Source organism: Natrinema versiforme JCM 10478 (genome assembly GCF_000337195.1).
GTDB classification, from domain to species: Archaea; Halobacteriota; Halobacteria; order Halobacteriales; family Natrialbaceae; genus Natrinema; species Natrinema versiforme.
The window spans coordinates 1-44,861 of record NZ_AOID01000028.1; the positions used below are offsets into that span (position 1 = coordinate 1).

A 44,861-nucleotide genomic window follows, 5' to 3' on the forward strand; every position below is an offset into this window, starting at 1 on the left:
CGTACACCGTGACCTCACAGCGTTCGTAGCGCACCGAAAGCCGGTCGGGTCTGGTTCCCGGCCGTCGATCGAAGAGTCGATTGACGGCGTCCGTATCGACCACCGCGTACAGCGGTCGCATGCTCGCGGGGTCAGTGCTCCTGACGGCCGCGACCGCCTGGACGATCGCCGACGCCGGCGTGTCTTCACCGTCCCAGTCGTACCGTCCGGTATACGTCCCGTCGTCGGTTTCGAGCGTCGGAATCTCGTCTCTCGAGGTGGTGTTTTTCCGTGTCATCTGAAATCACCGGGCAGCCCTTAGTTCCTCACGCAGGCTGCCGGAATAGGTTCACCACCTAAATCTCATGGTCGTTCCATAACTCGTCGAACATTTGGGGCCCGGCAGCAGCGATCGACAGAATAGCCCGTTACCGCCGCGCCCACTCGAGCATCCGCTCGTAGACCGGGTCCGACGCGAGCGCCGACGAGTCGCCGACGAGCACCAGCGCGCGCTTGGGCCGGGTCAGGGCGACGTTGATCCGCCGATAGTCCTCGAAGATCGGCCCCTCGAGCGAGCCGGTCGCGGTGAAGGAGACGATGATAACTTCTTGGCTCGAGCCTTGGAAGCGGTCGACGGTGTCGACGGCCACGTCGTCGGGAACGTGTTTCGAGATCTCCGAGACCTGTGCTCGGAAGGGGGCGATGACGCCGATCTCGGACCGCTCGAGGCCGGCGGCCTCGTAGGTCTTGATCAGCTCCGCGATCCGCGCGGCCTCCTCGCTGTCGGTATAGCGGCTGCGGTCGCCCTCGACGTCGACGAACGAGACCGGATCTCGCAGCGTCTCGGGGAGCCCGTCGCGGGAGACGCCCTCGAGGTCGTCCAGATTTCGGCTCGCAACGTCGGGCGTCGCGGGCCGAAGCCGGCCGTCGTAGAACTCGGTCGAGGCGAAGACCTGAATGCGCTGGTTCATTCGGTACTGCCGGTCGAGCATCACGCCGGCCTCGGGGTGGAGCTCGACGAGTCGCTCGAACAGCGATTCGGTGAGATCGTTCTCAGCCCGGACGACCGGCGGGAGTTGCTCGTGGTCGCCCACGAGGACGAACCGCTCGGCCAGATTGATCGCCGCGCAGGTCCCCGGCTCCGTGAGCTGGGCGGCCTCGTCGACCAGCGCCGCGTCGAACTGCTGTTCTTTCATGATCCGCGAGCCGCAGGTCGACGTCGTCGCCGCGACCACCTGTGAGTTCTGTAACGTCGCGACCCGGTCCTCGGGGTCGCCCGCCCGCTCGAGGCGATAGGGCTCCATGTCGTCGCGGATGCCGCTCTCCGATCCCACGCGAACGACTCGATCTTCGTCGATGACATCGTCGAGTTGCTCGAGTAAAGCCTCCAAGGCGTTGTCCACGGCGCGGTTCGTAAAGGCCGACAGCAGAACGCGCTCGCCGCGTTCGACCATCGCGCGGATGGCGCGGGCGATGGTGTAGGTCTTCCCGGTGCCCGGCGGGCCGTGGATCAGCGCGCAGTCCTCCGCCCCGACGGCCTTCGTCACGGCCTCGTTCTGGCGCTCGTTGTTGTCGATGAACGTCTCCTCGATCTCCCCGAATTCGGGCTCGGCCCGCCCGAACAGGATGTCTTTCCGGCGTTCGTCGCCTTTCAGGAGCGCGTCGTGCATCGCGACGAGCAGCCGGTCGGTCGTCAGTTCGGAGGGGTAGACGTCGAGCCGGGTGACTTCGACCGGCTCGTCCGCCGTGATCACGATTTCGTCATCTAACCGCTCTATTCGAGCCAGTTCCGAGTTCCCGCGGACGGGATCGCCGTCGCTGGCCAGCACCAGATCCCCCTCCCGGAGCTTCGAGTTCGCGCCGCCCGTGTTGCGCGCGCTGAGTTCCCACCGCCCGCCCTCGAGCGGCCGTTTTTCGACGAACTCGAGGTCGATCAGCGCGCGATCGTCGTCGGCCCGTTCTTCGGCGCTTTGCTCCCAGAGCTTGGCGTACTCGCGGTGGACCTCGCGGCGTTCCTCCTCGATCGCCCGGTAGAAGCGATCGAAGTACTCGAGTTCCTCGTCGGGCAGGGACTGTCCGATCTGGCCGGCCTTGGACTCCTGATCGAGCCGACCGGAGACGACCATGCAGGTGTCCTGCTCGAAGCAGTACTCGCACTTCGCCTCGGCCTCGTACCCCGTCGGGATGTCGCCGGACATCTCTTTGGCCGCGATCTCGTTTCGCAGCCGGACGACGTACTTCAGGAGGCCGTCACCCATCGAGAACTCCTTCGCGGGGGTCAGGTCGCCGGTCTCCTCGTTGCGATCCAGCGCCGAGTTCTTCGTGTAGAGTAAGGTGCCGATGTCGACGTCGCCGCCGTGTTCCTCGAGCAAGAGCGCGTAGCAGGCGGCCTGGACCTTGTCCTTGAACCGCGGCTCTTTCTTGAGGTTCTTGCCGGTCTTGAGTTCGACCGGGGCTCCTCGGCGGACCGCGTCAGCGCGGCCCCGAATCCCGAAGGTCTCGCTGATGAGCAACTGCTCGGAGCGCCAACTGTCCTCTTCGGTGAGTCGGCCCTGCTCGAGCCAGCCCTCGATTGCTTTCGCGTTCTCCCGGATCTCTTCTTTGACGGCGTCCGGCGTCTCGCCGAGCAGGCCGAGTTGGAGTCCCCGTTCCTCCACGCGGGCGTCGATCGACTCCTCGAGGTCGCGACCCCGGAGCAGGTCGCCGAAGACTTCGTGGACGAGGGTCCCTTTCACGACGGGGTAGTTCAGCGGGACCCCGGAGAGCTTGTTCAGGTAGTAGAGGCGGGGGCACTCCACCCAGTTGCGGATCGAGGTGACGCTGACGAGGAACGAGGGCTCGACGACGACGTAGGACTCGCCGGTCGTCGCGTACTGCGTCTCGCCCTGATACTCCTCCTCTTTCGCGTTCGTCACGAGCAGTTCCATGCCCTGCTCGAGCAACTCGGCCGACTCGGTCCACTTGTTCCAGAGCGTCACCGTCGTCGTCTCGCGGCTCTCTGCAACGGCTGCCGTCCCGCCGTCGCTGCGCGTTGGCGTGGCGTCGCCGGCAGGCTCGTCGCCGTCGGTCGCGATCCGGAGCGGGACCTCCGCGAGGTCGCTCTCGCCGTAGCTCGTCGACACCGACCGCACCTCGACCTCGTCCGCGACGGTTCCGCGTACGTGCACAGCTACCGTCACGAGCGAGCGATCAAAAACGCTATCGGTCGCAGTACTGCATCGGCTCGCGCGCTATCTGGGTTCGTTCACTCGCTCGGTTCGGGTCGATTCGTTTCGATGCTCGAGACTGGTAAAACGCGATTACTACCGCTTTCAGTATCCCTCGCGTCGCCGCCGTGACTGGAACAGGCGCGCCGCTTTTGAGATCCCAAATCCTACGCTCGATGCCATGAGTGACCCCAACGGCGACGATCGCCGGACGAGAGACGAGTCGGGGGACCGAACCGACGCCGGCAGCGGAGACGACGGCCCGGTCAATCGGCCGGAGGAGGCGGCCGCCGACATCGACTCGGGAACCGGCGTCGGGGACGGGGAACGCGCCGGGGGGCGCGACCCGCGCGACGAGTCGACGCAGGTCGCAAGCGAGGAGCGGCGGCGCAAGACCTCCGTCGTCAGCCTGCTCGTCGCCGTCCTTGGCGCGTGGGTCGCGCTCTCGGTACTGGTCTTCGAGACCGCCGCGGCACCGCTGTGGAACAACGTGCTGGTCGGGGTCGTCGTCCTCGCCGCCGCCGGCTACAACTACTACCGGGTGGCAAACGACGTCCCGCTCAGTACCGGCATCGCGTCGCTGATCGCCGTCCTCGGCATCTGGCTGATCGTCTCGGCCGCGCTGCTCGAGATGACCGGCGGCCTCTTCTGGAGCACCCTCGCGACCGGGCTCTTGATCGCCGGACTCGCGGGGTACAACGCCTACGAGGCCCGCGACGCGCGGACTGTCGCGACCGAACCTGGGCCGGGCGCTTAGGCCTGTTCGGTCCCGTACTCGGTCTCGAGTCGGCGGACGCGGTGTTCAGCGGCGTGGTGGCCCATCGCGACGACGGCGAACCCGACCATGATACAGGCGAAGGCGATCGAGACGGCCGGCGAGACGCCGTTGACGTAACTATTGCATACCTGGCCGAGCGCCAACGCAAGCGGTGCGAGCGTCAGCAGCGAGCTTTTGGCCGGCGTCGCGCGAAACAGTTCGACGAGCGAGAGTGGTTGGCGGACGGACATGGGAAAGCGCTGGTTACGTTCCCTGACGAGGGAGCCACGGTATTCTTTTTGGTTCTAATCCCGTATTTCGAGCCGTGAAAGTCCACTTACGGCGTCTTTCGGTCCAACCGATACGTTCATCCTGTCCGCGGTCTAACCGCCGCCCATGCGGATTCGCGAGTGGCAGGACATACTCGAAGACGTCACGGAGCGGAACGTCGATCCGGAGGACTGGCGCGCCGTCGCCGGTGACCGTGCCGGCGGCGTCGGCGAAGACATGTACCTCGCGCATCCCCGGGCCGGCGTCTTCTTCCTGAAAACGTACGCGAAGAACCCCTTCGAGGTCCGCGGCGTCGGCACGCGAGTCGCCCGCAGCCTCGACGACGAGATCGGCTCGTTCATGCCCGAGCGGGACTCGGGCGGGCGCTTCGCGGTCCAGTCACCACCGGAAGACGAAGCGCAGGCCGAGACGGTCGGCAAGCGCCTCGAGACCGTCCTCGAGACGCACGCGGACGCGCCGACTCGGCCCCAAGACCTCTTCGACGACGTGATGGAGGCCATGGAGAGCCCCGCCTTCGGGCCGATGGAGTACGATCAGTACGATCGACCCGACGAACTCGAGGACCTCGCCGAGCGCTTCGACGAGGCCGACGAGTTGCTGAACGCGGAACTCGATGACCTGATCGAGACCGACGAGGTCGACCGCGGCTTCATGTGAACCGAACTTTTTCCGCTCGGGTCGCTCACTCCGTTCGCAACCACTCACGCAAAAACGTCCTCAGAAATCGAAGATTTCTGATGGGCCCGCGAGAGCGGAGCTCTCGTGGACTTCGATGAAAAAGACAGCCGCCGCGGGGAATCGCTCACTACGTTCGCGAATACTTGCATAGAGTTCTCCTCAATCGACGAATAGACGGATACCTCAATCGAGCGATCGAATGCACCTGCGACTGCGTCCGGTGGGCCTTTGCAACCGGGCTCCGATAGACTCCATATGAGCGACCACGCCGAGACCGTCGTCCGCAACTACTACGATGCGCTCCGGAGCGATGACCCCCTCGCACCGTACTTCCTCGCAGCCGAGTCGACCGTCAAGTTCGGCATCAGCGAGTCCCTGTTCGGGGGGCGAGAGGTCGCCACAGCCCTCAAGGAACAGACCGCAACGACCGACGACTGGACGATCGAGAGCCGCAATCTCGTCGTCGAGGAACGAGATGGATTCGCGACGGTCGCCGACGAGGTCGCCATGGCGTGGACGGACACCGAGAGCGGCGAGCGGTATCGGTTCGACAGCCGCTGGAGCGCCACGCTGGTCGAACACTTGGACGACGCGAGCAACTGGCGGTTCGCGACGATGCACGTCAGCGCTCCCCACGAGCTATGAGCCGCGGTCGCGGCCCGGGCCGGGGCTCCTCGCGCTCGAGTGATCGGCCCGCCGGTTCCGGACAGCTCAAAGCCGTCTTCGTGCTCTTGGTCGGGCTATCGGGCGGTCTGATCGCGGTCCAGAACAACGCCCCGCTCGCGGTGATCGGCGCGGCGATCGTCGGCGGGAGCGTCGCCGGTGGGGCGTTGCTCTGGTACCTGATCTGGATCACCACTGACTGAATTTACTGTGCGCCCGCTGCCGTGGCGCGCGCTGGCCCACGACGAGCGAATAGCGAGTCGTGGGACACACCTGCGCGAGGTCTTCGTGAGTAGTACGAGCGAATGGCTCGGAAGACGCGGTGCGTCTTCCGGTGGATGAGTGAGTGACTGAAAGGAACGAACGAATCGGGTGGGGAGGGTGTGGCGATTCCCTGTTGCCACGATAGCAGGACGCTCGCCTTCGCTGTCGATATATTTATTCTGCCAACAGGTCGAATTGAGCCGAAACGCCTCGAGAACAGACCGAACTAGCGGTCGACGCGCTGGATCCACGTCCCCGGCGCGTCGAGTTCGTCGTGGCTGGGGAGGTTCTCGGGTTGGTCCCAGACGAGACTCGCCGTCTCGAGGTCGCGGACGGCGACGACGTGTTCGAAGAAGTTCTTGCCGCGCTCGTACTGGCGCTCTTTGAGCCCGAGGCCGAGCAGTCGTCGGAAGAGCTTCTGGAGCGGGCCCCGGCCCTGCCGGCGCTCGTCGAGTTTGCGGCGCAGGTCCTCGTACTCCTCGTCGAAGGCGTGGTCCATCAGGAGTTCGGCGTAGCCCTCGACGACGGTCATCGCGGCGTCGAGATCGCGGAACGCCTCGCGGTCGAACGACCCCTCCGAGAGCGTCGCGATCCCGTCTTCCATGCGGGACTCGAGGTGGTCCGAGAGCCACGGCGCGGCCCCGAACTCGGCGGCGTGGGTCACCTCGTGGAAGGCGATCCAGCGGCGGAACCGGTCGGCGTCGACGTCGAGTTTCGCCGCGGCGTTGAGGATGTTCGGGCGGACGAAGTACAGCGCGTGGTCGTTCGCGGGCGCGTCGGCGAGCAAGAGCGGGTCGTACTGTCCGAGGACGTTCCGCCCGAGGAAGGAGAGCAGGACGGTCATCGTCCCCGTGTTGATCGTCCGGGCGACGCCGGGGAACGTGCCGGTGTGGGTCTCGAGGGTTCCCATGACCCGCTCGAAGGTGGCGACGTTGGCGTCGATCCAGTGGTGGCGGTTCTGGATCTCGACGGTCTCCGGGACGTCGAACTCGGCTCCCGAAACGGCCCGCACGGCGGCCCGCGCGTCCCGAACGTCGCTGGCGTAGGCCTCGCGCTCCCCGGGCTCGAGATCGAGCGAGCCGGGGTCGGTCGCCGCCTTGGCGGCGTCGGCGGCCGACCGCCAGTCGATCGCGTCGTCACCGGACGCCCCGGCAACCGCCCGGGCGCTGCGATAGAGATTCACGTCTATCGGTACGGGAAGGATGCGCAAAAGCGTTCGGCTCGGTCAGTCCGCTGTGCGGTCCGTCGGGCGATTCGTCTGCGTCAGTTGACGATGACGTCCGGTTCGTCTTCGGGCTCGAGTTCGGGCTCTTCGTCGTCGCCGCGGAACCGCTTGGCGGCGACCGCGATGCCGACGAGGACGATCAGGGCGACCAGCGCGCCGACGGCGCTTTTACCCGTGCCGCCGGACTCGTCGTCGTCGGCTGCGTCCGCGTCGGGTTCCGTCGCCGTCTCCGTCTCGCGGTCCGAATCCGTGCCTGTCTCCGTGCTCCCGATCGGCAGCGCCTTGCCGATCGAGCCCAATCCGAACTGCGTCTCGCCGTCGATGTGCAACTCTACGAGGGTGAATTTCTTGTCTCCCATGGGCGGACGCTCAACGAGTGCACACTTAGCCGTTGGGTTAGGTCTACGGTACTGAGGTGTGTAGCGACACGTTACGCCGACAGCCGTCTCAAGCGCTCGCCGTTACGAGGCCCGAAATCACGGGACGGCGGTGTCGGTCCGTGTCAGAATTGGCCTCCAGCCGGGATACCGTCACTCGCCTGATTGAAACGGGCCCGGACCGGTACGATTAAGTGTCCATCACCTGCGGTGTTGCGTATGAGTGGACGACCGCTGGACGTCCTCGAGGCGTCGCTCGGCGAACGCGTTTCGGTGCGACTCAAGAGTGGCGACGAGTACATCGGCGAACTCGCCGGCTACGATCAACACATGAATCTGGTGCTCGAGGACGTGACGATTCCCGTCGAGGGCGGCGTCGAAGAGGAGACGCCGGTCGAAGACACAACCATTATACGCGGCGATAACGTCGTTTCGATCACTCCATGACTGGTGCAGGAACCCCGAGCCAAGGAAAGAAGAACAAGACGACGCACACGAAGTGTCGTCGCTGCGGAGAGAAATCCTATCACACGAAAAAGAAAGAGTGCTCGTCGTGTGGCTTCGGCAAGTCCGCCAAACGCCGCGGCTACGAGTGGCAGTCGAAAACCGGCGACAACTGAACCCTTCGGTCTTCTGTTCGATTCTGCCGGTTTCTCGAGTTTTCGTCTAGTGCCGACTTTTCGCCACCCGAACCCTCCGATCGGGCCGCCTCGAGTCCCGAGTAGAGCGGCGCGAGCCCACGGGTACGAGCCGCCGATGGACAGCCCTTAGTTCGACGCCGCGAAGGATCGCGTATGGCAACGACAGACGCCTTCGCCGGCCTCGAGTGTGTCGACTGCGGGGCGGTCGTCGACGCCGTCGCGTCCCAGCGGTGTCTGGACTGTGGCGGGTCGCTCGATCCGACCTACGACTACGACGCGATCGACCTCGATCGCGAGGCCTTCGCCGCCCGGCCGTTCGACTCGCAGTGGCGCTACGCCGAACTGCTGCCCTTCGATCGCGAGTCGGCGGTGACGACGAACGAGGGCGCGACCCCGCTGGTCGACTGCCCGGAACTGGCCGACGAACTCGGCGTCGAGCGCGTCGCCATCAAAGACGAGGGGCGGAACCCCACGGGCTCGAGCACGGACCGCGGCGCGTCGGTGGCCGTCACCGCGGCCGCCCGGGACGGCGCGACCGACGTCGCGCTTCCCTCGCCTGGCAACAGCGGACAGGCCGTCGCGGCCTACGCGGCCCGCGCGGGACTCGACTCCCACGTGTATCTCCCCTCCCGCTCCGGCTTTACGAACAAGGCCATGGTCAACGTCCACGGCGGCGACATGAACGTCGTCGGGGGCCGCTACGGCGACGCGGCCGGCGCGTTCGAGGAAGGGCTCGACGAACACGACGACTGGTACTCGCTCCGGGCCGTCGACACGCCCTACCGCCACGAGGGCGCGAAGACGATGGCCTACGAAATCGCCGAGCAACTCGAGTGGGAGGTTCCCGACGTGATCGCCTATCCGACGGGAGTCGGAACCGGGCTCGTGGGGCTCGCCAAGGGCGCACGGGAACTGCGGGAAATCGACCTGATCGACGAGTTGCCGGCCCTCTACGCCGCGCAGGCGTCGGGGTGTGCGCCCATCGTCGAGGCGTTCGAGGACGACCGCGAGGACCACGAACCGGTCGACCATCCCGACACGATCTGTGGCGAACTCGAGATCCCGGACCCCGCCGCGAGCCCGCGGGTCCTCGACGCGATCCGCGAGACCGACGGTGGCGCGGTCGCGACCGACGATCCGGACATCCTCGAGTCCGCTGTGCAGGTCGCTAAGTCGACGGGCCTCGAACTCATCCCGAGCGCGGCCGCGGCGGCAAGCGGCGCGTGGGAACTCGCCGAGCGCGGCGCGTTCGACGGCGACGAGACGGTCGTCATCGTCAACACGGGCTCCGGCAACAAGGAGGCCGACGTGTTGCGTAGCCACCTGATGAGTCAGGGCGTCTGAGGGGAAACACCGGGTAATACACCCGAAGACAGCCGTTCGAACCGATAGCAGGGGCCCAGGCCGCCCAGCGAGGGTCGAACGCGTTCACCGACAAGGTCTTGACTGCGAGACGAGTAGATCGAACGAGTACCAATGTGTGAACATTCACCAGAGTGTTCGAACGGGGCCTCGTGCCAACTCGTCCTCGAGAACGGACGGACCGGCCTCGAGACCGCCGAATACTACTGTAAGGCCCACCTCGTACTGCGGATCTGGGAGGTCGAGAACGACACCGCGCTCCGGGCCGTCAGCGCCGAACAACTGTAGCGGCGCGCGGGTTGCCGCAGGCGTTCCGGTCGCGCGTCGACCGCCCGAACCGGTCGGCCGCAACCGAGTTCGGCAGCGGTCAGACCGCCGCGCTGGCACTCGAGTCCGAACCCGGCGGCACTTCGGGCGAGCAAGCCTCGAGACGGGGGCATTCCGTAGCGTTTTTGCTGGTTGTCGGGAAACGGGGCGGTATGACTACCCCCTGGGACGAGTGGAATCATATTCTCAAGATCGATCCGGACAAGGAGTTACCCGAGGGCGTGACCTACGGCGATCTCTGTGCGACCGGCACCGACGCGATCGAGGTCGGCGGCACCATGGGCATCACCGAGGAGAACATGAGCGCCGTCATCGAGGCTTGCGCCGAACACGACGTGGCGCTCTATCAGGAGCCGTCGAACCCCGAGGTCGTCCTCGAGGACGACGCGCTCGACGGCTACCTCATCCCGACCGTCTTCAACGCCGGCTCGCCGTTCTGGATCACCGAGGCCCACAAGGAGTGGGTCCGACTCGAGGGCGAACTCGACTGGGATCGGACGACGACGGAAGCTTACATCGTCATGAACCCCGACGCCGACGTGGCGGAACTGACCGAGGCGAACTGCGACCTCGGCGCGGACGACGTCGGCGCGTACGCGACCGTCGCCGAGCACATGTTCGGTCAGGAGATCGTCTACGTCGAGTACTCCGGCACCCTCGGCGACGAGGCGGTCGTCGAGGCCGCCGCCGAGGCCACCGACGAGTCTACGCTGTTCTACGGCGGCGGCATCCACGATTACGACTCCGCGTACTCGATGGCCCAGTACGCAGACGTCATCGTCGTCGGCGACCTCGCACACGACGAGGGGATCGAGGCCGTCCGCGAGACCGTCGCGGCAGCCAACGAGGCCTGACGCGGTCGAACGTACCGTTCCGTTTTTCTTCCAATTCGATTCGGCCGCGTTCCGAGAGCACGCACACACACACACACACTCGAGCGGCGCGGCGACGACCGCTACTCGGCGACGAGCGCTCGCAGCCGCGGCAGCGCGTCCGTCACGTCCGCTCGAGAGACGACAGCGGCGATGTCGTCACGCGGCGTCGACCCGAGGTTGACGATCCCCACCGTCGCGCCGGTCGACGCGGCGAGTCGGGGCAGCGAGGCGGCCGGTTCGACGACGAGCGAGGAGCCGATCGCGAGGAAGACGTCGCTCTCGCGGGCGAGCGATCGGGCACGCTGGATGACCGCACCCGGAAGCTGCTCGCCGAAGAGGACGACGTCGGGTTTGAAGACGCCGCCACAGTCACAGGTCGGCGGCAGTTCTCCCTCGGCCGCGCGCTCGAATATCGGCTCGCCGTTCCGGCGCTTCCCGCAGTCGGTACAGCGGACTCGCTGGGAATTCCCGTGGAGTTCGAGAACCGTCGGTTCGCCGGCGTGCCCATCGTCGGTCTCCCCATCGCGGACTGCCTCGGCCGCCTCGCCGTGTAACCCGTCCGTGTTCTGGGTGAGGATCGCCTCGAGGTCGCCGTCCCGGCCCATCGCGGCCAGTGCTTCGTGGGCCGCGTTGGGTTCGAACTCGCCGTCGAACAGCTCCCGCTGGAGGTCGACGCGATCCGCCCAGAACCCCGCCGGATCGCGCTGCAATCGGCCGTAGGCGAACTGTCCCTCGTCGAATCGCTCCCAGACGCCGTCGTCGCCGCGGAACGTCGGCACGCCCGAGGGCGCGGAGATCCCCGCGCCGGTGAAGGCGACGACCGTCTCCGCGTCCCGTATCTCGTCCGCGAGTCGCTCGAGATCGTCCATATCTATCGGCACCGCGGCGGGACCCAAAAAGCCGCGGACGGCGACGTGCAGTCGCTTGGTCGTCGGGTGTTGGACGTGCTCGAGCGGGGAGCGGGAAGGGGTCGAGGGCGCGTGATCGGGTTCGATCGCGACTCCGAACGACTGCGCTTAAGTTCCGCCTGCGTGAATCGGGTGGTATGCAGGACAGAACCTACACTGCCGACGCCGAGCCCGGCGACGACGCGACGGTCGCCGGTTGGGTCCACGAGATCCGCGATCTCGGTGGCATCGCCTTCCTGATTCTCCGGGACACCACGGGCAAGATCCAGATCAAGTTCGAGAAAGACGAGATGGACGAGGAGTTAGTCGAGACCGGTCTCGGCGTCTCCCGCGAGAGCGTCGTCAAGGTCTCCGGTGCAGTCGAGGAAGAGCCTCGCGCGCCGACGGGCGTCGAGGTCACGCCCGAGTCCGTCGAGGTCGTCGCGCCCGCGGACCCGGAACTGCCGCTCGACCCCTCCGGCAAAGTCGACGCCGACCTCTCGACGCGACTCGACAACCGCACTCTCGACCTCCGCAAGGAGGAGGTCCAGACGGTCTTCGAGATCCGCTCTGACGTGCTGCGTGCGGTCCGCGACCAGTTCCGCGAGTTCCGCTGTACGGAGATCAACACGCCGAAGATCGTCGCCACCGGGACCGAGGGCGGCACCGAACTCTTCCCGATCACCTACTTCGGCGAGGAGGCCTTCATGAACCAGTCCCCGCAGCTGTTCAAGCAGCTCGTCGCCGGCTCGAACGTCGAGCGCGTCTTCGAGATCGGCCCCATCTTCCGCGCCGAGGAGCACAACACGCCCCGGCATCTCAACGAGGCCACCTCGATCGACTTCGAGGGCGCGTTCTGTGATCACACCGACGCCATGGACGTCGCCGAGGGCATCGTCAAAGCCGCCTACGAGGCGGTCCAAGAGAACTTCGGCGACCAACTCGAGGAACTCGACCTCGCCGAGGACTTCGAGGTTCCCGAGGGCGACTTCCCGCGCATCAGCTACGAGGAGGCCCTCGAGCGCATCAACGCGACGGGCGAACTCGATGAGCAACTTGTCTGGGGCGACGACCTCTCGACGCCGGCCGAGGAAGCCCTCGGACAGGACGTCGGCGGTCACTACTTCATCACGGACTGGCCCAGCGAGATCAAGCCGTTCTACATCAAGGACCACGACGACGATTCGGAACTGTCGACCGGCTTTGACCTGATGCACCCGCGCATGGAACTGGTTTCGGGCGGCCAGCGCGAGCACCGCCACGAGAAGCTCATCGAAGGCTTCGAACAGCAGGGCCTCGATCCCGACCAGTTCGAGTACTACACCAAGATGTTCAAGTACGGCATGCCGCCCCACGCCGGCTTCGGCCTCGGCGGCGAGCGTCTGCTCATGACTATCCTCGGACTGGACAACATCCGTGAAGCCGTGCTCTTCCCGCGGGATCGCCAACGTCTGAGTCCGTAGGACGAAGACGTTGGGAGCCAGCGAGACGACCGAAGGGAGTCTCGCCAGACCGGCAGCGCCTGTCACCGTAGGCGACGACGCAACTGTCGAGCGGGGGCTCGTTGGACTCGCGCTGCTCGTCCAACGGTGTTCCCGCGAGATTGCCAGAGACTGAGCCCGTAGGGCGAAGTCTTTGGGAGCAAGCGAAGGGAGTCTCGCAGGACCGGCATCGACTGAGCCACTGACGAAGACGCAATCTTCAACGTTATATCGTTCGGGCCGAAAGCGGGGGCGTAATGCTCGAGGAGGCGACGGCGTTCGTCCCCGGACACGTGACGGGATTTTTCAGCGCTCACCCGGACGACGATCCGACGAAAGCCGGCTCACGGGGGGCGGGACTGACGCTTACAGACGGTGTCGAAGTAACGATCGAACCGGCGGAGAAATCGGCAATCGTCCTCGACGGAACCGAAATCGAGGTCGAACCGGTAACGACCGTCCTCGAGACGCTCGATGCGACCGCCCGCGTCGAAGCGACGTCCGAACTCCCGCTCGGAGCCGGCTTTGGCGTCTCGGGAGCGATGGCATTGGGCACGGCGCTCGCGACGAACCGCGTGTTCGAGCGCAAGCTCTCGGAGAACGAACTCGTGACGATCGCTCACGGTGCCGAGGTACAGGCCGGAACGGGGCTCGGCGACGTGGTCGCACAGGCACACGGCGGAATCCCGATCCGCCTCGAGCCGGGCGGGCCACAGGACAACAAGCTCGACGCGGTCCCGGCGCGGGCGCGCGTCGAATACGTCTCGTTCGGCGAACTCTCGACGGCCGACGTGCTCTCGGGCGATACCGAGCAGCTCACGGCCGCCGGCAAGGAGGCGCTCTCCCGGGTCGTCGAGGAACCGACGCTGCTCTCCTTGCTGTACGCCTCGAGGCTGTTCGCGCGCGACGCCGGCCTACTCACGGAGCGGGTCACGGAGGCGATCACTGAGGTCTCGGCCGTCGACGGGCAGGCGTCGATGGCCATGCTCGGCGAAACCGTCTTCGCGCTCGGAACGGGGCTCTCGGACGCCGGCTACGAGCCGTCGGTCTGTGCGACGCATCCGGCCGGCGCGGTGTTGCGGTAGTTAAGTATCACCAGGATCCATCAGCTATTATAGATATCTGCCGCCGAATCGCCGGACAGCCGGCGACCGGACTTGATTTATCGGTCGGGTTCGCGGACGGAAGCCGGTTCGATCCATCGTCGAGTCACTGATTCAATACCATCATGTGTGAAAATAGTCCTTATCGGTGCTTTGTAGGCCTATAGAGAGGGATCTCCTGATTATATCGATGCACTGTGAAGACCGGATCAGTGCTGAATAGATCCTTCCGAACCCACATGACTGATTCCGTATAGGTAGCCAGAACTTTATTATGATTCGTTCAAGTTATCCGGTCAAGTTTGGCAATGGCATCACTGACTGACATTCACCAAAACCTGTTTCAACTGTATGAACACTACGTCGGCGAACCCGACTCGAGCAAGGACGTCTACGGCTATTGGCTGTTCATCGTCGGGTACGTTATCGGGGCCGCCGGCGTGGCGACGTTCGTTGTCGGGTATGCGGGCGAGGGGTATAATTACGCGCTGATCCGGATCTCGGGGGTGACGGCCGCAACAGGGCTCGCGTTCTGTCTATTCGGCATCGTCCTTATGCTGCCGGTGCGGCGGCGAGGAATTCAGGCCAGCGCCGTTGGACTACTTATCGCGTTGGGGGGCGTCGGTTTCTTCGGGTGGGCGTATCCGAACAATTGGCGAAATCTCGGGGTCGACTACAGCATCGAGGTTATCTCGGTTTACACGTTCGGTATCGGAATCATCGCGGGCGTGACCGCCCTCGTTCCCGTGCTCACGGGACAGAAAGGGATGTTCGTCGAGGAGGAAGGGACGACGGACGATCCGCCGATTCTCACTGGCGATTCGATGGAAGGGGCCCAGTTCGCCGTCTTCCGCGACGACAACGGCGACTGGAAGTGGCACGTCCTCCACCTCGAGGCGCTGGCCCAGAGCACGGAAAGCGCCGTGACGCGGCCCGACGCGACGGAAGGAATCGAGCGGGTCCAGTCCCAGATCAGCTCCGCAGGACTGATGGAGCTGACGACCTCGGCGTTCCGGCTCTACGAGGGCCGGGACGGCACGTGGCAGTGGACGCTCGCCCGCGACGACGGCAGCATCGTCGGCACCTGTGCCGGCAAGTTCGACCGCCGTGACGGAGCCGAGGAGTCGGTCAGCTTCCTGAAAGACCGCGGTCCAGATGCCGACGTGATCGAGATCGAGGGGGCCGCGTTCACCTACGCCGAGAAGCGCGACCAGTGGCACTGGCAACTGGTCGACGACGACCGGACGCCGCTTGCCTCGAGCGAGGACGGGCATTCGACACAGGAACGAGCCGAGGAAGCCGCCCGCTCGTTTGCCGAGCGGTTCGACCGCGCGCGAGCGCTCGACGTGGAGCACATCGGCGTGGAACTCTGCGAGCGGGCCGACGGCTGGACGTGGCGCTTCGTCGACGCCGCCGACGAGGTCGTCGCGAGCAGCGCCGCCGAGTTCGACTCCCGGCGCGACGCCGAGAAGGCCGCCGAGGCGTTGCTCCCGGCCCTCGAGTCGGCGTCGGTCACCGTTTCCGGCGAGCCGACGTACGAACTCTACGAGTCCGGTGAGGAGTGGCGCTACCGGCTCGTCGACGCGAACGAGCACGTCGTCGCGTGCGGTCCCGAAGGGACCGCCGACCGCGACGCATCCGAGCGGTGGACCGAGCAGTTCGGCGATCACGCACTCGAGTCGGATGTCGTCGAGATCGAGGACGCCGAGTACGAGGTCTACCCGGCGGACGCGACGATCGATTCCGAACCCGATACGCCGGACGGTGAGGCCGACGACCTCCCGACGCCGTTCGAGGAGCCCGAACCGGCCGCCGACGGCGGAACGGTCACGGACGACGCGCCGGCGGCGGACGACACCAGCCCGTGGCACTGGCGGCTCGTCACCGACGACCGCGAGGTCGTCGCCGCGAGTACCGAGCCACACGCCGACGCCGAGGCGGCGACGACGGCGATCGAACGCGTCCGCGAGCAGGCCAGCGAGGCCGAGCTTATCGAGTTCGAGAACGCCGCCTTCCAGGTCTACGAGGCCGATTCCGGCGAGTGGCGCTGGCGGCTTATCGACGAGGACGGCAACGTGCTGGCCGACAGCGGCGAGGAACACACCTCCCGCGGCGAGGCCGCCGAAGCGATGATGACGCTCAAAGAGCAGGCCCCCAACGCCGAACTGCTCGAGATCGAGACCGCGGCGTTCGAACTGTTCGTCAACGAGGACGACGAGTGGGGCTGGCGGCTCATCGACGAGGCCGGCAAACTCGTCGCCGAGGACCCGGCGACCCACCCCACCCGCGGGGCCGCCCGCCAGGCGATGAACCGCCTGCTCGAGTACCTCGACTCCGACGTTCGGACGATGGACCGGGCCATCTTCCAGACCTACGCGACCGAGGACTGGCACTGGCGCTTCGTCATGCCGTCCGGCGAGACCGTCGCCGTCGACGGCGAGGCGTCCCCGACCCGCGACGAACTGGTCGACGGCCTCGACGACGTGCGCAACGCCGCCGCATCCGCCGGCCGCTACACGATCGGTGACGTGTCCGTCCAGCTCTACGGCACCGACGAGTGGCGCTTCCGCCTGCTCGACCGCGACCGCGAGGAGATCGCCGACTCGAGTCTCTCCTATGCCGACCGCGGGACCGCGACGGCCGCCGTCGACGAACTGCAGGCGAACGCGACCGACGGGCCGATCTTCGCGATCGACGAGGCCGCGATCCGACTCGACGGCTCGGACGACTGGTCGTGGGAACTCGTCGACCGCGACCGCGAAGTGATCGCCAACGGGGTCGGCACCGCCGCGAGCAAGGCCGATCTGCTCGACACGATCGAGGAGGTCCGCCAGCTCGCGCCGATGGCCGGCCGCGTCGACTTCGATGTCGCCTCCTTCGAACTCGTCGCCGACGAGGACGACCGCTGGCAGTGGCGGCTCATCGACGAGGACGGCCGGACCGTCGCGACCGGCTCCGAGACCCACGAGACGGCCGACGACGCGCGCGCGGCCCTCGAGGACGTTCGCGGATTGATCGAGTCAGCGAGCATTCTCGAGATCGACAGCGTCTCGTTCGAACTCCACACCGCCGAGGACGGCTGGGTCTGGCAGCTGATCGACGAGTACGGGACGACGATGGCCGAGAGTACCCAGACCTACGAGAACCGCACCGATGCCCGCGAGGCGATGAACGACGTGAAAGCGCAGGCCCCCGAGGGCTGGATCACGTTCACGGAATAGCGGTCACCCCGACTGTCGACGGCTATCAATCGACTTTTTTATCGACCGACCCGAATCACGCTCGTGAGCGACTACGACAGCGTCTCCGCCGATGTCGAGCACGAGGAGGAGATCCCCGAGGATCATCCGCGATACCAGGACCTGCTCACTCGCCACCGAATCGAGAACGGCATCGAGGCGGGGATCACGCATCTGCAGGGGATGCACGCCGAGGGCCGGGGCAGCGCGTTCGACTACCTGCTGGGCGAGGAGACGATTCCGAGCGCCGACGACGCCGAACGGGCCGCCGCCGCCCACCTCCTGCTCGCCGAGCGGCCAGTGCTCTCGATCAACGGCAACGTGGCGGCGCTGGTCCCCGGCGAGATGGCCGCGCTCGCCGACGCCACGGGCGCTGCTCTCGAGGTCAACCTCTTCAATCGCACCCCCGAGCGGATCGAGGCCATCGCGGAGCACCTGCAAGACCACGGCGCGGACGACGTGAAGGGCCTCGAGGCCGACGCGCGGATTCCGAACCTCGATCACAAGCGAGCCAAGGTCGACGCCGACGGCATCTACGCGGCCGATGTCGTGCTCGTGCCCCTCGAGGACGGCGACCGCGCCGAGGCGTTAGACGAGATGGGCAAGACCGAGATCGTGATCGACCTCAACCCGCTGTCGCGCTCGCCGCAGGTCGCCGACGTACCGATCGTGGACAATATCATCCGCGCGGTGCCGAACATCACCGACCACGCCCGCGAGTTGGCCGACGCCGACGAAGCCGGGCTTCGAGAGATCATCGAGGCCTTCGACCGGGACCGAGCGCTCGAGGCGGCAGAGAAGCGGATTCGATCGGGCGACCTCTGAGTGGGCGGGCTCTCGGCCAACTCAGAACTTCCCCGTGATCGTCGGCGAGACCGAATCGCGCGCGTCGTCGCGTTCGATGATCGGTGACTGTTCGTCGCCATCGACGAACGGTAGCTTCGATTTGATCGCGGTGACCGATTCTTCGAGCCGGTAGTACGACAGCCAGAGCCGCTCGCTCAGCCGTCGCGCGAGCGAGTTGTCGATTTCGTAGTCGATACCCGGCCCGTACTCGAGGTCGTCGCCGTCAACGAGCCAGTGGCGGGCCAGCGCGACGCCGGTCTCGGCGTCGTAGCCGCGGGCGAGGTAGTGTCTGTAGGGGTGGCGGATCCACGAGCACTCCCAGTGAGCGTAGACGTCGACCCCCGGATCGTTCTCGAGGTCGTGGAGGACGATATGCAACTGCTCGTCGGCCAGCAGCGACGGCCGCCACACCCACGAGCCTTCGGCGGTGTTGCCGTCCATTCGGACCTTGAGCGCGGCGATCGGGTTCCGCGAGAAGCCCAACTGCTCGAGGACGTCCTCGAGCGTCGCCTCCGAGCAGCGGGCCGTGAGCACGTACTCGTCGGCGGTCGTGTGACTGATCGCGTAGCCGCCGAAGGTCCCCCGCAAGAGGAAATGAAGCTGTGGCAGGGTACTGCGCCGGACCGCGTTGACGGCGTCCTCGCTGTCGAGCATCGATCGCCGAGCCTACGCCGACCGCCCGTATGAGTGTTCGGGTGGAGCCTGCAGCGATCGCCTCGTGCCGGCAGATCAGCGGCGGCCCGACCGCCTTTCAGGAGGTATAAATTCCTCCTCCGGTTTCCCTTCCACATGGACGCCTACGAGTTACTCACGCGAAACGCCGAGGAGGTCGTCACCGACGAGGAGATCCGCGACCTCGCGGAGGATCCCGAGGGCAAGCGGGCCTACGTCGGCTACGAACCCTCCGGCGTCCTCCATCTGGGGCACCTCCTGACTGCGAACAAACTCATCGATCTCCAGGAGGCGGGCATGGATGTCGTCATCCTGCTGGCGGACGTCCACGCCTACCTCAACGATAAGGGGACCTTCGACGAGATCCGGGAGACCGCCGAGCAGATGAAAGCGCAGTTCCTCGCCTACGGCCTCGACGAGGCCCAAACCGAGTTCGTCTACGGCTCCGAGTTCCAACTCGACGAGGAGTACGTACTCGACCTGCACACGCTCGAGGTCGACACGACGATGAACCGCGCCCAGCGCGCGATGGCCGAGATACAGGGCGACGAGACGGCTAAAGTGAGCCACCTCGTCTACCCGCTGATGCAGACCTTGGACATCGAGTACCTCGATCTGGATCTGGCCGTCGGCGGCTTGGACCAGCGCAAGGTCCACATGCTCGCCCGCGAGAAACTGCCCGAAGTCGACTACGTGGTCCGACCCGCCCTCCACACGCCCATCGTCGCTGACCTCACCAGCGGCGAGGGGAAGATGTCCTCGAGCGAGGGCGTCACCATCTCCATGGAGGACTCGACCGAAGAACTCGAGGAGAAGGTCAACTCGGCGTACTGTCCGCCGACCCGTGATCCGGAGGCCGACGACGAGGGCAACGAACGCGAGAACCCCGTCCTCGAACTCTTCGAGTACCACGTCTTCCCGCGGTTCGACGAGCTCGTCGTCGAGCGCCCCGAGAAGTACGGCGGCGATCTGACCTACGAGGACTACGAGACCCTCGCCGACGACCTCGAGTCGGGCGAACTCCACCCCGCCGACGCGAAGGGAACCCTCGCGACCTACCTCGACGAACTGATCGCGCCGGGCCGCGAGAAACTGCGTGAGATCCGGGGCTAATCGGGTCCGCCTCGAGTCGAATTTCTGAACGGAGATATTTCGATCCAGTGGCCGCGACCGCGGCCGCTGGTGATTTCATGCCGACTGCCGAGCGACGCGACCCGTGACGGCGGGTCCGTGTAGCGGGGTGCTATCACTCTAACCGAGGGATATCGAACGCATTAGCGCTGTAAACAGCGAATTTCGAACACGGACGACGGCCAGTCTTATCCGTGTCTCTCGTGGAGGTCCGGTCGATCCATGGGACGCGAAACTGAGTCCGACGACGCATCGCGCCGTTCGTTCCTGCAAACCGGAACGCTCGCCTCGGCGGGCCTCGCACTGGGGCTGTCGGGTGCGGCACCCGCCGCGGCGACCGACGGCGAAACGACCGACTCGGCCGAGCCGTCGTCGACCGGCGCGGCGAGCGACACCGACCTGAATCTGGCGGATATCGGCTTCCTCCAGTTGATGGCCTACCACCACCGCGGGGGAATCGAAGCCGCGTCGCTGGTCCCGGAGCGGACGAACCACAGCGCGTTGGCCGAGTTCGCCGAGACGGTGATCGAGGCCCAGCGGGAGGGTATCGCGCGGATCGAATCGATTCTCACTGAGGCCGGGATCGAACCCGAGCACCTGCTCGAGGTCGATCTCGACGCCGTCAGAACGATGGTGACCTCGATCCCCGGCAATCTCCGCCCGAACGAACTCGCATACCTACAGCGCCTCGAGGGGACGACCTTCGACCTGCGATTCATCGAAACGTTCGCGAACCATCACCGTGGCGCGATCCAACTGTCTCATCTCGTCCTCCAAGAGGGGCAGTCGCCTGCGGTCGAGGCAATGGCGACTGACATCATCGAAACGCAGCAGGCACAGATCGTCCGAATGTATACGTGGTACCTCGACTGGGTCCAACGGACGTAGCCGATCACGGCGGTCGGCGGCGGCCGCCGATCAGCCGATTGAAGTGTGCGCGACTCCCTTGCGAGTCCATGAACGAGACGCGACGGGCGATCCTCGAGGCAATCGCGGAGGGGCCGGTGTCGGGGCCCGAACTGGCCGATGCGCTCGATATCTCGCGGGCGGCTGTCTGGAAGCACATCGAGGGGCTGCGCGAGGCCGACTTCGAGATCGAGAGCGGACCGAACGGCTACGAACTGACCGCCGTCGCGGCGTACAACGCCCCGGCCGTCGAGTTCGAACTCGAGGCCCCGTTTTCGATCGAGTACCACGACTCCGTGGGGAGCACCAACGACCGGGCGCGCGAGTTGGCGGCCGAGGGGGCAACGGATGTTGCCGTCCTCGCGGACGAACAGGTCGGCGGCCGCGGCCGCCTCGAGCGCGAGTGGTCCTCGCCGTCGGGCGGGGTCTGGGTCAGCGTCGTGACGCGACCGGCCGTCGCGCCCGCCCAAGCCCCGCTGTACACGCTCGCGGCGTCGGTCGCCACGGCCACGGCGGCTCGAGAGGCGGGCGTCGACGCCCGAATCAAGTGGCCAAACGACGTGGTCGTCCCGGTCGGCGACGACGGCGACTATCGGAAGCTTGCCGGAATTCTCACGGAGATGGAAGGAGAAACCGACCGCGTGGAGTGGCTCGCCGTCGGGGTCGGCGTCAACGCGAATCTCGACGCCGACGCGCTGCCCGAGGGTGCGACCAGCATCCGCGAAGAGGCGGGCGACATCGATCGGCGGCGGTTCGTCCAGCGGCTCTTAGAAGAATTCGATCGATATCGGGAGGACCTCGAGGCGGTCGTTCCCGCGTGGCGCGACCTGGCGCTGACGATCGGCCAGCGCGTGCGCGTCGACCGCCCCGCGGGCGAGATCGTCGGCGAGGCCGTCGACGTGACCGAGTCCGGGGCCCTCGTCGTCGAGACCGAGAACGGACAGGAGATCGTTACGGCGGGCGACTGCGAGCACTTGCGGCCCGTCTGATCGAGCACCGCGGTTTCAAACGCCGAGCAGGATCGAACCGACGGTTGCGGCGACGACCCAGCCCACGCCGGTCCACGACACCACGAAAAACGCCTCGCGAGCGCTGGCTTCCGTCCAGTCGGAGCTCACGTCGAGGCGATCCTGCATCCCCTCGATGGTCCGTCCGAGGCCGACCGCCGACGACCACGCGGTGACGCCGAACCCGAGGACCAGCGCGCCAAGTGCAAACGCCGTGTCGGTCGCGGCTCGCGGCGTCCAGACCGTCAGCAGTGCCAGCGAGACGACCGCTCCGAGCGCGGCTCCGATCGCTACCCAGCGAACGGCGGCAACCATGAGCCGGCGGACCCGCTCGACGGTGCCCCTCGAGACGGGAACGCCGGAATCAGTCGACGGCATCTCGCATGCGCGGATCTAAGGCGTCCCGCATCCCGTCGCCGAGGAGGTTGAAGCCGAGCACTGTAAGCGCGAGGAACAGGCCGGGGAAGAACGACCACCACCACGCGCCGGAGAACAGTCCCTTCTCGACGCCCTCCGAAAGCATCATCCCCCACGACGGGTCGCCGGGAGCCGCGCCGAATCCGAGGAACGACAGCGCCGCGATGTCGATGATGGCGAGCCCGTAGTTCAGCGTGGACTGGACGGTGATCGGCGCCAGACAGTTCGGCAGGACGTGGCGAACCAGCAGCCGCGGATCGGTCGCGCCGAGGGCCCGCGTCGCCTCGATGTACTCGTCCTCGAGGACTTTCAGTGCCGCCCCGCGCACGACGCGGGCGAACCGCGGCGTGTACACGAGCGTGAGCGCGATGACCGCTCGCCACAGCCCCAGCGAGTCGGGGAAGATCGTGACGAGTGCGAGTGCCAGCAGCAACGATGGGAACGACAGGAGCACGTCCATCGTCCGCATGATAACGTTATCCGTGAGATCACCGTAGTACGCTGCGACGATCCCGGCGGTGATACCGAGGACCGTCGACGCGACGACAGTCGCGGTCCCGAACTTCAGCGCGTACCACGCACCGTACAGCACCCGCGGGAAGATGTCGCGGGCTTGGCCGTCCGTTCCGAACCAGAACGTGCTACTCGGACCTACCTTCGTCGGGTTTTCCCCGAACTGCGTGTCGACGATGGCGTCGAGTCCGTACGCGAATCGGGCGTAGATAGCGACGAGGAACATCCCGACGATCAGACTGAGACCGATGACGGCGATGCGGTTCGACAGCAGTTCCGTGAGGAACGGGCTGGCCCGGAGGCGCTCGATGGGACTGCGCTCGACGGTCGATGATTGGGTTTCCGTGCTCATTGGTCAATTCGTGGGTCGAGGATGGAATACGTGATGTCTACGAAGAGGTTCACTAATGTGTACATGAACGCGAAGACGAGGACGGTCGCCTGCACCACGGGGTAGTCGCTACCGTGGATAGCGGAGACGAGTAGCGTCCCGATGCCGTTAATCTCGAAGACGGTCTCGGTCAGCACCGAGCCGCCGAGCATCGAACCGAACTGGATACCGATGATGGTGATCACGGGGATGAACGCGTTCCGGAGCCCGTGTTTCATGATCGTGGTCTTCGCGCCTTGGCCCTTCGCGCGGGCCGTCCGCATGTAGTCCTGTCTGACGACCTCGAGCATCGACGATCGCATCATCCGAGAGATGAACGCCATCGAGTAGATGCCGAGCACGAGGACGGGCATCAACAGGTGGCGCGCCGCGGACTGAAACGCGGCCATGTCCCCGGCCAGTAGCGTGTCGACGAGGATGAATCCGGTCGTCGAGTCGATGAAGTACGTCGATCCGATGCGTCCGCTCGTCGGGAGGACGCCGAGGATCTGTGCGAACAGCAGTATGAGGAGCGGACCGCTCCAGTAGATCGGCACGCTGATTCCCGTCAGTGCGCCGATCCGGGAGAAGTGGTCGGTCAGCGTGTCCTTCTTGACGGCGCTGATAATCCCGAGCGGGAGCCCGAACAGCAGGCCCGCGATCTGTCCGAGAACCGCGAGCTCGATGGTGATCGGGAGCCGGTCGGCAAGAATTTCGCTGACGTCGCTCCCTTGCCGGACCTGATAGGACTGCCCGAAGTCGAGCGTCACAGTGTCGTGGAGGAATCGGAGGTACTGCTGCCACAGTGGGTCATTGAGTCCGAGGTCGGATCGGATCTGCTCGACGAAGTCTTGACTCGCGCGTTCGCCCGCGATGACGACCGCGGGGTCACCCGGCGAGAGGTGGAGGATCGCAAAGACCACTGTTGCCACTCCGAACAGCACCGGACCGAGCAACAGCAGGCGTTTGGCGACGAACCGCTTTGATACCATTATTCTGAGCTAATTTTGAGGGGTTAAAAATGTCCCGTCAGCCGGGCGCGTTACTCGAGTTCCACTATGTGGAGGTGGGGGCCACCGATGGCCGAGACGTCGTAGTTGCTGACGGTATTGCGGACACCGCGGATCTCGTCGGCGTAGTCGATGTAGACCCACGGGGCCTCGTCGTGTGCGATCTGCGCCGCCTCGTGGTAGAGGTTGGCGCGTTCGTCCTGATCCGCCGTCTGCTGGGCTTCTTCGACGCGGTCCATGAACTCCTGGTTCGCCCACGCAGCGCGGTTGGACGTGTTGTACCCCTCCGTGCTCCAGTCGACCCAGTCCTGCCCGTCGGGGGACTCCACCTGCGGGTGGAGCAGGACGTAGTAGAAGTTGTCCGGGTCGGCGTTGTCCGTGTACCAGCCGGCCAGCGACGCGTCGTGTTTCCCGTCGGAGGTGTAGGTGAGGTAGTCCGAGAACGGTCGCTCGTCGATGGTGACGTCGATACCGATGTCTCCGAGGTTCGTCCGGATGGTCTCCGCCGTCGACGACGGAGCCGGGTTGTAGCCGCGGGCGTTCTGGAACGTCGTCAGTTCGAAGGAGAAGCCATCACCGTATCCGGCCTCTTCCAGCAGCGACTCTGCCTGATCGGGATCGTAGGCGTACGGACTGAGGTCGTCGTTGTGTCCGAACAGCGCCGGCGGACACGGCTGGTCGGCCTGTTCGGCGATGCCGGAGTAGACCTCGTTGACGATGGACTCGGTGTCGATGGCGTAACTGATCGCCTGCCGGACCCGCGCGTCGCGGAACGCCTCGACGCGGGACTGGTTGAACGACATGTACCCGATGTTGATCCCCTCTCCGGACTGGATTTCGGCGGCGTCGGAGTCCTCGACCGACCCGATGTTTTCGGGTGCGAGGTTGTCGATGATCTCGAGTTCGCCTTCGACGAGGGCCTGCGTGCGCGTCGAGTTCTGTCCGCGCTCGAGGAACAGGAGCTGCTCGACGTTCGGCCCGTCGCCCCAGTAGTTGTCGTTGGGAGTGAGCAGGATGCGGCCGTTCGAGTTGTCAAGTTCCTCGAGTTGGAACGGGCCGGTCCCGTTGGCGTCCGCGTTGAAGTCGAAGTCGTTCTCGATGTCCTCCTTGGAGAGGACGACGGCGGCGAACATCGCGAGGTTACGCAGGAACGGCGCGTACGGATCGTTGAGCGTGATGTTGAGCGAGTGATCGCCGTCGGCTTCGACGGACTCGATCCAGTTGCCGAGCGTGAACGGGCCGTATGCGGAGGCGTCCTCGAAGTAGTAGTCGTAGTCCTCGTCGACGAACCGGCGGTAGGTCGCGACGAAGTCGTCGGCGGTGAAGTCGGTTCCGTCGTCGAACTGGGCGTCGTCGCGCAGTTCGATCGTGACGTCCACGCCGTCCATCGACCAGTCGGTCGCGAGACTCTCCGTGATGGCTGCCTCGCCGGGTTCGAAGTCGATGAGCCCGTCGTAAATCTGGTTGGTGACCTTCGACACCTCGCCGCTGGTCGTTCGTTGCGGGTCGAGCGTGTCCGAGTGGGAACTGCGGCCGTATCGGAGCGTGCCGCCGCTGTCACTGTCACCGCCGAGACAGCCGGCCATGGAACTCGCTGCAGTCGCGACAACCGTTGCGCTACCGGCAGACTTCAGGAAACTCCGCCTGGAAGACTGACCGTCATTACCTGACATAACAGTAGTCCGTAATTGGAACTATATAATGGTACCGGACAGTATTGTCAACTCTATACTGGTTGGGAAGCGTTTATTGGCCGTGCTGACCGGTTGGTGAAACGAGTCGCGACTCGATGGACTGGATTCCGAAAACGCCGAACGCACCCGGCGGATCCGAGCGATCGACTGGCACCGCGTCTGCCCTTACTCGGATTCGGTGTAGATGTGACAGGCTGCGGGGTGGTCGCTGTCGTCGAGTACGGGGTCTTTCCGTTCGCAGACGCTCTCGAACGTGTCCGTCAGGACGGCCTCGGCGGCTTCCCAGTCGCCGTCGTCGAGGTGCCGATAGGACTCCTCGACCGCCTCGCGAGCGCGACCGGAGAGCGGTTCGTCGAAGAACTGCGCGTTGAGCGCGGCTGTCAGGTCACTACCACCGTCCGCGACCGCGCGAGGCGGCGGCGATTCGGCGACGACTTCGTTGCGGGCCGCCTCGAGGTCGATGTCCCGGGACTCTACGCGCTGTCGGTAGAACATGACCTCGCGGTAGCGTTCCTGTTCGATGTCGAGGTCGTCAGGTGGGATGATCGACGGACACCGCGTCCGGAAGTGACAGCCCGATGGCGGATCGATCGGGGACGGCACGTCCCCTTTCAGGATGGTGCGGTCGTCGGTGTCGGCCAGCGGGTCCGGTTCGGGAATCGCCGACAGCAACGCGTTCGTATACGGGTGTTGCGGGTCGGCAAACAGCTCGTCAGTCTCGGCGATCTCGACGAGCTCGCCGAGGTACATCACCGCGACGCGGTCCGAGATGTGCCGAACGACAGAGAGGTCGTGGGCGATGAACAGGTACGTCAGCCCGAACTCCTCTTGTAGGTCCTCCAAGAGGTTGATGATCTGTGCCTGCACGGAGACGTCCAGAGCCGACACCGGCTCGTCGGCGACGATGAAGTCGGGGTCTACCGCGAGGGCGCGGGCGATGCCGACGCGCTGGCGCTGGCCGCCCGAGAGTTCGTGGGGGTAGCGGCCGTACTGGCTCTCGTCGAGTCCGACCTCCTCGAGGAGTTGGAGGACGCGTCGGCGCCGCAGCAGGCGCTTGGAGTCGCCGGCGGATACCGACACGTCGACGGCGGTGACGCGGCCGTCCTCACGGGTAACGTCGGTCTGGACGCCGAGCGCGCCCTCGATGTCCACGGTCACGTCGTCGCCGACAGTTACCGATACCGGGACGACCGTCTCGCCGTCGGTACTTCCCAGGAGTGCGTCCGCGTTGTCCGAAACCTCGACGGAGACGGCGTCCTCGCTAATGCCCTCGACGGTCACGTCCGCACGCGTGACGACATCGGGGTCGCTCTCCGGAAGGCCGTGTATCTTCAGCGGTTCCATGACCGTCTGCCCGACGGACATCCGCGGATCGAGACTCGACATCGGGTCTTGGAACACCATCTGCATGTCCTTGCGCTTCTCCCGGAGTTCAGTCTTCGAGAGGTCGCCGAGGTCCTCGCCGGCGAACACGACTCTCCCGTCGGTCGGCGGGTTGAGGTGGAGGATTGCCCGCCCCGCGGTCGACTTGCCGCAGCCGGACTCGCCGACCAACCCGAGCGTCTCGCCCTCGTGGACATCGAAGCTCACGCCGTCGACGGCTTTCACGCTCGGCTTCTCACCCATGAACCGATCGAGGTAGCCGTCTTCTTGCTGGTAGTACTTCCGCATCTCGCGGATTTCGAGGATCGGCTCGCCGATATCGTGTTCGACCGCCGATACGGCGTCGTCGTTGCCGTACTCGTCCTCGTCGAAAGACTCGAGGAGACACTTCGAGCGGTGGTCGACATCGTCGGGACCGTGCTGGCGGAACTGGATTTCGCCGTCGCGACACTCGGGTTTGGCCCACGGACACCGGTCGGCGAAGTGACACCCTTCGGGCATGTCGATGAGGTCGGGAACGTTCCCCTCGATGGGCGTTAGGCGGTCTTTCTCCTCCGTTGGGATGGATTCCAAGAGCGTGTACGTATACGGGTGGCTCGGATCGGCGAAGATTTCCTCGACGGGCCCCACCTCGACGATCTCGCCGGCGTACATCACCGCGACCCGGTCGCAGGTCTCCGCGACCACGCCGAGGTCGTGGGTGATCATCAGCACCGACATCCCGAACTCGTCTTGGAGGTCGTCGATGAGGTCGAGAATCTGGGCCTGAATGGTCACGTCGAGGGCGGTCGTCGGCTCGTCGGCGATGAGAAGGCTCGGCTGACACGCGAGCGCGATGGCGATGAGGACCCGCTGGCGCATCCCGCCGGAGAACTCGTGGGGGTACTCCTCAAGGCGCGTCGTGGCCTCCGGGATGCCGACCTCGGTAAGAATGTCCACGACATCTTCCATGACCTCCTCGTCGTGTTCTTGCCCGCCAATGGACGGCAGAATCTCTCGGATGGCATTGAGCCACGTGTCCCGTTTCCGTTCGCCGTACTGATGGAGCCGCAGGGACTCCGCGACCTGCTCGCCGACGGTCACCGCGGGGTTCAGAGAGGTCATCGGGTCCTGGAAGATCATCCCCATCTCGCTGCCGCGGACCTTCCGCATCGCTTCCTCAGGGGCGTCGATCAGGTCGACGACGCCGTCCTCGACTGCGATCTCGCTGGCGGCTGCGCCGCTTGCGAATTGCTCGCGTGCTGTCTCGTCCAGATAGACGAACCCGTCGTCGGCGTCGTCGAGGGCGTTCTCTACAGTATCCGCAACCACGGACTCGGTCGCGCCCTCGTCAAGCCGGTCGGCGGACTCTCGCAGCGTCGGTGCGAGCCCCGCGGGATCGTCGTGGCCGGCGAGGTCCGCGGCTATCCCGCGCAGTTCCGAGCCGGCCGAGTCGACCCCGTCGCCGACGCGGAGATCCGCGATGAGTTCCCGAACCGCGTCGATGAGTTCGAAGGGATACGGGACGACGGCACCGTCGAACTCGTCCGCGAGGTCCGCGGCGAGTGCCGCGCGTCGCAGGGTCACGCGGCCGCCGACGACGTCGCCGGGGTCGTCGACGAGATCCATCGCTGAGAGGGCAGTCACGCTCTTACCGGACCCGGACTCGCCGACGAGGCCGACGGTCTCGCCCTCTTCGATGGTGAGGTCGATCCCGTCGACGGCTTTAACTGCACCGCGTTTGGTGTCGAACTGCGTGCGGAGTCCGGAGAGGGATAGAAGGTCAGTCACTGGCGACAGTTCTCGAGGGAGCGAAGAAATACCTTGTGGGATTTGGACAACATTTATCTCCGGCGGTGCACGCGGTGGGGGCATGAGCGAAAATCCAGCGGGCACTTCCCCGAGAAGCGCACAGGACCAGTCCGGCTGGCAGGCGGTTCTCGAGGACATGACGGCGATCGCCGACGACTACCGTGACCGCGGCTGGACGGCCCTCGAGCTCCATCCCGGGGACTCCGTGCTCGTGGACTCCGAGCGACGCACGGGCCTCGACGTCGTCCTGCCCGGACCCGAGTACGAGGACCTCGAGTCGCTGACTGAGGACACAACGTTCGCGGACGTGGACGTGTTCCGCGCGGAAGAGGGCGGCATGATCTACCTGCTGATCGTCGAACAGGCTCCGACCGACGAGACGGCCGTCCTCGTTCCGGCCTACTACGATACCGGCTCCGGGCAGACAGCGCTCGAGACCGTCCGATCGGCGGGCGAACTGCGGCTGTTCTGTCGGCGACTGAACGACGACTACGTTGAGTTCGTCCACGACGACGTCGCGCCGTTTCTCCCCGAAGCGTTCGCGGACGCCGAGTAAGGGGAGTTCGGGCCGGTGCCGTCGCTGGTCGTCGTTTTCAAAACCGCTCGTACTACGCAGTCCGACCGATGACTCGAGGCCGTTACTCCGCCGCGAGCGGGGGCGCTTCGGCGCGTTCGTCGATCTCGTCGGGATCGACCTGCACCGTCAACACCGGGACTGAAGAGCGCCGGACGACCCGTTCCGTGACGCTGCCGAGCAGCAGTCGGTCGATCCCCCCGCGGCCGTGGGTCCCCATCACGACCAGATCGCACTCGGTGGGGTCGGCCTCGTTGATGATGACCTGACTCGGCGCGCCCTCGCGGACCGCCGTCTCGACCGTGATCTCCGCCGGTGCGAGGTCTTCGACGCGACCGACCGCCGCTTGCCCCTCCTCCCGGAGCGCGTCGCTGACACCCTCGAGGGCGGTTTCCATGGGGAGCCCACCGTAGCCGGCCACGTTGACGACGTAGAGCGCGCGGATCGTCGCGTCGTGTGCGTCCGCGAGGTCGAACGCGTACTCGAGCGCGCGCTCGACCTCTTGCGAGCCGTCGGTCGGAACGAGGATGCAGTCGTACATCGTGGGTCATGATGTCATACAACAACCAGTCATATTAACGTTTTCCTGACACGAGAGACGGTCAGTCCGGGTGACGAATTCCGGGCCCGATCGGCGATTCCGATGGCGAGCGCGAATCGGCGATGAAACCCGAATCGCGGGTCCGAGAGGGGAAACGCTGATACAGCCACCGGTCCAACCGGGGGCCATGAGCGATACGTCGTGGACCGACCGGATCGTCGGCGAGCGGATGACCGTCGATCAGGAGTTCGCCTCGCAGATCGAGGGGTCGCAGTTCTCCAACCAGCAGTGGAGCCTGATCATGACGGCCACGGAGTTCGAGATCGAACACGCCGACAACCCCGAGCAGGCCCAGATCGTCGCCAACACGGACAACCTCGACGGGATCATCCCCGAACTCGAGAACGTCCAGACCGGCATGGGCGCGATGGCCGGCGGGGGCGCGGGCGGCGGTTCGAGTTCCTCGAGCGGCGGCGGCATCGTCGACTCGATCATGGGCGCACTCGGCATGGGCGGTAGCGACGGCTCCTCCGAGAAGGAACAGCGCGAGGCGGCTGAACGGCTCACGCAGGAGTACGCGACCGAACTGCAGTCCCACCTCGAGTCCAAGGGGAAGTGGGAGACGGTGCGGCGGACGGCCGCCGACGGCTGAGGCCGAAACGACCGTCGCCGGCGGACTCGGTGGGCCGCGAGTATCGAGGACCGCTCCTCTCGCCGACCGGTCAATCGCCGGCGTGAAAGAGCGTGTACTCGCTGGTTTCGTAGCTGTTGATGAGTTCGTTGATGAGTTCGTCGTCGTCGGACTCGTCGTCGACGCGCAGTGCATCCAGTCGCTCGATCGTCTCTCCGTCGAGTTCGACGGATGGCAGACGAGAACGTTCGTCGTCGCGAGGCAAAAACACCACGGGGGTTGCCATCCGCGACGCGTTTCACTGCGGGCATAATCCGGGGCAAGCCACAGCACCTTTACGGACGGTTCCCGACCGTAAGAGTATGACCGACGAAGTCCAGACGACGACCTTCTCGATCAGTTCCGACGACGGCGCAACCGACGAAATCACGGTCCCGTCCGGTCTCCTCGACCTCGTCGCCGAGGGCGACCAGACCGACGCCGAAACCGTCGGCGACGTCATGCTGCTCTCCTTTGCCAGCCGCGCCCACCACATCGTCCACCACGGCGAGGACTCGGACGCGGAACTCGAGGCCCAGGAAGAACGCGTGATGGACCTCTTCGAGGAGCGCTTCGGCGTCACGTTCGGCGAAGCGACCGGCCACCAGCACTGAGCCGCGACGCGCGACTCTCCGTATCGACTGCTTCACGTCTCAGTTCCGTCGAGCGGTAGCGCTGTCCGTAAGCGGCGCGTCGGTGCCGAGGCGTCGGTTGCTATCCGGCACCGGCAGTTTCGTTTCCGGTATCCGTACTCCCCTCCGCTGGTCCGGCGGACTCGCCGTCGGCTCCCGAAGCCGTGCCGTCTGTCTCTGGCGCGTCCGTCGTCTCCGCCGGCTGTTCGCCCGGCGCGTCTTCCGCGGGCGGGTCGGCCGCACCCTCATCCCCGCCGTCGGGCGTCTCGGTCGGCTCGGACTCCCCCGGCGCGGTATCGGCTTCGTTGTCCGCGCCCGGATCATCCGATTGTGCCGACTCCGCCGGCGGCTCGTCGGTTGGCTCCGATCCATCGGGCTGCTCTGCCGGCGGCGCCGGCTCCGTCGGCTCGGCCGGCTCGTCCGTCTCACCCGTCTCCGTTCCGTCGCCCGGTTCCGCGGTACCGTCCGTCTCCGCGGTCGCCGGTGCGGTCGCTTCGATCGTCACCGACGCCTGCTCGTCGTCGGTCGCGATCGTGTGCGTTGAGGTCCCCTCGGGCAGCGGCGACGAGAACTGGATCTCGGCCGACTGCCCGCCCGCGAGCGTCACGGTCTCCTCGGCGATCGGCTGGCCGTCGACGCTGTAGGTCACGGTCTGGGTCCCCTCGAGATCGCCCTGGTTCTCGACGGTTGCCGTCACCGTCGCCTCCTCGCCGGGATCGCCGGTTTCGGGCGCTGCGATATCGGTCACGGCGAACGTCGCTGGCTCACCGCTTTCCTCGACGGTCACCGTCGTCTCGGCCGTCTCGTTCTCGCTCGAGACCGCGAGCGGGTACTCGCCGGGCTCGAGGTCGCCGGTCTCGTAACTCAGCGTGGCCGTCTGGATTTCGCCGGGCTCGAGCGTCACCGGCACCGACTCGCCGGGCCCACCGCCGACGGCGATCTCGATGTCTTGGGTTCCGGCTTCGTCACCGACGTTTTCGAGGTCGGCCTCGACCGTCACGGGCTCGCCCTGTTCGACCGGGCTGTTGGTCCCAGCGATCGAGACGTCGAACGTCGCGGGGTCGCCGCTCTCCTCGATGGTCACCGTCCCTTCGGCCGTCTCGTTGTCAGTCGCGACCTCGAGCGGGTACTCCCCGGGCTCGAGGTCGTCGGTTTCGGCCGTGAACGAGACGGTCTGGTTCTCACCGGCCTCGAGCGAGACGGATTCGGAGTCAACCGCGGTCTCGCCGACCGCGAGCGAGACGTTCTGGGTACCCGCGTCGCCGCCGGTGTTCTGCACGTCGGCCTCGACCGCGAGTTGCTCACCCTGTTCGACCGGACTGTTCGTCTCCGTGATCGAAACGTTGAATGCCGCGGGATCGGCCGGCTGGATCTCGCCGGCGGTCGGCGTTGCAGCGGTCACGGGCTCGTCGTAGCCATAGTTCGCGAAGTCGGCCTGCCAGACGAGCCGTTCGTCGTCGCTCTCGGGCGTCCACTCGACGGTGAACTCGTTCTCGCCGGGTGCTAACTCGGTCGGCGGCTCGTCGGTCGTGGTTCCCTCGACGAACTCGCTGTTCCCGCTCATCGTTTCGTTGTTCGGGTTCTCGTAGCCGAAGGTCACGTTGATGGCGTCACCGCCGTCGACGGGCGTCGTCTCCTCAACCGAGAGCGACGGCAGGTCCGGTCGTGCCTCCTCGGCGCACGTCCGCATGTCGGGGTTCGCGTAGTCGATCGACGCGAATGGGACCGCTTCCGGTGAACTGATCCCGGAGAGGTACGTCCCGAAGGTGCCGTAGTCGGGCACCTCGACGGTCACCTCGTCGCCGTCGGTCGTCACGTTGCGCTCGTCGCCGATCTCGAAGACGATTGTCCCGTTGAACGGAGCCTCGACGTCCTCGCCGATGGCGACGTAGTCTTCGATGATCGTGTCGCCGAAGCCGGCCTGATCGTAGAAACCCGTGCTCGCGGCGACCTGATCGCCGTCCTCGAGGGAGGCGTCGACAACCGCACGCGAACAGCTCGTAAACTCGACATCGAAGTCCGCGAGTTCGCCGTCGACTGTGTACTCGACGGAATCCGTCTCGAGGGCCGTTCCGTCTTCGGCCGCGACGACCGAGACGTTGAGCGTCGAATTCGCCTCGAGCGGCGGCTCGAGGTCGAACTCCGTCGGGCCGATCGTCTCGTTGGCCGCGAACGACTCGCTCTCGGCGAGTTGGGTCCCGTTTCCGTCGGTGATGGTCAGCGCGTACTCGACGGACGCGTTGGCCGAGGTGACGGTCAGCGTCTCGCCGTCGCCGGTCTGATCGGCGACCGAGAGGTTCGCCGTCGGCTCTCCGGGCTCCGGCTCGACGACCGCGTACTCGATCGACTCGTTTGCCAGTGCCGCGTCGTCCGCCGCGGCGCGAACGGAAACGTTGACCGTCGCGTTCTCCTCGAGGGGCGGCTCGAGGTCGAGGCGCTCCTCCGCGACCGTCTCGTTCGCCTCGAACTGTTCGCTGTCGACGCGTTCCCCGTCGTACTCGGCCGTCACGACGTACGGCACGGACGCGCTCGCCGCGTCGATCTCGAGGGTCTCGCCGTCTCCCTCCTGATCGTCGACCGACAGGGTTGCCTCCGACTCGTTGGGTTGCTCTTCCCCGATCGACTGCTCGAGGACGACAGTGCCGTCGCCGTCGAGCACGACGACGTCGTCTCCGGAGGCGTTCCAGACCGGGGTTTCGATGTCCCAGTGGAGGGTATCTTCCGTGTTCTCACCGGGACCCGTGATTACCGTGACGCTCTCGCTGGGTCCGAGGGTGAAGTCTTCGGGGAACGACAGCGGATCGTACCCCGCACCGTCGACGACCCCCTCGTCAATGCGGTCCTGCAGTGTCCACCCCGAGAAATCGAGTGTGCGGTTCCCCGTGTTCTCGAGGACGACGTACTCCTCCGTCGAATTCTCCTCCGCGACATCGATGTTGTAATCGACGGCAGTGAGCATCCCCTCGGCCTCCGGCGCGGAGTCGACGGTGTCGGTGTCGTTCGTCTCGTCGGTCACCGTCACGAACGCGGCGTCGAGCACTGGCGCTCCGTTGCCGGTGACGTACGGCACGTCGTCCTCGCCGTCGGAGTCGACGTAATCAAACGTCTCGTCGTCGTTCGTATCGTGATGGGCGACCGCCACGAGCGGCCCGCTCTCGTTCAGCGGCTCGTCGAGGTCGACCGTGACGTTCTCGTGCTCGCCGGCCTCGAGATAGCTCGAGACGCCGACGACGTCGTCGGGATCGGCGTCGACCGCGACGCCGCTGTAGACGGCGACGAAGCCGCCTTCCGAGAGCGACACGTCCTCGATCGTCACCTGTTCGCCGTCGCTCGTCTGATCGGCGACATCGATCGCGGCCTCGCCCTCGATCCGGTCGATCGTTTCGATTCGCTGGACGACCTCGACCTCGACGTACTGGGAGATTAAGGTCACGTCGTCGGTGTTCTCTTGAATCGCGTAGGCGGTCGCATCGGCCGCGGTCTCCGCCGTCACGGACTGGAGTTGCGTGATGCTGATCCGCTGGGACTGGACCGCTTGGGCCGTCTCCTCGCAGGCGCTCCGCGCCGCCGTCTGGATCTGCGTGATCGACGCCTCCTGCGATTGGACGAGCGCACCGCTCGCACCGCCGCTTGCGAGGCGCTGGACCTGCGTCACGTCGATGATCTGCGTCTGGGACACTGCTCCCTCGCTCGCCCCGAACGCGGCGGCCTGTACCTGCTCGACGGTGACTTCCTGTCGCTGGATCCCGCTGGTAACCGCGCCCTGTGCGGCCCCGGTCGCGGCGGACTGGACCTGCGTGACCGACACCGTCTGTCGCTGGACGAGCGCGCCGCCCGCACCGCCGTCAGCGGCGGCCTGAATCTGTTCGACGGTCGCCTCCTGACTCTGGGAAATCGCGCCCTTCGCCGCGCCGAAAGAGGCCTCCTGGACCTGCGTGATCGAGATTCGCTGGATCTGCTCGATGCTGACCGATTGGATCTGTTTCAGCGATCCTCGGCTCGCGCCGCGGGCCGTCGCTTGGGTTTGCTCGACCGACACCGCCTGTTCCTGAACGAGCGCGCCCTTCGCCGCCCCGGCCGCGGCCTTCTGAATCTGCTTGATCGTCACGCGCTGGCGTTGCTCGGCCTCGACGCGCTGTTCCTGCTCGAGCACCGCGTTCGCACTGCCCTCGAGCGAGCCGGCGGCCGCGCCCGCCGCCGCGTTCTGGACGTGCTCGAGTGTCACTCGCTGGCGCTGCTCGACCGCTATCGACTGGTACTGCGTCAGGACGCCGTAGGCCGACCCCTGTGCGGCTTCCTGAATCTTCGCTACCGTTCCGATATCGTTCGCGCCGGCCTCGCTCGCGGCACCCGCGGCCGCGCCGCTGGTCGCGACCTGTAGCTGCTCGACGCTCACGCGCTGACTCTGGGCGACCGCACCGTGTGCCGCGCCCCAGGTCGCGCTCTGCAGTTGGGTCGCGTTCACCGACTGCGATTGGGAGAGCCCGCCGCCGGTCGCGCCGCCGACCGCGTACTGGATCTGGGTTACGTTCGCCGACTGCTCCTGAATTAGCGCGCCGTGGACCGCACCCTTCGTCGCCGCTTGGACCTGCTCGGCCTCGACGGTCTGGTACTGGGCTGCCGATTCTTGCGCGCCCTCGAGCGCCGCCGCGCGCTGCTCTTGGGTCACCTCGACCCCCTGGGACTGCACGAGCGCGATCCCCTCGTCGACGCCGGTTTCGACGGCGTCCTCGCGGTCCCCTTGGGTCGCGACCTGCTCGTTCGTCCCATCTGCGCCAGTCGACTCGCCGTCCATCGAGGGCGACTCGAGCGATACCAGTTCGAAGTCCGAGTCAGCCGCCGGTTGGGTCCCCTGTTGGCTCCCGTTTTCCTGCAGCGTGGCCTGCGAACCGTCTTCGGTCAACGCTGCAGCGGCCGCGTCGGTGTCCTCGTCGTCCGCGCCGATCGGTCCGAGACCACCACCGAGTAGCGGCAGCGCGACGACGCTGCCGATCATCGCGGCCGCGATCAATACGACGAGGACTGCCGTTCGATCCCGCCCCATCAATCGCTCCCTCCGTCGCGGAGCGCACGCCCGTCACGGACCCGCCGTCGAACTGTCGTTCGGGTGCCGTCGACACCCCGTCGGAACGCCGGATCGTCCGTTTGATACTCCGAATTGCCGGTCGTCGTCCTACCGGATCCCATTTTCACACCACGGGGAGAAATTCGCGCATAAGGCCGCCGGTCGTTTCAGTTAGCGAACCGAGGCAACCCGCTCTTACTCCGTGTTTCACGATCGACCGGGAGCGAAAACGGCGAAGAGCGGTGTGCAACCGATCGTTTACCGCGCGGCCGCCGACGATCGAAACTGGCCGCGTAACTGGGAGGAAGCACGGTGTTTCGACCGCGTTCGAGCCCCGACCCGAACGGCACTGGCTCGAGCCGCGGTGACTCGAGCAACGGAGCCTCGAGAGACGTGTCAACGCTCGAGTCGATAATCTCGGAAACCGAAGTATTGATCCGGGTTTACGAGAGAGCGAGCGTATGGCAACGGAACGGAACGCGGTCGATCCAGTCGCCGACAACGTCGTCCGGCAGTTCGCGCGGGCGGCGATGCTCGCGGCGCTGATGGGGGCGTCGGTCGTGGTGTCGATCCCGATCCCCCTCTCGCCGGCACCGATCACGCTGCAGGTACTGTTCGTCTTCCTCGCCGGGCTCGTCTTGGGTCCGGTCTGGGGGCCGATCTCGGTCCTGTTGTACCTCGTGACGGGTGGCGCCGGCGCGCCGGTCTTCGCCGGCATGAACGGCGGAATGGGCGTCCTGATCGGGCAGACGGCCGGCTACCTGTGGTCGTATCCGGTCGTCGCGGCGCTGATCGGCCTCATCGTCCACCGCGGGACTGCGTTGCGCGATCTGCGGCGCGTTCGACTCCCGATTCTCGTCGGCGCGCTCCTCGTGGGAACGGTCGTCATCTACGCGATGGGGACGGCCTACATGGCGTGGCTCCTTGAGATGGCGGCCTGGGAAGCCATCACGGCCGGCGCGCTCCCCTTTATCCCCGGCGAACTGCTCAAGGTCGCCGCGGCTGTCGCCATCGTCCGGTCCGGTCAGATCACGCCGGTTCGCTCGTGACGACGCGATGATCGAGTTCCAGTCGGTCTTCCACGCGTTCGAAGACGTCCCCGTTCTCGAGGACGTATCGCTGACGATCGACGACGGCGAATTCGTCCTGCTCGCGGGGGCAAACGGCAGCGGGAAGACGACGCTGTTGCGCCACTGCAACGGTCTGCTAACCCCCGACTCCGGTTCGGTCCTCGTCGACGGGACGCCCGTCGCGGACGACCTGATCGCCGCCCGCTCGCGCGTCGGGATGGTCTTTCAACACCCCCGCGACCAGTTCGTCGCCGCCACCGTCGGCGCGGACATCGCCTTCGGTCCGGAGAACCTCGGACTGGAACGCGAGGAAATCAACCGCCGCGTCGCGGCCGCGCTCGAGGCGGTCAACATGACCGGTCGAGAGGACGACCGGATCGAGGCGCTCTCCGGCGGCGAGCAGTCCCGCGTCGCGATCGCGGGCGCGCTCGCGATGGACCCCACCCATCTCGTCCTCGACGAACCCTTCACCGGGCTCGACGAACCCGCGCGCCGATCGGTCCTCGAGCGACTCGAGTCGCTGTCGGCCGACGGCACCGGAATCCTGCTCGCGACCCACGACCTCCGAGACGTGTCCGCGCTCGCGGACCGCGTCATCGCCATGCGAGACGGGCGTGTCGCCGTCGACGGACCGCTCGAGGACGCGCTGGGGGACCTCGAAGACCTCGCGGTTCGCGTTCCGGACCGATGAACGAACGGGTTGAACCGCCGCGGCCAATGCGATCGACGCGGCCCGCGGGAGGGGAACGATGCTGACGTTCGAACCCGACGAGACGCTCGCTCACCGACTGGACCCTCGCACGAAACTGGCGGTCCAGATCGGGTTCGCTGCCACCGCCTTAGCACATACGACACCGCGGGCGCTGCTCGTTCTCTCCGCGCTGACCGCAATCGCGTTGGTCGCGGCGAACGTCTCGCTTCGCCGCACCCTCGTCGCCTACCGCTTTGCCCTGCTCATCCTCGCGCTCGCACCCCTGATCGCGGGGGTCGCGTTCGGTCCGCCCTGGATCGATCGATCGGACGCCGTCGCGTCGGGGCTAGCGAGCTACCGGGTCCTGCTCATCCTGCTCGTCAGCGCCGCCTACGTGCGTTCGACGCCGATTCGGGACTCTCGAGCGGCGATTCAGCGAACGATTCCCGGCAAACCGGGCCAGATACTCGGCGTCGGCGTCGGGCTCGTCTTTCGATTCCTCCCGGTGCTCCGCAGCGATCTCCGAACGATCCGCGAGGCGATGGCCGCTCGGCTGGGAACCGAACGCGGCGCGGTCGACCGCGCCGGCACGGTCGCCGTCCTTGGGCTGACACGGGCGTTTAACCGCGCCGATCGCCTCTCGCTCGCGTTACAGGCTCGCTGTTTCGCGTGGAACCCAACGCTCCCGCCGCTTTCCTTCTCGCGAGCGGACTATCCCGTCCTCGCTTTCGCCGTCGTCCTCGCGCTGTCGACGTTCTACTGACCGCGGGCACTCGGTTTCGAACTGCCTGCACCGATTCCCAGAGTCGCTCGAAGCGAATCTCTGTATAACTCGATCGACTGCTCCGCCGTCGTACTCGAGCCCCGTCGTTCCACATCAGCCATCGTATCGCAGAATCCTCGTTCAGTGCTATTTGTTATCGCCATATTTGATTTATCAGGGCTGTCGCCAGCTCTCCCATACTCGCAGACGAGACGGCAAAACCGGGCTGTACTCCGCAAATCGCCCCCAGACTAGCAGTTGCGATCGTCGCCGTCCTGTTCACGTGCCGTCTCACGCGGGACGAAGCCGAGACTCGAGCGATGTCTCGTACCGATCACGACAGTCCGCCTCTCAGTGCAACGGAGCTCGACGAAAGCGGACTGGCCACCAACTCATAGGGTCGGCTACTGAGAAGAACGTCGAAGTGCCGGTAGGCCGGTGGAGGGATTGTAAACCGCGGCCACAGCGAAACAGCTCCCTGATTCAAATCCGCCACGGCTCACTGTGCTCCTCGCAGGTGTTCGTCGCAAAAGGGGAGCCATGAGAATGAGGTTTGAACCTGCGGTTCGGACTGGTAGGAGACGTATTTCTGCAGGAAATTTCGAGACCCGCAGTAGAAGCTTTGAAACTGAGGAGTGAAGCCGGTGGAGGGATTTGAACCCTCGACCTAATCCTTACGAAGGATTCGCTCTGCCAGTCTGAGCTACACCGGCACGTCGCTTCGAGTGCGTTTATTCGTAGGGCCGATATTGGGCATAAGGGTTGCGAATCGATCCGGTCATGTGAGGGCGTTACGCGCCTCGAGAATCGAGCCCGGAGACCCGATTATCGCTCGAGTCGCACGTCCAGACAGACGTTCAGTTCGTGTGGGGCGTACGACCGGACCGTGTGGCGGGTTTCGACGGTGATCTCGTAGTCGGGTTCGGCCGCCGCACGGATTGCACGTTCACCGGGTCCGAAGGGGTCGTCCTCGTGTTGGATATCGTAATAGTGGATCGTACAATCGTCGCCGGCGAGGGTAACGGCCGACTCGAGGAACTCGCCGGCGCTGTGCGGGAGGTTCATCACGATCCGATCGGCCCAGTCTTCGTACCCGGTGGCGACTGTCCGAACGTCGTCGTTGATCGCGGTCACGCGGTCGGCGACCCCGTTTCGGCGCGCGTTCTCGCGGAGGTACTCGATGGCTTCGGGGTTGATATCGACGCCGATGCACTCCGCGCCGCGTTTGGCGAAGGGGACGACGAACGGACCGACGCCCGCGAACATGTCGAAGGCCTGCTCGTCGGCCGTCACCTGTTCTGCCACGCGGTGGCGTTCGGTCGCGAGCCGCGGCGAAAAGTAGACGTCGGCGAGATCCAGCAGGAACTCACACCCGTACTCGCGGTGGACGACTTCGGTGTTCTCGCCCGCGAGCAGTTCCCAGTCCCGGACCCGCGTCTCGCCTTTGACCTTCGAGGCCTTGTTCAACACCGTTTCGACGGGGAGATCGGACTCGAGGATGGCGTCGGCGATCGCCCGCGCGCGCTCTGGATCGTCCTCGTCGATGAGCGCGGCTCGCCCGAGTCGCTCGTAGGTGGGCTCGAACGCGAGGAGATCCGCAGGCATCGTCTGGCTCTCGCGCTCGGGAACCGTCCGCGGAACGATTTCGGGGTCCTCGAGGATCCCACTGGCACTGTCGGGATCGGCGATCGGAATGTAGATCCGGCCGTCCTCGACGGCGATTTCGTACCCGTCGTCGATCAGGTCCGCGTCGGCCAGCGCCGCACGCGTCGCTTCGCCGTGTTCGAGCGCGACGCGGACACACGGGACTTCCATAGTCGAACTGACCGGCGGCCCGCCGTAACGCTGACGTTTTCGCAGGCGACTCGAGCCCGATCACGATTCGTATATTGATAGTCGCTATACGAAATGTGAGCTGTTCGGGGAACGGTCGCGACTGTGGAGTGATGGTACCAAGCGCTCGAGAATCCACGCAACACCGCCCGCGTACCGGAATGGTACCATCGGATACGTTTTCCGTTCGGCGTGCGTACCCGTCTCGAAATGAGCGGACGGACGCGACTCACGACCGTCGAGACGGTCCACGAGAATCGGTCGTGGCTGTTCACGATTCGAGATCAGTACGGTGAACCGGACGAGGTGATCCTCGTTCCCTGCGAGGACGACAGTGGTGTCGAGGCCTGGATCAACCGCTGTACCCACGAGGCCCAGCGTCTCGATACCGGCCGGGGCGCGGCGATGCGCGACGGGCAGATCATCTGTCCGAAACACGGCTCGATGTTCGACTCCTGTTCGGGCTACTGCGATAACGGCGACGCTGCCGACACGACGCTGCCATCGATCGAGGTCACGGTCGACGACGGCGTCGTCTACCTGACTGAAGACGGCGTTACTTTCGCCCACGAAGGCGGGATCGACGACGAAACCGACGAGGACGACGGTCCTTCGTCGACATCGCACATCGGGTTCTGACCGCGGCGGCGAAGGGGCCCGACGCGGGGCGAGCACCGTCTCGAAAACGTATTCCGAGCGCTACGACTACGGGCGGCTATGCTCACGTTCATCGGCCTCGGTCTCTACGACGAGCGCTCGATCACCGTCGAGGGCCGGGACGCCCTGCAGGCGGCCGATCGCGTCTACGCCGAGTTCTACACCAGCAAACTGATCGGCACGACGGTCGACGACCTCGAGGCCGCCCACGACATCGAGATCGAGGTCCGGGACCGCGCGGGCGTCGAACAGGAACCCGACGACATGCTCGCGGCGGCCGAAACCGAAGACATCGCCTTCCTGACGGCCGGAGATACGATGATCTCGACGACCCACGTCGACCTGCGACTGCGGGCTCACGACCGCGGAATCGAGACGCGCGTGATCCACGGCGTCACTGCCCAGACCGCCACCAGTTCGCTGACGGGACTGCAGAACTATCGGTTCGGTAAGGCGACGACGCTGCCGTTTCCCTACGCCCACGGCGCGGACGGACTCCCCGCGAGCGTGACCGAAACGATCGACGACAATCAGGACGACGGACTACATACCGTCGTCTACCTCGATATCAAGGCCGAGCGCGAGGAGTACATGACCGCCGATGTCGGTGCGGAACTGATCGCCGAGGAGTACCCCGACCTCGCGGGCGTCGTCGTCGCCCGCGCGGGCAGTCCCGACCCGCTCGTCGAGGCCGGAACCATGGCCGAACTCGCGGACCGGGAGTTCGGCGATCCGCTGCACCTGCTCGTCGTTCCGGGCGAATGTCACCTGCTCGAGGCCGACGCACTGGTCGAACTGGCCGATGCGGACCGAGAGAGTCTCCGAATCGCCTGAGACCGTCGAGCCGCCGGTCGAAACTCTCCGTCTCGAGACGGTGTTCCGTTCGAAACCGAACGCCGGCAGATTTACGGCGGGGGCGGGAAAGGGTGGCCCATGAGCGGTCCGGAGGGCACGGACGACGCGACTCGCTTGGACGGGTCGGACACAGCCGACCAGCGGGGCGACTTCGATCGGGAGACGTTCGAGTTGGCCCGCGAGGAGCTTCGGACGACGTTCGACTATCAGGTCGAGCGCGTTCGGGAGATCGACGAGAAGGCCATCGAGATCCTGAAGGCGAACCTCCTGTTGATCGGGCTGGTCGTCACGGGTGGGTCGATCGTCGTCCAGACCGACCTCGACGTCGCGCCGTTCATCAACCTGTATACGATCGCCAGCGCGCTCCTCTTGTTGGTCTCGACCGGTCTTGCCGGGGTAACGTATACGGCTTCGAACCTCCGGGGCGGTATCGACGGTGACGCGGTCGACGCCGCGCTCGCGACGGCTCGAGTCGGTCCCGAAGCCGACGCGGACCGGTTCGAGGTGCGATTGCTTCGGAGCTACGGCCGGTGGATCGAGTACAACGCCCGGGTGACGGCGGTCAACGACATGTTCGCGACGATCACGGTCCTCATGGTAATCGCCTCATTCGTCTACGTCGTCGCCGGCATCGCGGCCGGCGCGCTCGGTCCGTCGACTCTCGTCTCGGCGGTCACCTTTCTCGCGCTTACGGCCGTCCTCCTGTGGCTCGGTGCCTTCGCGTACTACATGGATCACCTCGGCGCGAGCGACGACCGGTGGGAGGGCACGTTCGACGGCGTCAGGATTTCGAAGGGTGTGACCCGGGAACGGGGACTGTCGACGCTGCGATCGATGCGCAGCGAGGGAGCCAACGACGAAGCACAGGAGGAGCGAGCCGACGAAGCGCAAGCGGCGGACGCGGCCCCGGCACGAAACGCGAGGTCCTAGATCGGACGTCCCTGCAAATCGCGGCACTCACACCCATCCGGCCTCAGCCGTCCACGACTGACTCGAGCCGATCCAGAAAGTCCCCGGGGACTTCGACGTGGGGCGTGTGGCCCGTGTTCCCGAAGACGACCTCTTCGAACTCGCCGCCGCGGTCGGCGTAGTTCTCGAGGACGGCGCGGGTCTGATCGACCATCGGTTGGGGCGGGAAGACGTCCTCGCCGGGCCAGTCCGGCAGTTCGCCCATCCGTCCGAGCGTACCGAGATCGAACAGCGAGGCGTTCGAGACAATCTGGTCGGAATCGCCGCGGATCCACAGTACCGGCGGTTTCTCGTCGGGGTCGATTTCGGTGATTGCCTCGAGGTCGCAGAACTTGGGGGAGATGGCGTTGTTGACGCCCGTTTCGCCCGGGGCGATACCCGGCCAGTTGTCGCTCGGACTCGAAGAGCCCGGATAGTTCTCGTCGCCGGTCGCTGTATCGAGCATGCCCGTCAGATAGGATTCCTCGCGGTCGTCGTCGAACTCGTGGGTCGGATCGACATAGTAGGTGCGCAACACCTTTCGCGGGGAGGTCTGGCCCTCCTCGCTCCGGTCGCGGTTCTCGAGGCCCGCCACGAACCCGTCGTTGCCGATCCCGCCGCCGGAGCCGGCGTAGTCGTCGAAACAGGGCGTGCCCTCGGTGTCTTTCGTCCCGCCGAACCCGTACGGCGAGAGCGGGTTGACGAGGACGAGGTCGGAGACGGCCTCGGGGTGATCGATCGCGTACCGCATTGTGACCCCGCCGCCGTTCGACCAGCCCACGAGGACGAACGGCCTCGCGAGGTCGAGTTCATCCACCAGCGCGTGCAGATCGCCCTCGAAATCGCCGAGACCGTTCGTCGCGTCGACCGGTTTCGTCTCCGAATCGCCGTAGCCCCGCAGATCGGGTGCGATCGCGCGATGGCGACTCGAGAGCTCCGCCATCACGTCTTCGAAAAACCGCGAGGAAGAGACGTTTCCGTGGAGGAAGACGACTGTTTCGCCCTCGGCGTCGGCCCGATCGGATCCGCCAGACTCGAGGTAGTGGGTCTCGAGGCGGTCCGTTTCGACGGTTCGCGAGTCGACGCCAGCGAGGGTGTCGTCCCGAGGCATACCTGCCCCAATCACGGCGAGTGTGATAGGTGTCGGGATCGCCTTTACAACCGGAGTCGGTTCGAGCGCGATGGGACGGTACGTCTCCCGAATTCGTGATCGGCGACCAGTCGGACCGATCGGCCGCGACCGATGTCACTCAGTGAACACTGACGACATTAGTTCGAATTAAAGCATGCAGAAACGATTATATTCGAAAACAATTCATCACTGTATTCGAATGGTTCGGTGCATGAAAGCGTTCGACGAGACACCGATCAGTCGAAACGGGAAATCGCTCATCCTTGCCCACGACCACGGTCTCGAGCACGGACCGGCGGCGTTCGAAGGGGTCGAAGATCGGCTCGATCCGGAGA

Annotated in this window: 42 protein-coding genes, 1 tRNA gene and 1 pseudogene; 26 read left to right on the plus strand and 18 right to left on the minus strand. The window is 65.8% G+C overall.

Features of this window, described 5'->3' with window-relative positions; translation table 11 throughout:
- Positions 1-277: HalOD1 output domain-containing protein (locus C489_RS09540; protein WP_006431030.1), on the minus strand; the 277-nt coding region annotated here is incomplete at its 3' end.
- 130 nt (positions 278-407) lie between these two features.
- Positions 408-3,146 (minus strand): AAA domain-containing protein, encoded by a 2,739-nt coding sequence (locus C489_RS09545; RefSeq protein ID WP_006431031.1) that lies wholly within the window; start codon positions 3,144-3,146, stop codon positions 408-410.
- Positions 3,147-3,366: 220 nt separating this feature from the next.
- Here C489_RS09545 and C489_RS09550 point away from each other — a divergent pair, with 220 nt between their 5' ends.
- Positions 3,367-3,942 carry an SPW repeat domain-containing protein gene (locus C489_RS09550; RefSeq protein ID WP_006431032.1) on the plus strand — a complete coding sequence of 192 codons (576 nt, stop codon included), beginning with the start codon at positions 3,367-3,369 and terminating at the stop codon, positions 3,940-3,942.
- Here the strand turns inward: C489_RS09550 and C489_RS09555 are convergent.
- Complete coding sequence (locus C489_RS09555) at positions 3,939-4,193, minus strand: hypothetical protein (RefSeq protein WP_006431033.1); 255 nt, start codon at positions 4,191-4,193, stop codon at positions 3,939-3,941. The genes C489_RS09550 and C489_RS09555 overlap by 4 nt on opposite strands.
- Positions 4,194-4,338: 145 nt before the next feature.
- Between C489_RS09555 and C489_RS09560 the strand changes: the two genes are divergently transcribed.
- From C489_RS09560 to C489_RS09570, 3 genes are all read left to right on the plus strand, one after another.
- A complete protein-coding gene (locus tag C489_RS09560; RefSeq protein ID WP_006431034.1) occupies positions 4,339-4,890 on the plus strand; it encodes a hypothetical protein in 552 nt (183 codons plus the stop codon).
- Between the two features lie 276 nt (positions 4,891-5,166).
- Positions 5,167-5,556 carry a nuclear transport factor 2 family protein gene (locus C489_RS09565; protein ID WP_006431035.1) on the plus strand — a complete coding sequence of 130 codons (390 nt, stop codon included), beginning with the start codon at positions 5,167-5,169 and terminating at the stop codon, positions 5,554-5,556.
- Entirely contained in the window at positions 5,553-5,777 is a 225-nt protein-coding gene (locus C489_RS09570) for a hypothetical protein (protein WP_006431036.1), read from the plus strand. Before C489_RS09565 ends, C489_RS09570 begins: the two co-directional genes overlap by 4 nt.
- A gap of 287 nt (positions 5,778-6,064) precedes the next feature.
- Here the strand turns inward: C489_RS09570 and C489_RS09575 are convergent, their stop codons facing one another.
- Positions 6,065-7,021: a zinc-dependent metalloprotease gene (locus tag C489_RS09575; protein ID WP_006431037.1), complete on the minus strand. Its 957-nt coding sequence runs from the start codon at positions 7,019-7,021 to the stop codon at positions 6,065-6,067.
- An 80-nt stretch (positions 7,022-7,101) separates the two neighbouring features.
- Entirely contained in the window at positions 7,102-7,422 is a 321-nt protein-coding gene (locus tag C489_RS09580; protein ID WP_006431038.1) for a hypothetical protein, read from the minus strand.
- Positions 7,423-7,659: 237 nt separating this feature from the next.
- Here C489_RS09580 and C489_RS09585 point away from each other — a divergent pair, with 237 nt between their 5' ends.
- From C489_RS09585 to C489_RS09595, 5 genes are all read left to right on the plus strand, one after another.
- Positions 7,660-7,887: an LSM domain-containing protein gene (locus tag C489_RS09585; RefSeq protein ID WP_006431039.1), complete on the plus strand. Its 228-nt coding sequence runs from the start codon at positions 7,660-7,662 to the stop codon at positions 7,885-7,887.
- Entirely contained in the window at positions 7,884-8,060 is a 177-nt protein-coding gene (locus C489_RS20800) for a 50S ribosomal protein L37e (RefSeq protein WP_006186041.1), read from the plus strand. The genes C489_RS09585 and C489_RS20800 overlap by 4 nt, the downstream gene beginning before the upstream one ends.
- Before the next feature lie 174 nt (positions 8,061-8,234).
- Entirely contained in the window at positions 8,235-9,425 is a 1,191-nt protein-coding gene (locus C489_RS09590; protein WP_006431040.1) for a threonine synthase, read from the plus strand.
- A 132-nt stretch (positions 9,426-9,557) separates the two neighbouring features.
- On the plus strand, positions 9,558-9,731 hold the full coding sequence (locus C489_RS22145) for a hypothetical protein (RefSeq protein ID WP_006431041.1): 174 nt from the start codon (positions 9,558-9,560) through the stop codon (positions 9,729-9,731).
- Positions 9,732-9,922: 191 nt separating this feature from the next.
- Positions 9,923-10,624, plus strand: a complete 702-nt coding sequence (locus C489_RS09595) for a phosphoglycerol geranylgeranyltransferase (RefSeq protein ID WP_006431042.1) — start codon at positions 9,923-9,925, stop codon at positions 10,622-10,624.
- Between the two features lie 101 nt (positions 10,625-10,725).
- Here C489_RS09595 and C489_RS09600 read toward each other — a convergent pair whose 3' ends face one another.
- The gene (locus C489_RS09600) at positions 10,726-11,514 is read right to left on the minus strand and encodes an SIR2 family NAD-dependent protein deacylase (protein WP_006431043.1); all 789 of its coding nucleotides are present in this window, start codon (positions 11,512-11,514) and stop codon (positions 10,726-10,728) included.
- Positions 11,515-11,690: 176 nt separating this feature from the next.
- Here C489_RS09600 and aspS point away from each other — a divergent pair, with 176 nt between their 5' ends.
- The 4 genes from aspS (at position 11,691) to C489_RS09620 (ending at position 18,180) form a co-directional block, all read left to right on the plus strand.
- Positions 11,691-12,995, plus strand: coding sequence for an aspartate--tRNA(Asn) ligase (aspS, locus tag C489_RS09605; protein WP_006431044.1), 1,305 nt, complete (start codon positions 11,691-11,693; stop codon positions 12,993-12,995).
- A gap of 275 nt (positions 12,996-13,270) precedes the next feature.
- Positions 13,271-14,098, plus strand: a complete 828-nt coding sequence (locus C489_RS09610) for a pantoate kinase (protein WP_006431045.1) — start codon at positions 13,271-13,273, stop codon at positions 14,096-14,098.
- Between the two features lie 326 nt (positions 14,099-14,424).
- Positions 14,425-17,337 carry a YegP family protein gene (locus tag C489_RS09615; protein WP_006431046.1) on the plus strand — a complete coding sequence of 971 codons (2,913 nt, stop codon included), beginning with the start codon at positions 14,425-14,427 and terminating at the stop codon, positions 17,335-17,337.
- Positions 17,338-17,400: 63 nt separating this feature from the next.
- Entirely contained in the window at positions 17,401-18,180 is a 780-nt protein-coding gene (locus C489_RS09620; protein ID WP_006431047.1) for a 4-phosphopantoate--beta-alanine ligase, read from the plus strand.
- A gap of 21 nt (positions 18,181-18,201) precedes the next feature.
- Here the strand turns inward: C489_RS09620 and C489_RS09625 are convergent, their stop codons facing one another.
- Positions 18,202-18,855 (minus strand): hypothetical protein, encoded by a 654-nt coding sequence (locus C489_RS09625; RefSeq protein WP_006431048.1) that lies wholly within the window; start codon positions 18,853-18,855, stop codon positions 18,202-18,204.
- Positions 18,856-18,990: 135 nt separating this feature from the next.
- On the opposite strand from C489_RS09625, the gene C489_RS09630 reads away from it, so the two are divergent.
- The 3 genes from C489_RS09630 (at position 18,991) to C489_RS09640 (ending at position 21,899) form a co-directional block, all read left to right on the plus strand.
- A complete protein-coding gene (locus tag C489_RS09630; RefSeq protein WP_006431049.1) occupies positions 18,991-19,986 on the plus strand; it encodes a tyrosine--tRNA ligase in 996 nt (331 codons plus the stop codon).
- A gap of 240 nt (positions 19,987-20,226) precedes the next feature.
- On the plus strand, positions 20,227-20,892 hold the full coding sequence (locus C489_RS09635) for a DUF305 domain-containing protein (RefSeq protein ID WP_006431050.1): 666 nt from the start codon (positions 20,227-20,229) through the stop codon (positions 20,890-20,892).
- Between the two features lie 68 nt (positions 20,893-20,960).
- The gene (locus C489_RS09640) at positions 20,961-21,899 is read left to right on the plus strand and encodes a biotin--[acetyl-CoA-carboxylase] ligase (protein WP_006431051.1); all 939 of its coding nucleotides are present in this window, start codon (positions 20,961-20,963) and stop codon (positions 21,897-21,899) included.
- 15 nt (positions 21,900-21,914) lie between these two features.
- Here the strand turns inward: C489_RS09640 and C489_RS09645 are convergent, their stop codons facing one another.
- The 5 genes from C489_RS09645 to C489_RS09665 all read right to left on the minus strand — a co-directional run bounded on the left by C489_RS09645 (position 21,915) and on the right by C489_RS09665 (position 29,074).
- Positions 21,915-22,295, minus strand: coding sequence for a DUF7268 family protein (locus tag C489_RS09645; protein ID WP_006431052.1), 381 nt, complete (start codon positions 22,293-22,295; stop codon positions 21,915-21,917).
- Positions 22,282-23,199 (minus strand): ABC transporter permease, encoded by a 918-nt coding sequence (locus C489_RS09650; protein WP_006431053.1) that lies wholly within the window; start codon positions 23,197-23,199, stop codon positions 22,282-22,284. Before C489_RS09650 ends, C489_RS09645 begins: the two co-directional genes overlap by 14 nt.
- A complete protein-coding gene (locus tag C489_RS09655; protein WP_006431054.1) occupies positions 23,196-24,209 on the minus strand; it encodes an ABC transporter permease in 1,014 nt (337 codons plus the stop codon). The genes C489_RS09650 and C489_RS09655 overlap by 4 nt, the downstream gene beginning before the upstream one ends.
- 50 nt (positions 24,210-24,259) lie before the next feature.
- Positions 24,260-25,900 carry an ABC transporter substrate-binding protein gene (locus tag C489_RS09660; protein ID WP_049890763.1) on the minus strand — a complete coding sequence of 547 codons (1,641 nt, stop codon included), beginning with the start codon at positions 25,898-25,900 and terminating at the stop codon, positions 24,260-24,262.
- A 186-nt stretch (positions 25,901-26,086) separates the two neighbouring features.
- Positions 26,087-29,074: a dipeptide ABC transporter ATP-binding protein gene (locus C489_RS09665; protein WP_006431056.1), complete on the minus strand. Its 2,988-nt coding sequence runs from the start codon at positions 29,072-29,074 to the stop codon at positions 26,087-26,089.
- An 82-nt stretch (positions 29,075-29,156) separates the two neighbouring features.
- Between C489_RS09665 and C489_RS09670 the strand changes: the two genes are divergently transcribed.
- Positions 29,157-29,651 (plus strand): DUF7529 family protein, encoded by a 495-nt coding sequence (locus tag C489_RS09670; protein WP_049890764.1) that lies wholly within the window; start codon positions 29,157-29,159, stop codon positions 29,649-29,651.
- A gap of 82 nt (positions 29,652-29,733) precedes the next feature.
- Here C489_RS09670 and C489_RS09675 read toward each other — a convergent pair whose 3' ends face one another.
- Entirely contained in the window at positions 29,734-30,210 is a 477-nt protein-coding gene (locus tag C489_RS09675) for a universal stress protein (protein WP_006431059.1), read from the minus strand.
- A 187-nt stretch (positions 30,211-30,397) separates the two neighbouring features.
- Between C489_RS09675 and C489_RS09680 the strand changes: the two genes are divergently transcribed.
- Positions 30,398-30,862 (plus strand): DUF5799 family protein, encoded by a 465-nt coding sequence (locus tag C489_RS09680; protein WP_006431061.1) that lies wholly within the window; start codon positions 30,398-30,400, stop codon positions 30,860-30,862.
- A 70-nt stretch (positions 30,863-30,932) separates the two neighbouring features.
- Here C489_RS09680 and C489_RS09685 read toward each other — a convergent pair whose 3' ends face one another.
- Complete coding sequence (locus C489_RS09685; RefSeq protein ID WP_449289380.1) at positions 30,933-31,079, minus strand: DUF7557 family protein; 147 nt, start codon at positions 31,077-31,079, stop codon at positions 30,933-30,935.
- Between the two features lie 124 nt (positions 31,080-31,203).
- Here C489_RS09685 and C489_RS09690 point away from each other — a divergent pair, with 124 nt between their 5' ends.
- Entirely contained in the window at positions 31,204-31,494 is a 291-nt protein-coding gene (locus C489_RS09690; protein WP_006431063.1) for a DUF7545 family protein, read from the plus strand.
- A 100-nt stretch (positions 31,495-31,594) separates the two neighbouring features.
- On the opposite strand, the gene C489_RS09695 is transcribed toward C489_RS09690, so the two are convergent.
- The gene (locus tag C489_RS09695) at positions 31,595-36,556 is read right to left on the minus strand and encodes a DUF7282 domain-containing protein (RefSeq protein ID WP_006431064.1); all 4,962 of its coding nucleotides are present in this window, start codon (positions 36,554-36,556) and stop codon (positions 31,595-31,597) included.
- Positions 36,557-37,038: 482 nt separating this feature from the next.
- Between C489_RS09695 and C489_RS09700 the strand changes: the two genes are divergently transcribed.
- Genes C489_RS09700 through C489_RS09710 form a run of 3 tightly spaced genes read left to right on the plus strand, consistent with a single transcriptional unit; the run spans position 37,039 to position 39,101 of the window.
- Entirely contained in the window at positions 37,039-37,626 is a 588-nt protein-coding gene (locus C489_RS09700) for a biotin transporter BioY (protein ID WP_006431065.1), read from the plus strand.
- A 7-nt stretch (positions 37,627-37,633) separates the two neighbouring features.
- Positions 37,634-38,338 (plus strand): energy-coupling factor ABC transporter ATP-binding protein, encoded by a 705-nt coding sequence (locus C489_RS09705; protein WP_006431066.1) that lies wholly within the window; start codon positions 37,634-37,636, stop codon positions 38,336-38,338.
- Positions 38,339-38,396: 58 nt separating this feature from the next.
- Positions 38,397-39,101 carry an energy-coupling factor transporter transmembrane component T family protein gene (locus C489_RS09710; RefSeq protein ID WP_006431067.1) on the plus strand — a complete coding sequence of 235 codons (705 nt, stop codon included), beginning with the start codon at positions 38,397-38,399 and terminating at the stop codon, positions 39,099-39,101.
- A 639-nt stretch (positions 39,102-39,740) separates the two neighbouring features.
- Here C489_RS09710 and C489_RS09715 read toward each other — a convergent pair.
- Positions 39,741-39,814, minus strand: a tRNA-Thr gene (locus C489_RS09715).
- A 112-nt stretch (positions 39,815-39,926) separates the two neighbouring features.
- Positions 39,927-40,916: a class I SAM-dependent methyltransferase gene (locus C489_RS09720; protein WP_006431068.1), complete on the minus strand. Its 990-nt coding sequence runs from the start codon at positions 40,914-40,916 to the stop codon at positions 39,927-39,929.
- Between the two features lie 228 nt (positions 40,917-41,144).
- Here C489_RS09720 and C489_RS09725 point away from each other — a divergent pair, with 228 nt between their 5' ends.
- The 3 genes from C489_RS09725 (at position 41,145) to C489_RS09735 (ending at position 43,376) form a co-directional block, all read left to right on the plus strand.
- Positions 41,145-41,573, plus strand: coding sequence for a Rieske (2Fe-2S) protein (locus C489_RS09725; protein ID WP_006431069.1), 429 nt, complete (start codon positions 41,145-41,147; stop codon positions 41,571-41,573).
- Between the two features lie 78 nt (positions 41,574-41,651).
- Positions 41,652-42,425: a diphthine synthase gene (gene dph5 / locus C489_RS09730; RefSeq protein ID WP_006431070.1), complete on the plus strand. Its 774-nt coding sequence runs from the start codon at positions 41,652-41,654 to the stop codon at positions 42,423-42,425.
- Between the two features lie 99 nt (positions 42,426-42,524).
- Positions 42,525-43,376, plus strand: coding sequence for a hypothetical protein (locus tag C489_RS09735; RefSeq protein WP_006431071.1), 852 nt, complete (start codon positions 42,525-42,527; stop codon positions 43,374-43,376).
- A 43-nt stretch (positions 43,377-43,419) separates the two neighbouring features.
- On the opposite strand, the gene C489_RS09740 is transcribed toward C489_RS09735, so the two are convergent.
- Positions 43,420-44,505 (minus strand): alpha/beta fold hydrolase, encoded by a 1,086-nt coding sequence (locus C489_RS09740; protein WP_006431072.1) that lies wholly within the window; start codon positions 44,503-44,505, stop codon positions 43,420-43,422.
- Positions 44,506-44,737: 232 nt separating this feature from the next.
- On the opposite strand from C489_RS09740, the pseudogene C489_RS22605 reads away from it, so the two are divergent.
- Positions 44,738-44,861: pseudogene (locus C489_RS22605) on the plus strand (aldolase); the annotation flags it as partial.

Coding starts and splice junctions, on each gene's coding strand:
- C489_RS09655 (WP_006431054.1), bottom strand. CDS start 24,209: ATGGTATCAAAGCGGTTCGTCGCCAAACGCCTGCTGTTGCTCGGTCCG.
- aspS (WP_006431044.1), top strand. CDS start 11,691: ATGCAGGACAGAACCTACACTGCCGACGCCGAGCCCGGCGACGACGCG.
- C489_RS09675 (WP_006431059.1), bottom strand. CDS start 30,210: ATGTACGACTGCATCCTCGTTCCGACCGACGGCTCGCAAGAGGTCGAG.
- C489_RS09660 (WP_049890763.1), bottom strand. CDS start 25,900: ATGTCAGGTAATGACGGTCAGTCTTCCAGGCGGAGTTTCCTGAAGTCT.
- C489_RS22145 (WP_006431041.1), top strand. CDS start 9,558: ATGTGTGAACATTCACCAGAGTGTTCGAACGGGGCCTCGTGCCAACTC.
- C489_RS09640 (WP_006431051.1), top strand. CDS start 20,961: ATGAACGAGACGCGACGGGCGATCCTCGAGGCAATCGCGGAGGGGCCG.
- dph5 (WP_006431070.1), top strand. CDS start 41,652: ATGCTCACGTTCATCGGCCTCGGTCTCTACGACGAGCGCTCGATCACC.
- C489_RS09725 (WP_006431069.1), top strand. CDS start 41,145: ATGAGCGGACGGACGCGACTCACGACCGTCGAGACGGTCCACGAGAAT.
- C489_RS09670 (WP_049890764.1), top strand. CDS start 29,157: ATGAGCGAAAATCCAGCGGGCACTTCCCCGAGAAGCGCACAGGACCAG.
- C489_RS09650 (WP_006431053.1), bottom strand. CDS start 23,199: ATGAGCACGGAAACCCAATCATCGACCGTCGAGCGCAGTCCCATCGAG.
- C489_RS09590 (WP_006431040.1), top strand. CDS start 8,235: ATGGCAACGACAGACGCCTTCGCCGGCCTCGAGTGTGTCGACTGCGGG.
- C489_RS09710 (WP_006431067.1), top strand. CDS start 38,397: ATGCTGACGTTCGAACCCGACGAGACGCTCGCTCACCGACTGGACCCT.
- C489_RS09645 (WP_006431052.1), bottom strand. CDS start 22,295: ATGCCGTCGACTGATTCCGGCGTTCCCGTCTCGAGGGGCACCGTCGAG.
- C489_RS09615 (WP_006431046.1), top strand. CDS start 14,425: ATGGCATCACTGACTGACATTCACCAAAACCTGTTTCAACTGTATGAA.
- C489_RS20800 (WP_006186041.1), top strand. CDS start 7,884: ATGACTGGTGCAGGAACCCCGAGCCAAGGAAAGAAGAACAAGACGACG.
- C489_RS09680 (WP_006431061.1), top strand. CDS start 30,398: ATGAGCGATACGTCGTGGACCGACCGGATCGTCGGCGAGCGGATGACC.
- C489_RS09595 (WP_006431042.1), top strand. CDS start 9,923: ATGACTACCCCCTGGGACGAGTGGAATCATATTCTCAAGATCGATCCG.
- C489_RS09600 (WP_006431043.1), bottom strand. CDS start 11,514: ATGGACGATCTCGAGCGACTCGCGGACGAGATACGGGACGCGGAGACG.
- C489_RS09585 (WP_006431039.1), top strand. CDS start 7,660: ATGAGTGGACGACCGCTGGACGTCCTCGAGGCGTCGCTCGGCGAACGC.
- C489_RS09690 (WP_006431063.1), top strand. CDS start 31,204: ATGACCGACGAAGTCCAGACGACGACCTTCTCGATCAGTTCCGACGAC.
- C489_RS09560 (WP_006431034.1), top strand. CDS start 4,339: ATGCGGATTCGCGAGTGGCAGGACATACTCGAAGACGTCACGGAGCGG.
- C489_RS09625 (WP_006431048.1), bottom strand. CDS start 18,855: ATGCTCGACAGCGAGGACGCCGTCAACGCGGTCCGGCGCAGTACCCTG.
- C489_RS09555 (WP_006431033.1), bottom strand. CDS start 4,193: ATGTCCGTCCGCCAACCACTCTCGCTCGTCGAACTGTTTCGCGCGACG.
- C489_RS09695 (WP_006431064.1), bottom strand. CDS start 36,556: ATGGGGCGGGATCGAACGGCAGTCCTCGTCGTATTGATCGCGGCCGCG.
- C489_RS09635 (WP_006431050.1), top strand. CDS start 20,227: ATGGGACGCGAAACTGAGTCCGACGACGCATCGCGCCGTTCGTTCCTG.
- C489_RS09700 (WP_006431065.1), top strand. CDS start 37,039: ATGGCAACGGAACGGAACGCGGTCGATCCAGTCGCCGACAACGTCGTC.
- C489_RS09630 (WP_006431049.1), top strand. CDS start 18,991: ATGGACGCCTACGAGTTACTCACGCGAAACGCCGAGGAGGTCGTCACC.
- C489_RS09610 (WP_006431045.1), top strand. CDS start 13,271: ATGCTCGAGGAGGCGACGGCGTTCGTCCCCGGACACGTGACGGGATTT.
- C489_RS09565 (WP_006431035.1), top strand. CDS start 5,167: ATGAGCGACCACGCCGAGACCGTCGTCCGCAACTACTACGATGCGCTC.
- C489_RS09550 (WP_006431032.1), top strand. CDS start 3,367: ATGAGTGACCCCAACGGCGACGATCGCCGGACGAGAGACGAGTCGGGG.
- C489_RS09720 (WP_006431068.1), bottom strand. CDS start 40,916: ATGGAAGTCCCGTGTGTCCGCGTCGCGCTCGAACACGGCGAAGCGACG.
- C489_RS09580 (WP_006431038.1), bottom strand. CDS start 7,422: ATGGGAGACAAGAAATTCACCCTCGTAGAGTTGCACATCGACGGCGAG.
- C489_RS09735 (WP_006431071.1), top strand. CDS start 42,525: ATGAGCGGTCCGGAGGGCACGGACGACGCGACTCGCTTGGACGGGTCG.
- C489_RS09740 (WP_006431072.1), bottom strand. CDS start 44,505: ATGCCTCGGGACGACACCCTCGCTGGCGTCGACTCGCGAACCGTCGAA.
- C489_RS09705 (WP_006431066.1), top strand. CDS start 37,634: ATGATCGAGTTCCAGTCGGTCTTCCACGCGTTCGAAGACGTCCCCGTT.
- C489_RS09570 (WP_006431036.1), top strand. CDS start 5,553: ATGAGCCGCGGTCGCGGCCCGGGCCGGGGCTCCTCGCGCTCGAGTGAT.